54 protein-coding genes, 4 tRNA genes and 1 pseudogene (1 of these 59 only partly in view) are annotated in these 55,181 nt (G+C 71.3%); 19 read left to right on the top strand and 40 right to left on the bottom strand.

All coding sequences use genetic code 11. The features are described from left to right. The 7 genes from ACZ592_RS05420 to ACZ592_RS05390 all read right to left on the bottom strand — a co-directional run. Positions 1–817 carry the 5' portion of an SCO4651 family lipoprotein gene (locus ACZ592_RS05420; RefSeq protein ID WP_471580196.1) on the bottom strand. 38 nt of this gene lie to the left of the window's left edge, so only the first 817 of its 855 coding nucleotides appear in the window; the start codon lies at positions 815–817; its stop codon lies beyond the left edge, outside the window. Positions 818–959: 142 nt separating this feature from the next. Continuing rightward, positions 960–1,856: an SCO4651 family lipoprotein gene (locus ACZ592_RS05415; RefSeq protein ID WP_471580195.1), complete on the bottom strand. Its 897-nt coding sequence runs from the start codon at positions 1,854–1,856 to the stop codon at positions 960–962. Positions 1,857–2,013: 157 nt separating this feature from the next. Continuing rightward, complete coding sequence (rplA, locus tag ACZ592_RS05410) at positions 2,014–2,736, bottom strand: 50S ribosomal protein L1 (protein WP_466557297.1); 723 nt, start codon at positions 2,734–2,736, stop codon at positions 2,014–2,016. Positions 2,737–2,825: 89 nt separating this feature from the next. Then, positions 2,826–3,260 (bottom strand): 50S ribosomal protein L11, encoded by a 435-nt coding sequence (gene rplK / locus ACZ592_RS05405; RefSeq protein WP_030782612.1) that lies wholly within the window; start codon positions 3,258–3,260, stop codon positions 2,826–2,828. Positions 3,261–3,435: 175 nt separating this feature from the next. Continuing rightward, on the bottom strand, positions 3,436–4,389 hold the full coding sequence (nusG, locus tag ACZ592_RS05400) for a transcription termination/antitermination protein NusG (protein ID WP_471580194.1): 954 nt from the start codon (positions 4,387–4,389) through the stop codon (positions 3,436–3,438). A 77-nt stretch (positions 4,390–4,466) separates the two neighbouring features. Then, a complete protein-coding gene (gene secE, locus ACZ592_RS05395) occupies positions 4,467–4,754 on the bottom strand; it encodes a preprotein translocase subunit SecE (RefSeq protein ID WP_055564537.1) in 288 nt (95 codons plus the stop codon). 107 nt (positions 4,755–4,861) lie between these two features. Then, positions 4,862–4,934: transfer RNA gene (locus tag ACZ592_RS05390), tRNA-Trp, on the bottom strand. 181 nt (positions 4,935–5,115) lie between these two features. Here ACZ592_RS05390 and ACZ592_RS05385 point away from each other — a divergent pair. Further along, complete coding sequence (locus ACZ592_RS05385) at positions 5,116–6,342, top strand: pyridoxal phosphate-dependent aminotransferase (RefSeq protein WP_471580193.1); 1,227 nt, start codon at positions 5,116–5,118, stop codon at positions 6,340–6,342. 162 nt (positions 6,343–6,504) lie between these two features. Next, a complete protein-coding gene (locus ACZ592_RS05380; protein WP_471580192.1) occupies positions 6,505–7,524 on the top strand; it encodes an adenosine deaminase in 1,020 nt (339 codons plus the stop codon). Between the two features lie 12 nt (positions 7,525–7,536). Here the strand turns inward: ACZ592_RS05380 and ACZ592_RS05375 are convergent, their stop codons facing one another. Then, positions 7,537–8,133 carry a TetR/AcrR family transcriptional regulator gene (locus ACZ592_RS05375; protein ID WP_471580191.1) on the bottom strand — a complete coding sequence of 199 codons (597 nt, stop codon included), beginning with the start codon at positions 8,131–8,133 and terminating at the stop codon, positions 7,537–7,539. An 87-nt stretch (positions 8,134–8,220) separates the two neighbouring features. On the opposite strand from ACZ592_RS05375, the gene ACZ592_RS05370 reads away from it, so the two are divergent. Continuing rightward, a complete protein-coding gene (locus ACZ592_RS05370) occupies positions 8,221–8,859 on the top strand; it encodes an NAD(P)-dependent oxidoreductase (RefSeq protein ID WP_471580190.1) in 639 nt (212 codons plus the stop codon). Positions 8,860–8,891: 32 nt separating this feature from the next. Here the strand turns inward: ACZ592_RS05370 and ACZ592_RS05365 are convergent. The 8 genes and pseudogenes from ACZ592_RS05365 to ACZ592_RS05330 form a co-directional block, all read right to left on the bottom strand. After that, positions 8,892–9,983 (bottom strand): annotated as a pseudogene (locus tag ACZ592_RS05365) (UDP-N-acetylmuramate dehydrogenase); the annotation flags it as partial. A gap of 48 nt (positions 9,984–10,031) precedes the next feature. Then, positions 10,032–11,468 carry a DHA2 family efflux MFS transporter permease subunit gene (locus ACZ592_RS05360; RefSeq protein WP_471580189.1) on the bottom strand — a complete coding sequence of 479 codons (1,437 nt, stop codon included), beginning with the start codon at positions 11,466–11,468 and terminating at the stop codon, positions 10,032–10,034. 120 nt (positions 11,469–11,588) lie between these two features. Beyond that, positions 11,589–12,179, bottom strand: a complete 591-nt coding sequence (locus tag ACZ592_RS05355; protein WP_471580188.1) for a TetR/AcrR family transcriptional regulator — start codon at positions 12,177–12,179, stop codon at positions 11,589–11,591. A 214-nt stretch (positions 12,180–12,393) separates the two neighbouring features. Then, the gene (locus ACZ592_RS05350) at positions 12,394–12,822 is read right to left on the bottom strand and encodes a MaoC family dehydratase (RefSeq protein ID WP_471580187.1); all 429 of its coding nucleotides are present in this window, start codon (positions 12,820–12,822) and stop codon (positions 12,394–12,396) included. A 4-nt stretch (positions 12,823–12,826) separates the two neighbouring features. Beyond that, positions 12,827–13,291, bottom strand: a complete 465-nt coding sequence (locus tag ACZ592_RS05345; RefSeq protein ID WP_471580186.1) for an FAS1-like dehydratase domain-containing protein — start codon at positions 13,289–13,291, stop codon at positions 12,827–12,829. Between the two features lie 86 nt (positions 13,292–13,377). After that, positions 13,378–13,542 carry a 50S ribosomal protein L33 gene (gene rpmG, locus ACZ592_RS05340; protein WP_004571794.1) on the bottom strand — a complete coding sequence of 55 codons (165 nt, stop codon included), beginning with the start codon at positions 13,540–13,542 and terminating at the stop codon, positions 13,378–13,380. 88 nt (positions 13,543–13,630) lie between these two features. After that, positions 13,631–13,703: transfer RNA gene (locus ACZ592_RS05335), tRNA-Met, on the bottom strand. Between the two features lie 47 nt (positions 13,704–13,750). Further along, positions 13,751–13,823, bottom strand: a tRNA-Thr gene (locus ACZ592_RS05330). A gap of 242 nt (positions 13,824–14,065) precedes the next feature. On the opposite strand from ACZ592_RS05330, the gene ACZ592_RS05325 reads away from it, so the two are divergent. Both ACZ592_RS05325 and ACZ592_RS05320 read left to right on the top strand, forming a co-directional pair. Then, positions 14,066–15,361: an amidohydrolase family protein gene (locus ACZ592_RS05325; RefSeq protein WP_471580185.1), complete on the top strand. Its 1,296-nt coding sequence runs from the start codon at positions 14,066–14,068 to the stop codon at positions 15,359–15,361. A gap of 149 nt (positions 15,362–15,510) precedes the next feature. Further along, complete coding sequence (locus ACZ592_RS05320) at positions 15,511–16,167, top strand: SDR family oxidoreductase (RefSeq protein WP_471580184.1); 657 nt, start codon at positions 15,511–15,513, stop codon at positions 16,165–16,167. A gap of 60 nt (positions 16,168–16,227) precedes the next feature. Here ACZ592_RS05320 and ACZ592_RS05315 read toward each other — a convergent pair whose 3' ends face one another. Beyond that, entirely contained in the window at positions 16,228–16,440 is a 213-nt protein-coding gene (locus ACZ592_RS05315; protein ID WP_471580183.1) for a hypothetical protein, read from the bottom strand. A 162-nt stretch (positions 16,441–16,602) separates the two neighbouring features. Further along, a tRNA-Tyr gene (locus tag ACZ592_RS05310) sits at positions 16,603–16,684 on the bottom strand. A gap of 195 nt (positions 16,685–16,879) precedes the next feature. Here ACZ592_RS05310 and ACZ592_RS05305 point away from each other — a divergent pair. Beyond that, positions 16,880–17,368: a YajQ family cyclic di-GMP-binding protein gene (locus tag ACZ592_RS05305; protein ID WP_471580182.1), complete on the top strand. Its 489-nt coding sequence runs from the start codon at positions 16,880–16,882 to the stop codon at positions 17,366–17,368. A 101-nt stretch (positions 17,369–17,469) separates the two neighbouring features. Here the strand turns inward: ACZ592_RS05305 and ACZ592_RS05300 are convergent, their stop codons facing one another. The 14 genes from ACZ592_RS05300 to ACZ592_RS05235 all read right to left on the bottom strand — a co-directional run bounded on the left by ACZ592_RS05300 (position 17,470) and on the right by ACZ592_RS05235 (position 30,688). Further along, a complete protein-coding gene (locus tag ACZ592_RS05300) occupies positions 17,470–17,736 on the bottom strand; it encodes a GlsB/YeaQ/YmgE family stress response membrane protein (protein WP_471580181.1) in 267 nt (88 codons plus the stop codon). Positions 17,737–17,912: 176 nt separating this feature from the next. After that, positions 17,913–18,458, bottom strand: coding sequence for an SMI1/KNR4 family protein (locus tag ACZ592_RS05295; RefSeq protein WP_471580180.1), 546 nt, complete (start codon positions 18,456–18,458; stop codon positions 17,913–17,915). Between the two features lie 65 nt (positions 18,459–18,523). After that, complete coding sequence (locus tag ACZ592_RS05290; RefSeq protein WP_471580179.1) at positions 18,524–18,919, bottom strand: YccF domain-containing protein; 396 nt, start codon at positions 18,917–18,919, stop codon at positions 18,524–18,526. Next, on the bottom strand, positions 18,916–19,779 hold the full coding sequence (gene htpX, locus ACZ592_RS05285; RefSeq protein WP_361716783.1) for a zinc metalloprotease HtpX: 864 nt from the start codon (positions 19,777–19,779) through the stop codon (positions 18,916–18,918). The genes ACZ592_RS05290 and htpX overlap by 4 nt, the downstream gene beginning before the upstream one ends. Positions 19,780–19,974: 195 nt before the next feature. Then, entirely contained in the window at positions 19,975–21,507 is a 1,533-nt protein-coding gene (locus ACZ592_RS05280) for an NADH-quinone oxidoreductase subunit N (protein WP_471580178.1), read from the bottom strand. Then, positions 21,504–23,096, bottom strand: a complete 1,593-nt coding sequence (locus ACZ592_RS05275) for an NADH-quinone oxidoreductase subunit M (RefSeq protein WP_471580177.1) — start codon at positions 23,094–23,096, stop codon at positions 21,504–21,506. Before ACZ592_RS05275 ends, ACZ592_RS05280 begins: the two co-directional genes overlap by 4 nt. Before the next feature lie 6 nt (positions 23,097–23,102). Continuing rightward, entirely contained in the window at positions 23,103–25,112 is a 2,010-nt protein-coding gene (locus ACZ592_RS05270) for an NADH-quinone oxidoreductase subunit 5 family protein (RefSeq protein ID WP_471580176.1), read from the bottom strand. Beyond that, positions 25,109–25,516, bottom strand: coding sequence for an NADH-quinone oxidoreductase subunit NuoK (gene nuoK / locus ACZ592_RS05265; protein ID WP_471580175.1), 408 nt, complete (start codon positions 25,514–25,516; stop codon positions 25,109–25,111). Before nuoK ends, ACZ592_RS05270 begins: the two co-directional genes overlap by 4 nt. After that, complete coding sequence (locus tag ACZ592_RS05260) at positions 25,516–26,169, bottom strand: NADH-quinone oxidoreductase subunit J family protein (protein WP_471580713.1); 654 nt, start codon at positions 26,167–26,169, stop codon at positions 25,516–25,518. Before ACZ592_RS05260 ends, nuoK begins: the two co-directional genes overlap by 1 nt. After that, positions 26,169–26,807, bottom strand: a complete 639-nt coding sequence (locus ACZ592_RS05255; protein ID WP_471580174.1) for a NuoI/complex I 23 kDa subunit family protein — start codon at positions 26,805–26,807, stop codon at positions 26,169–26,171. The genes ACZ592_RS05260 and ACZ592_RS05255 overlap by 1 nt, the downstream gene beginning before the upstream one ends. Continuing rightward, entirely contained in the window at positions 26,807–27,775 is a 969-nt protein-coding gene (locus ACZ592_RS05250; RefSeq protein WP_471580173.1) for a complex I subunit 1/NuoH family protein, read from the bottom strand. The genes ACZ592_RS05255 and ACZ592_RS05250 overlap by 1 nt, the downstream gene beginning before the upstream one ends. Then, on the bottom strand, positions 27,772–29,571 hold the full coding sequence (locus ACZ592_RS05245) for an NADH-quinone oxidoreductase subunit C (RefSeq protein WP_471580172.1): 1,800 nt from the start codon (positions 29,569–29,571) through the stop codon (positions 27,772–27,774). Before ACZ592_RS05245 ends, ACZ592_RS05250 begins: the two co-directional genes overlap by 4 nt. After that, the gene (locus tag ACZ592_RS05240) at positions 29,568–30,308 is read right to left on the bottom strand and encodes an NADH-quinone oxidoreductase subunit B (protein ID WP_471580171.1); all 741 of its coding nucleotides are present in this window, start codon (positions 30,306–30,308) and stop codon (positions 29,568–29,570) included. Before ACZ592_RS05240 ends, ACZ592_RS05245 begins: the two co-directional genes overlap by 4 nt. After that, complete coding sequence (locus ACZ592_RS05235; RefSeq protein WP_471580170.1) at positions 30,299–30,688, bottom strand: NADH-quinone oxidoreductase subunit A; 390 nt, start codon at positions 30,686–30,688, stop codon at positions 30,299–30,301. Before ACZ592_RS05235 ends, ACZ592_RS05240 begins: the two co-directional genes overlap by 10 nt. A 388-nt stretch (positions 30,689–31,076) precedes the next feature. On the opposite strand from ACZ592_RS05235, the gene ACZ592_RS05230 reads away from it, so the two are divergent. The 5 genes from ACZ592_RS05230 (at position 31,077) to ACZ592_RS05210 (ending at position 38,331) form a co-directional block, all read left to right on the top strand. Continuing rightward, positions 31,077–32,285 (top strand): sensor histidine kinase, encoded by a 1,209-nt coding sequence (locus tag ACZ592_RS05230; RefSeq protein ID WP_471580169.1) that lies wholly within the window; start codon positions 31,077–31,079, stop codon positions 32,283–32,285. A gap of 363 nt (positions 32,286–32,648) precedes the next feature. Next, positions 32,649–34,007 (top strand): sensor histidine kinase, encoded by a 1,359-nt coding sequence (locus ACZ592_RS05225; RefSeq protein ID WP_471580168.1) that lies wholly within the window; start codon positions 32,649–32,651, stop codon positions 34,005–34,007. 266 nt (positions 34,008–34,273) lie between these two features. Next, positions 34,274–34,933: a LuxR C-terminal-related transcriptional regulator gene (locus ACZ592_RS05220; protein WP_471580712.1), complete on the top strand. Its 660-nt coding sequence runs from the start codon at positions 34,274–34,276 to the stop codon at positions 34,931–34,933. A 382-nt stretch (positions 34,934–35,315) separates the two neighbouring features. Then, positions 35,316–37,247 carry a 2-oxoacid:acceptor oxidoreductase subunit alpha gene (locus tag ACZ592_RS05215; protein ID WP_471580167.1) on the top strand — a complete coding sequence of 644 codons (1,932 nt, stop codon included), beginning with the start codon at positions 35,316–35,318 and terminating at the stop codon, positions 37,245–37,247. A gap of 1 nt (position 37,248) precedes the next feature. Beyond that, the gene (locus ACZ592_RS05210) at positions 37,249–38,331 is read left to right on the top strand and encodes a 2-oxoacid:ferredoxin oxidoreductase subunit beta (protein WP_471580711.1); all 1,083 of its coding nucleotides are present in this window, start codon (positions 37,249–37,251) and stop codon (positions 38,329–38,331) included. Between the two features lie 33 nt (positions 38,332–38,364). On the opposite strand, the gene ACZ592_RS05205 is transcribed toward ACZ592_RS05210, so the two are convergent. After that, entirely contained in the window at positions 38,365–38,736 is a 372-nt protein-coding gene (locus tag ACZ592_RS05205) for a winged helix-turn-helix transcriptional regulator (protein WP_471580166.1), read from the bottom strand. 102 nt (positions 38,737–38,838) lie between these two features. Here ACZ592_RS05205 and ACZ592_RS05200 point away from each other — a divergent pair, with 102 nt between their 5' ends. Then, the gene (locus ACZ592_RS05200; protein WP_471580165.1) at positions 38,839–39,699 is read left to right on the top strand and encodes an SDR family oxidoreductase; all 861 of its coding nucleotides are present in this window, start codon (positions 38,839–38,841) and stop codon (positions 39,697–39,699) included. 291 nt (positions 39,700–39,990) lie between these two features. After that, a complete protein-coding gene (rarD, locus tag ACZ592_RS05195) occupies positions 39,991–40,944 on the top strand; it encodes an EamA family transporter RarD (protein ID WP_471580710.1) in 954 nt (317 codons plus the stop codon). A gap of 31 nt (positions 40,945–40,975) precedes the next feature. Here the strand turns inward: rarD and ACZ592_RS05190 are convergent, their stop codons facing one another. After that, positions 40,976–41,839, bottom strand: coding sequence for an NmrA family NAD(P)-binding protein (locus ACZ592_RS05190; RefSeq protein WP_471580164.1), 864 nt, complete (start codon positions 41,837–41,839; stop codon positions 40,976–40,978). Between the two features lie 80 nt (positions 41,840–41,919). Between ACZ592_RS05190 and ACZ592_RS05185 the strand changes: the two genes are divergently transcribed. After that, positions 41,920–42,792 (top strand): AraC family transcriptional regulator, encoded by an 873-nt coding sequence (locus ACZ592_RS05185; RefSeq protein WP_471580163.1) that lies wholly within the window; start codon positions 41,920–41,922, stop codon positions 42,790–42,792. A gap of 224 nt (positions 42,793–43,016) precedes the next feature. Here the strand turns inward: ACZ592_RS05185 and ACZ592_RS05180 are convergent, their stop codons facing one another. Then, complete coding sequence (locus ACZ592_RS05180; protein ID WP_471580162.1) at positions 43,017–44,591, bottom strand: MFS transporter; 1,575 nt, start codon at positions 44,589–44,591, stop codon at positions 43,017–43,019. A 103-nt stretch (positions 44,592–44,694) separates the two neighbouring features. Between ACZ592_RS05180 and ACZ592_RS05175 the strand changes: the two genes are divergently transcribed. The 5 genes from ACZ592_RS05175 to ACZ592_RS05155 all read left to right on the top strand — a co-directional run bounded on the left by ACZ592_RS05175 (position 44,695) and on the right by ACZ592_RS05155 (position 49,309). Next, a complete protein-coding gene (locus tag ACZ592_RS05175; RefSeq protein WP_471580161.1) occupies positions 44,695–45,150 on the top strand; it encodes a winged helix-turn-helix transcriptional regulator in 456 nt (151 codons plus the stop codon). A gap of 81 nt (positions 45,151–45,231) precedes the next feature. Beyond that, positions 45,232–45,684, top strand: a complete 453-nt coding sequence (locus ACZ592_RS05170; RefSeq protein WP_471580160.1) for a VOC family protein — start codon at positions 45,232–45,234, stop codon at positions 45,682–45,684. A gap of 167 nt (positions 45,685–45,851) precedes the next feature. Next, positions 45,852–47,384: a hypothetical protein gene (locus ACZ592_RS05165; RefSeq protein ID WP_471580159.1), complete on the top strand. Its 1,533-nt coding sequence runs from the start codon at positions 45,852–45,854 to the stop codon at positions 47,382–47,384. Positions 47,385–47,597: 213 nt separating this feature from the next. Beyond that, the gene (locus ACZ592_RS05160) at positions 47,598–48,542 is read left to right on the top strand and encodes a M28 family metallopeptidase (RefSeq protein WP_471580158.1); all 945 of its coding nucleotides are present in this window, start codon (positions 47,598–47,600) and stop codon (positions 48,540–48,542) included. A 173-nt stretch (positions 48,543–48,715) separates the two neighbouring features. Then, positions 48,716–49,309 (top strand): flavodoxin family protein, encoded by a 594-nt coding sequence (locus ACZ592_RS05155; RefSeq protein ID WP_471580157.1) that lies wholly within the window; start codon positions 48,716–48,718, stop codon positions 49,307–49,309. Between the two features lie 31 nt (positions 49,310–49,340). On the opposite strand, the gene ACZ592_RS05150 is transcribed toward ACZ592_RS05155, so the two are convergent. From ACZ592_RS05150 to ACZ592_RS05130, 5 genes are all read right to left on the bottom strand, one after another. Next, positions 49,341–50,246 (bottom strand): ABC transporter permease, encoded by a 906-nt coding sequence (locus tag ACZ592_RS05150; RefSeq protein WP_471580156.1) that lies wholly within the window; start codon positions 50,244–50,246, stop codon positions 49,341–49,343. After that, positions 50,233–51,222: an ABC transporter ATP-binding protein gene (locus tag ACZ592_RS05145; RefSeq protein WP_471580155.1), complete on the bottom strand. Its 990-nt coding sequence runs from the start codon at positions 51,220–51,222 to the stop codon at positions 50,233–50,235. Before ACZ592_RS05145 ends, ACZ592_RS05150 begins: the two co-directional genes overlap by 14 nt. A gap of 98 nt (positions 51,223–51,320) precedes the next feature. Further along, positions 51,321–52,604, bottom strand: a complete 1,284-nt coding sequence (locus ACZ592_RS05140) for a LolA family protein (RefSeq protein ID WP_471580154.1) — start codon at positions 52,602–52,604, stop codon at positions 51,321–51,323. A 259-nt stretch (positions 52,605–52,863) separates the two neighbouring features. After that, positions 52,864–53,928 carry a CHRD domain-containing protein gene (locus ACZ592_RS05135; protein ID WP_471580153.1) on the bottom strand — a complete coding sequence of 355 codons (1,065 nt, stop codon included), beginning with the start codon at positions 53,926–53,928 and terminating at the stop codon, positions 52,864–52,866. Positions 53,929–54,103: 175 nt separating this feature from the next. Next, positions 54,104–55,114 carry a polyprenyl synthetase family protein gene (locus tag ACZ592_RS05130; RefSeq protein WP_471580152.1) on the bottom strand — a complete coding sequence of 337 codons (1,011 nt, stop codon included), beginning with the start codon at positions 55,112–55,114 and terminating at the stop codon, positions 54,104–54,106. Between the last annotated feature and the right edge of the window lie 67 nt (positions 55,115–55,181).

The raw sequence follows: 55,181 nt of genomic DNA, 5'->3' as shown, positions 1-55,181 counted from the left end.
TGACCAGCTTCTTCGGCGGCGCCTCGACGTGCACCGGCTTGTTGTAGTCGAGGAAGGTGATGGTCATGTCGAGGGGGCCCTTGTCGCCCTTGCCGCGGGCGCGGAACTGCTTGGTGTGGTCCTCGCCGTCGACCCACATGTCCATCGTGAGCTTCTCGATGCCCATCTCCTCGTACTGCTTCATGCTCTTCTCGCGGCGCTTCTTGGTGGCCGCGTCCTCGTCCTTGTAGAGCTCGCGCATCTGGTCCAGCGTGACCGTGCCCGTGTAGTGCGTGGTCTCGACGCCGCCGACGGACTCGCTGCCGACCTTCTTGAGGTCCTTGGAGCCGGTCAGGAGTGCGGACTGGTCGGCCGGGTTGTTGTCGGCCTGCCCGGAGATCGAGTTGGCGCCGGGCTGCCCGCCCTTCTCGCCCATGGCCTTGGCGTCGAACTTGATCCAGCTCTTGCCGTCCATCTCCTTGGCGGCCGCGGCGCCACCGTCGAGGTAGACCGCACCGTCGACGAACCGCATCTCGACCTTGTCCGGGCCCTGGTCGGGCGCGGACAACTTCATGCTCATGGCGAGCGGCTTGGTGCTCATCGCGGCGTCTGCGCGCACCCGCCCGTCCCCCGGGACGCTGCCCTTCATGCGGAACGTGAACGAGGTGAGGTCCTCGGTCTTGGCCGCGGCCTTCTTCACGGCCGCCGCGGGCGCCATGTCCTCCCCCGCCTTGTCGGCCTTCTCCGACCCGCAGCCGACCGCTCCGCCGGCCAGCAGCAGGGCCGCCAGCGCGGCGCCCGCGGCTCTCTTGCGACCCATACGCACAGACATACTCATGACCCCACCCCTAGGAACATTTGATCCAATTACTTCGGTGGAGATTACCCGAAGGTAAAGCGTGTTTTCCTCCGGGTAATCCGGGGGTGGGGTCAGGGACGGGGCCAGGTGGCGGCGTCCCGGGTCCGCGGCCCGTCGCGGACTACGTGGCCGGCTGCCTGTTGATCAGGTCCTTGAAGCTCATCGTGTCCGAGGCCGGGGGCTTCTCCACGGAGAGCGGGGTGCCGTAGTCGCTGTAGTAGGCGGTCTGCGAGAACGGGCCGTTCTTCGTGTCGGCCTTCTCGATCTTCTTGACCAGCAGGTCGTCGTCGTTGACCCAGATGTCGATCGACTCGGTCCGCATGCCCGCCTGGTCGAACTGCTTCTTCAGCTCGGACATCTGGGCCTCGTCCAGGTCCGTGCTCTTGGCGGTGAAGTCCGCGATGTCGACCTTGCCGGAGTAGTGGGTCGCCTTCGTCCCGCGGACCGTCTCCTCGCCGACGCGCTTCACGTCACCGGAGGCCAGCAGCATCTTCACCGACTGGTTGGGCGTCGTGTTCTGCATCTGGTCCTGGAAGGCCTGGCCCGCGGCGCCGCTCATCTCGGCCAGCGTGGCGTAGTCGTACTCCAGCCAGTGCTTGCCCCCACCCGCCTGCTCGGCGAACTTGTCGCCCATGTTCGCGTAGAAGCCGTTCTTCAGGTAGCGGTAGTCGAGCTTCGTCTGGCCCAACTGCCGCATCTGCTGGGCCTGCGTGCCACCGGTGAAGTTCACCGTGACGTTGCCCGTGATGCCGTCCGACCAGCCCATGACGCCCTTCATGTCCATGGACGTCAGCGTGCCCATGGTCGTCGAGCCGTCGATCTTGGCGGTATCCGCGTCGTCGGTCGACTTCTCGACGGTGCGCAGGGCGGCTATGGGGCTGACGCTGATGCCGCCCTTGTCCTTGCCGTCTCCGTCCGCCTTGTCGGAGGAGTCGCCCGAACCACAGGCCGCGAGGCCCGTCAGCGCGGTGACCACCGCGATCGAAAGACCCGCTCGCCGCATAGCCGTGCTCTTCATGTTCGTCCCACCCCTTGGCTCATGGAGCTCCGCACGCTAGCGCAGCCCTCTGACAGACGTATCCGAAAGGCCCGTACACAAACAGGACGGGCCCCGCACCTCGAAAGGTTGCGGGGCCCGTCCACAGAACGCGTACGCGACGCGGCTGCCGTCAGATTCAGACGGCGGCCGGGTCCTCCTCGACGAGGAGGTTGCGGGTGCGGTTCGAGTCCAGCGGAACGCCGGGGCCCATCGTGGTGGCGATGGCGGCCTTCTTGATGTAGCGACCCTTGGCGGCCGACGGCTTCAGACGGAGGATCTCCTCCAGGGCCGCGGCGTAGTTCTCCACCAGCTTGGTGTCGTCGAAGGACACCTTGCCGATGATGAAGTGCAGGTTCGAGTGCTTGTCGACGCGGAACTCGATCTTGCCGCCCTTGATGTCGTTGACAGCCTTCACGACATCGGGGGTCACGGTGCCGGTCTTCGGGTTCGGCATCAGACCACGCGGACCGAGCACGCGGCCGAGGCGGCCGACCTTGCCCATGAGGTCCGGGGTGGCGACGACGGCGTCGAAGTCCAGGCGGCCCTTCGCGACCTCGTCGATGAGCTCGTCGGCGCCGACGATGTCGGCCCCAGCGGCTTCCGCGGCCGCAGCACGGTCACCGGTCGCGAAGACCAGGACCCGGGCGGTCTTGCCGGTGCCGTGCGGGAGGTTCACGGTGCCGCGGACCATCTGGTCGGCCTTGCGCGGGTCGACACCCAGACGCATGGCGACCTCGACGGTGCCGTCGAACTTGGTCGAGGAGGTCTCCTTGGCGAGACGGACGGCCTCGAGCGGGGCGTACAGCTTCTCCCGGTCGATCTTGGCGTCCGCAGCGCGGAGAGTCTTGCTGCGCTTCACTTCTGCTCCTGTTTTGGTTCAGGTATGGAGTTGTGGTGCGGACCAGCGCTTGGCCCTACCACTGGAGAAAGGTCAGACGGGGTGGAGACTCAGCCCTCGACCGTGATGCCCATGGAACGGGCGGTGCCGGCGATGATCTTCGACGCGGCGTCCAGGTCGTTGGCGTTGAGGTCTTCCATCTTGGTCTGCGCGATCTCACGGATCTGCGCCTCGGTGACCTTGGCGACCTTGGTCTTGTGGGGCTCGCCGGAGCCCTTCTCGACACCAGCGGCCTTGAGGATCATCTTGGCGGCCGGCGGCGTCTTGGTGATGAAGGTGAAGGAGCGGTCTTCGTAGACCGTGATCTCCACCGGGATCACCCAGCCACGCTGCGACTCGGTCGCGGCGTTGTAGGCCTTGCAGAACTCCATGATGTTGACGCCGTGCTGACCGAGCGCGGGGCCGACCGGCGGAGCCGGGTTGGCCGCGCCGGCCTGGATCTGGAGCTTGATGAGCCCCGTGACCTTCTTCTTCTTGGGAGGCATTGCTCTCTCCGGGTCCTAGTGAGAGTTTCCAGCCGCCATCCAGTCATCCGGATGGAGGCATACCGCACCACGATAACGGGTATAGCAGCGCGGCCAAAAACCGAGCAGGTCAGACAGGCTTTGAGAGCCCGTCTGACCTGGTCGGAGGCGTATGTTCCAGAGGAAGCCGCGAGGGCTAGTTCTTCTGGATCTGGTCGAAGCTGAGCTCGACCGGCGTCTCGCGGCCGAAGATCTCGACGAGGCCCTTGACCTTCTTCGAGTCGGCGTTGATCTCGTTGATCGTCGCCTGCAGCGTCGCGAACGGGCCGTCGGTGACGGTGACCGAGTCGCCGACCTCGAAGTCCAGGACCTGGACCTCGACCTTGCGCTGCGGAGCGGGCTTGCCCTCGGCCTCCGCGGCCTCGCGGGCGGCCTTCTCCTCGGCCTCCGGGGCGAGCATCTTGACGATCTCGTCCAGGGTCAGCGGGTACGGGTCGTAGGCGTTGCCCACGAAGCCGGTGACGCCGGGGGTGTTGCGGACGACGCCCCAGGACTCGTTCGTCAGGTCCATGCGCACCAGCACGTAGCCGGGGAGCTTGTTCTGACGAATGGTCTTGCGCTCGCCGTTCTTGATCTGGGCGACCTCTTCCTGCGGCACCTCGGCCTGGAAGATGAAGTCCTCGACGTTCAGCGAGACGGCACGCTGCTCGAGGTTGGTCTTCACGCGGTTCTCGTAACCGGCGTACGTGTGGATGACGTACCACTCGCCGGGGAGGGTGCGGAGCTCCTCGCGCAGGGCGACGATCGGGTCGACCGGCTCGGCCTCCTCGACGGGCTCGCCCTCGGCGTCGTCAGCCTCGTCGGCGTCCTCAGCCTCGACGGCCTCGACGGCCTCGTCGGCTTCTTCGAGCTCTTCGACGGGCTCCTCGTCGGCGACCTCGGCGACGGCGGCCTCGTCCTCCTCGGACTCGGCGACAGCCTCGGCGTCGCCCTCCAGGTGGATGGCCGCCTCTTCGGCGGGCTCGCCGGCGGCGACGTCGGCCGCCTCGGCCTGATCCGGCGCCTCGGCGTCCGCCGCCTCGACGATGTCGAGCTCGTCCTCAACGGACTCGACCGACTCGATGGCGTCGTTCAGGTTCGGGTCAGACACGGTGGCTGCTTCTTCCTGGATACATGGGGTGGAACACGCGAATAGGGGCGCCGGGTACGGCGCCCTTCGCTCTCGGCTCAGCCGAAGATGTACTTGACAGCGTGGCTGAAGCCATAGTCAATCACGGTCACAAGGCCGATCATGATGACGACGAAGACAATCACCACTGTGGTGTAGGTCGTGAGCTGACTGCGAGTCGGCCAGACGACCTTACGGAGTTCCGCGACGATCTGGCGGTAGAAGAGCGCGAGACGGCCGAAGGGGCCCTTCTTGCCGCGCTTGCCGCCCTTGCGGGCCTTCTTCTTGGACTCCGGCGCCTCGTCCTGGGCATCAGGCATGTCGATGGAGCCCACGGCGTCCGTCACTCGTCCTCACCTGATTCCGGGTCGTGGCCGTGCCGCGCCCGGTTGAGCCGCACGGCGGTGCAATGCAGTACGTACATGCGCACACATCCTGGCGAAGGAGTGTGTAGCAGGGCCGGAGGGACTTGAACCCCCAACCGCTGGTTTTGGAGACCAGTGCTCTACCAATTGAGCTACGACCCTTTGGTTTTCCCCAACCTACCGCATCCATCCATGTGCACGGAGTGCGCTGAGTGGCGGCGGCCGGTGAGGGCCAACGAGCAGTGAGTGTACGTGGTCTGCGGCCCCCCGTCGAACAGAATGGGTTCCGATGGTCTTGGAATCCCGTGCGCCGGGCCCGTTCGGGGTCTGGAACGATGGGGCGATGAGCGCTGCAACTTCTCCGACCGAGCGCCGGGTGTCCGCGCGCATCGGCGCGATCTCCGAGTCCGCGACCCTCGCCGTCGACGCCAAGGCCAAGGCCCTCAAGGCCGCAGGGCGGCCGGTGATCGGCTTCGGCGCGGGTGAGCCCGACTTCCCGACTCCGGACTACATCGTCGAAGCGGCCGTCGAGGCCTGCAAGAACCCGAAGTTCCACCGCTACACGCCCGCCGGGGGCCTGCCCGAGCTCAAGGCCGCGATCGCCGCGAAGACCCTGCGCGACTCGGGGTACGAGGTCGACGCGTCGCAGATCCTCGTGACCAACGGCGGCAAGCAGGCCATCTACGAGGCCTTCGCCGCGATCCTCGACCCGGGCGACGAGGTCATCGTCCCCGCGCCCTACTGGACGACGTACCCGGAGTCGATCCGTCTCGCCGGCGGTGTCCCGGTCCCGGTCGTCGCCGACGAGACCACCGGCTACCGCGTCTCCGTCGAGCAGCTGGAGGCCGCGCGCACCGAGCGCACGAAGGTCGTGCTCTTCGTGTCGCCGTCGAACCCGACGGGCGCCGTCTACAGCGAGGCCGACGCCGAGGCGATCGGCCGCTGGGCCGTCGAGCACGGCCTGTGGGTCATGACCGACGAGATCTACGAGCACCTCGTCTACGGAGACGCGAAGTTCACCTCGCTCCCCGCGATCCTGCCCGAGCTGCGCGACAAGTGCGTCGTGGTCAACGGCGTCGCCAAGACGTATGCGATGACCGGCTGGCGGGTCGGCTGGATCATCGGCCCGAAGGACGTGGTGAAGGCCGCGACGAACCTGCAGTCGCACGCCACGTCCAACGTCTCGAACGTGGCGCAGGCCGCCGCGCTCGCGGCCGTCTCCGGCGACCTGGTCGCCGTCGAGAGGATGCGTGAGGCCTTCGACCGGCGCCGCAAGACGATCGTGCGGATGCTCAACGACATCCAGGGCGTGATCTGCCCCGAGCCCGAGGGCGCCTTCTACGTGTACCCCTCGGTGAACGGCCTCATCGGCAAGGAGATCCGCGGCAAGCGCCCGCAGGACTCCGTCGAGCTGGCCGCGCTGATCCTGGAGGAGGCCGAGGTCGCGGTGGTTCCGGGCGAGGCCTTCGGGACGCCGGGCTACCTGCGCCTTTCGTACGCGCTCGGCGACGACGACCTCGTCGAGGGCGTCTCGCGGCTGCAGAAGCTGCTGGCCGAGGCCCGCGACTGAGCTTCCGTTCCTCCGTCGGGGATCCCGGTGGAAAACAGCGCTCCACGCGTGCGTGCGGGCCGTCTCTCCCTGTGGAGAGGCGGCCCGTTTCTTCGTTCGGGGGAGAACTCGAAGGGGGAAAGCCGCTACCGGGAGGCCGTGTGCGTACGGCAAGATCCTGGAATGGAGCGTGTACGAGACGTAAGAGAGCTGCCGAAGGCCCACCTGCACCTGCACTTCACCGGGTCGATGCGGCCCAGCACATTGCTCGAACTCGCCGACAAGTACGGAGTACGGCTCCCCGAGGCGCTGACCGGCGCCGCGCCGCCGAAGCTGCGCGCCACGGACGAGCGGGGCTGGTTCCGCTTCCAGCGGCTCTACGACGCCGCCCGCTCCTGCCTGCGCGAGCCCGACGACATCCGGCGCCTGGTGCGCGAGGCCGCCGAGGAGGACCTGCGGGACGGGTCCGGGTGGCTGGAGATCCAGGTCGACCCGACCTCGTACGCGCCGCGCCTCGGCGGACTGATCCCGGCCCTGGAAATCATCCTGGACGCCGTCGAGAGCGCCTCGCGGGAGACCGGCCTCGGGATGCGCGTCCTGGTCGCCGCGAACCGCATGAAGCACCCGCTGGACGCCCGCACGCTGGCACGGCTCGCCGTGCGGTACGCGGACCGGGGCATCGTCGGCTTCGGACTCTCCAACGACGAGCGCCGGGGCTTCGCGCGGGACTTCGACCGGGCCTTCGCCATCGCGCGGGACGGCGGCCTGCTCGCGGCCCCGCACGGCGGTGAGCTCAGCGGGCCCGCCTCGGTGCGGGACTGCCTGGACGACCTGCACGCGGGGCGGATCGGGCACGGGGTGCGGGCCGCGGAGGACCCGCGGCTCCTGAAGCGGCTCGCCGACCGGGGCGTGACGTGCGAGGTGTGCCCGGCGTCCAACGTGGCCCTCGGCGTCTACGACAAGCCCGAGGACGTGCCCCTGCGGACGCTCTTCGACGCGGGGGTGCCGATGGCGCTGGGCGCCGACGACCCGTTGCTCTTCGGGTCGCGGCTCGCCGCCCAGTACGAGATCGCGCGCAGGCACCAGGGTTTCACCGACCCCGAACTGGCGGAGCTGGCACGGCAGTCGATCCGCGGGTCGGCCGCGCCCGTCGACACCCAGGACAAGCTGCTGGCCGGGGTCGACGAGTGGCTGGCCGGCTGAGGCCCTGCCGCGTCAGCCGATGCCCTTGAGGACGGTGCGGGCGAGGGCGGCGGCGAACTCCTCGACGGTCTGCGGGGGCCGCTTGCCCACCGTGGCGTCGTAGGCGAAGGCGCGCTGCGCGCAGGCGCCCATGAGGAGGGAGGCGGCCGCGAACGTGTCGGCGTCGGATGCGATGCGACCGGCGTCGCGCTCGGTGCGCAGATAGGCGTCCAGGGCCTCGATGGGCATGTGCGGTCCTGTGCCCATCTCGCGCATGGAGTCCTCGTGCCGGCGCTTCAGCTTCGTCTCGGCGTACAAGGAGGCCGCGATCGGGAAGCTCTCGGCGTAGAAGCCGCAGGCCAGGCGGGCGATCTCGGTGAGGTTCTCCACCACTGCGCGCACCACCGGCCGCTCCACCAGCTCGTTCAGAAGGGGGCCGAGCCGGGGCAGCCTCTCTTGCAGGACGCTCACGAACAGCTCCTCCTTGCTCGCGAAGTGCTTGTAGAGCGCCGCTTCGGAGCAGCCCGCCGACTTGGCGATCTCCTTGGTGGTGGCCCGTGCGAGGCCCCGCGTGAACATGAGCTCGTGGGCCGCGTCGAGGATGCGGACCCGGGTGGGCTTCTGCTGCATGTGCCGTCCAACCAGACTTGACGAGGAGGTGAGTGTCTACTCACCCTAGAGGTGAGTGAATACTTACCCACCTGCGGAGGCTGCGCAATGAAGCTCACGGTGTTCGGTGCGACCGGTGGCATCGGCCAGGAGATCGTCCGGCAGGCCCTCACGGCGGGGCACAAGGTCACGGCGGTGGTGCGCGACCCCGCTCGGCTCACGGTGGCCGGGGAGGGCCTTGAGGTGTTCCGGGCGGACGTGCGGGATCCCGAGGCGCTGCGCCCGGCGGTCGCGGGCCGGGACGCGGTCCTTTCGGGGCTCGGGGCCCGCAGCCGCGCGGACGCGGGTACGGGCGTCACCACGGAGCTCACGCGTTCCGTGCTGCGGGCGATGGACGCGGAGGGCACCCGGCGGCTCCTGGTGGTGAGCGCGGCGCCGGTGGGGCCGAGGCCGGCGGACTCCTCGCTGCTGGACCGTGCCGTGCTGGGCGTGGTCCACGCGGCCCTCAAGAGCGTCTACGTCGACCTGACGGCGATGGAGGCCGAGCTGACCGCCAGCGCGACGGACTGGACGTCGGTGCGTCCCCCGAGGCTCCAGGACAAGCCCGTGACCGGCACCTACCGCACGGTCGTGGGCGGCTTCCCGCGCGCGGGGCGCCTGATCGGGCGCGCGGACGTGGCGCACGCGATGCTCGCCATGACCGACGACCCCGCCACCGTGAAGCAGGGAGTGGGCGTGGCCTACTGACCACGCCCACCGACCGCCTTCCGCAGGCCCCGCTACAGGCTGACGCCCACCGTCACCGGTTCGTTGACGAGGGTGACGCCGAAGGCGTCCCGCACGCCGGCGACGACCTCGCGGGCAAGGTCGAGCAGGTCCTCGGTGGTCGCGCCGCCCCGGTTGGTGAGGGCGAGGGTGTGCTTGGTGGAGATGCGGGCCCGGCCCTGACCGTAGCCCTTGGTGAAGCCCGCCTTGTCGATGAGCCAGGCGGCGGAGGTCTTCACGCGGCCGTCGCCCGTCGGGAAGGCGGGCGGCGCGACGTCGGGGCCGAGGCGGTCCGTCACGCGCGCGTGGAAGGCGGTGAACTCCGCCTCGGTGAGGATCGGGTTGGTGAAGAAGGACCCGGCCGACCAGCTGTCGTGGTCCTCGGGGTCGAGCACCATGCCCTTGCCCGCGCGGAGCTTGAGGACGGTCTCCCTGGCCACCGCGGCCGGAACCCTCTCGCCGGCCTCGACACCGAGGGTGCGCGCCGTCTCGGGGTACTTGAGGGGGGCGCTCATCCCCTGCGCGTCCTCGAGCTCGAAGCGGACCCGCAGCACCACGAAGCGGTCGGGATCGGCCTTGAAGCGGCTGTGGCGGTACGAGAAGTCGCACTCGGCGTTCGTCATCACGACCGTCTCGTGCGTGATCCGGTCGTACGCGATCACCTCGGTGATCGTCGACGACACCTCCTGGCCGTACGCCCCCACGTTCTGGATCGGCGTGGCGCCGGCGGAGCCGGGGATGCCGGCAAGGCACTCGATGCCCGCGAGACCGGCCTCGACCGTGCGGGCCACCGCGTCGGTCCAGGTCTCGCCGGCCGCGAGCTCGAGGCTCGTGCCGTCGAGGTCGAAGCCCCGGGTGGCGATGCGCAGGGCGGTGCCGTCGAAGCCCTTGTCGCCGATGACCAGGTTCGAGCCGCCTCCGATGAGCAGCAGTGGCGTGCCGGACGCGTCGGCCTCACGGACGGCGGCGATCACCTCGGCGTCGGTCGTCGCGGTGATCAGGCGGGTCGCGGGACCGCCGAGCCGGAAGGTGGTCAGCGGGGCGAGGGGGGCATCGTGGAGTTCCTGCACGTGCTCAAGAGTACGAGAACGGCCCCGCCGTCCCGGGCGGGGCCGTTCTGGTGCGCTCGCTCGGGCGGCGACGCGCGAGCTCGCTCAGGCGGTGACCAGTTCGTCCTGCGGGGTGGCGGCGCCCGTGCCCGGTCCGCCGGCCGCCGCGCGGCGGGTGGGGATGAACAGTGCCGCCACCGCCGCGAGGGCCACCACGCCGGCGCCCACCCACAGTGCGGGCCGCAGGCCGTCCACGAAGTTCTGTGCGGGCATGTAACCGCCCTGCGCCGAGAAGATCGAGGACATCACGGCGATGCCGAGGGCGCCGCCGACCTCCCGCAGCGCGTTGTTGGCGCCGGAGGCGATGCCCTGCTCGTGCGGGTGGACGCTGGACATCACCAGGTTGGAGGCGGGGGCGAAGTACAGGGACATGCCGACTCCGCTGATGATCAGGGCCGGCAGCTGCGTGCCGTACGTCGCGTCGGCCGCCACCACCACGGCGTACCAGGCCAGGCCCACGCCTTGGAGGAAGAGTCCGGCGGCGACGACCGGGCGGCCGCCGATCCGGTCGGAGAGGTAGCCCGCGAGCGGCGAGACGAGCATCGGCATGCCGGTCCAGGGCAGCATCCGCAGCCCCGCCTCGGTGGGCGAGTAGCCGAGGACGTTCTGCATGTACTGGCTGAGCAGGAAGATCGAGCCGAACATCCCGAGGAACATCAGCAGGCTCGCGGCGTTGATCCCGGCGAACGCACGACTGCGGAAGAGGCGCATCGGCAGCATCGGTGCCTTGGCACGGATTCCGTGGCGGACGAAACCGACGAGCAGGACGGCTCCGGTGATCAGGCTGACGAGGACGGTGGCGCTGGACCAGCCGTCGATGGGGCCGCGCACCAGGGCGTACACGACACCGAAGAGGCCGCCGCTGGCGAGCAGGGTGCCCGCGAAGTCGAGGCGCGCGCCGGGGGCGTACGACTCGGCGAGGCGGAGGCGGGCGAGCGGCAGCAGGATCAGGCCGAGCGGAACGTTCAGCCAGAAGATCCACTGCCAGGAGACGTGCTCGGTGAGGCTGCCGCCGATGAGCGGGCCACTGGCGACCGCGAGGCCGTTGACGGCACCCCATATGCCGTACGCCATGCCGCGCTTGGCCGGGGAAACGGCCGCCGTCAGGAGGGTCAGCGTGAGCGGCATCATGATCGCGGCGCCGACGCCCTGCACCGCGCGGGCGGCGATCAGCGCGTCCAGGCCCGGCGCGAGGGCCGCGGCGGCGGAGGCGCCGGTGAAGACCGAAAGGCCGACGATGAAGAGCCTGCGGCGGCCGAACCGGTCCCCCAGGGCCGCGCCGAACATCAGCAGCACGGCGAAGGTGAGCGTATAGGCGCTCACCGTCCATTCGAGGTCGTGCAGCGCGCCCCCGAGGTCCTCGCGGATGGAGGGCAGGGCGGTGGTGACGACGAGATTGTCGAGTGCCGCCATGAACCCGGCGACGCTGGTGACGACGAGGGCCCAGGCCGCTCCCCCGCGCCGTGCTGTCTGCTGTGACATCGCTCCCCCTGAGATCGACTGTCTTGAGATTAGTTATTGATGACTAACTTCGGCGGGCACAGAAGATCCCGCCCCTCCCCTGTGCACACGGATCCCCCTGCGCACGAACTCACCGCTCGCTCACTGCCCGCCCACCGCTTGCTCACTGCTCGCTCGCTGCTTGGGCTGCACCAATTCGTAGAAGCCGGTCCACACCCGGTGGTCGGGCTGGAACCCCATCGACACCAGGACGTTGACCAGCATTCCGTACGCGAGGAACGACGTCGTCTCGTCGGCGTCCGCCCCCATCGCGAGGTGCACCGTCTCGTACATCTCCATCCAGGAGGCCCGCAGCACCTCGCCGAACTCCCGGTCGCCGGACGCCTCCGCGGCGGCCGTGGCGACGTACATCTGCATCTGCATGAGCAGCTTGTCCGGGTCGTCGGCGATGAGCGCCTGATAGGCCTGCCCCATGACGTGCACGGCGTCTTCCGCCGCCACTCCCTCGGACGCGGCCTCGAAGACCTCCCTGGTCTCCTGACAGCACCGCTGCGACGCGGCGAGGAAGATGGCCCGCTTGTCCGGGAAGAGCCGGAAGAGGTACGGCTGCGAGACACCCACCCGCTTGGCGATCGCCTCGGTGGAGGTGCCCTTGTAGCCGCTCCGCGCGAACTCGACGATCGCCGCGCGGATGACGCTCTCGCGTCGCTCCTCTGCGCTCATCCTGACCATGCGAGTAAGTTAGTGTCCAATCACTAAGTTGGTCAAGCGGTGGGATACCCGCGTCCACGCCACAGCGCCACGAGTCCGGAACGTTGCGAGTCCGGAGTGCCACGAGTCCGAAGCGTTGCGAGTGATGGGCGCTACGGGTGAGGAGTGACGAGTAAGGGGCGCCCTTCCATGGAGGACGCCCCTTACCTGTGTCTACGTAGACCGCCGGTGGCCGTCAGGCCAGCTGCACGACGGCCCGCGACATGCCGAGCACCTTCTGGTCCCCGCTCTTCGCGAGCAGATCGACCCGCACGCGGCGGTCGTCCAGCTTGGCCGCGACCTTGGCGCCGACCTCGATGGCGGCACCCTTGTCGTCGTTCGGGACGACGACGGGCTTGGTGAAGCGCACGCCGTACTCGACGATCGCCCCCGGGTCGCCCAGCCAGTCGGTCACGACGCGGATCGCCTCGGCCATGGTGAACATGCCGTGCGCGATGACGTCGGGAAGACCGACCTCGAGCGCGAACTTCTCGTTCCAGTGGATCGGGTTGAAGTCACCGGAAGCGCCCGCGTACTGCACGAGCGTGGCGCGCGTCACCGGGAAGGTCTGGGCCGGCAGCTCCGTGCCGACCTCGACGTCGTCGTAGGAAATCTTCGCCGTCATCGCTTCACGCCTCCTCTGCCGCGGGCTCTGCCGCACGCGCGACGAGCTTGATCAGGGCGGTCACGACGTGCTCCCCGGCCTCGTCGTGGACCTCACCGCGGATGTCCAGGATGTCGTTGCCCGCGAGCGACTTGATCGACTCGATGGTCGAGGCGACCGTGAGCCGGTCCCCGGCGCGCACCGGACGGCTGTAGACGAACTTCTGGTCGCCGTGCACGACGCGGCTGTAGTCGAGGCCCAGCTGCGGGTCCTCGATGACCTGCCCGGCGGCCTTGAACGTGATCGCAAACACAAAAGTCGGCGGGGCGATCACATCGGGGTGTCCGAGCGCCTTGGCGACCTCCGTGTCGGTGTACGCGGGATTGGCGTCCCCCACCGCCTCGGCGAACTCACGGATCTTCTCCCGGCCGACCTCATAAGGATCAGTGGGGGGATAGGAACGCCCCACGAAGGACTGGTCGAGCGCCATGGACTCGGCACCTCCTGCGGTTGGTTGGGTAAACGACACGAGGCCGCCCCCAACAAACGGGGACGGCCTCGTGTACGAGCCTGTGTTTAGCGCGTTTCGCGGTGCGCAGTGTGCGCGTTGCAGCGCGGGCAGTGCTTCTTCATCTCAAGACGGTCCGGGTCGTTACGCCGGTTCTTCTTGGTGATGTAGTTCCGCTCCTTGCACTCCACGCAGGCCAGCGTGATCTTCGGGCGGACGTCGGTGGCAGCCACGTGAGTGCTCCTTGACGGACGGATGGACGGATGAACGCATAAAAGAGTAGCCGATCGAAGGACCGACCCCACAATCGGCTACCGTTAGTAGCGGTGACCGGACTTGAACCGGTGACACAGCGATTATGAGCCGCTTGCTCTACCGACTGAGCTACACCGCTGCGATGCCGGATCCCCCCGCCCGAAGGCGAGGATCACTCGACATCAGAGCCCCAATGCGGAATCGAACCGCAGACCTTCTCCTTACCATGGAGACGCTCTACCGACTGAGCTATTGGGGCGAGCGATGAAGACATTACACGGTTGGTCGCCGATCGCCCAAATCCGTTTCTCCGGGCCCGTCCAGGGGCTTCGCGGAGCCCGCCTCAGGCGTCTCTGACCACCCCGTCCGTGCACCCGCACCACACCGGTACGACTATTCCGCTCCTCCTCGAAGCGGGCCTTTCGCCGTCCTAGGCTCGACGCGCGCTGCGTGATCTTGACGCCTCGACGACTGCAGCCGCCCCCGATCCCCAGGAGCGCGATGCCCGACAGCCAGCCGCAGCAGCCCCACTCCTCCGGCGCTTCCGGTCCCTCCGGTTCCGGTCCCTCGGACGACTCCGGAGCCCTGCTGCTCAGCGGCGCCCGGCTCACCGACGGCAGGACCGTGGACGTCCGGCTGGGCGACGGACGCATCGAGGCGGTCGGCACGGCCGGCAGCCTGAGCACGCACGCCGCGCGCGTGGACCTCGGCGGCTACCTCCTGCTGCCGGCCGCCGCCGAGCCGCACGCGCACGGCGACACGGCACTGTCGGCGGACGAGGCGGGCCCGGTCTCCTACGAGGTCCCCGATGTGCAACGCAGAGTCACGGAGGCGGCACTGCTGCAGCTCGGGCACGGCGCGACGGCGCTGCGGTCGCACGTGCGGACCGGTGACGTCCACGGGCTCGGCCCGATGGAGGCGGTGCTGCAGGCGCGGCGCTCGCTGCGGGGCCTGGTCGACCTGACGACTGTCGCCGTGCCGCGGCTCCTGACGGGCGTCGCGGGCGCCGACGGGCTCGCGATGCTGCGGGACGCGGTGAAGATGGGCGCCTCCGTGGTGGGCGGCTGCCCCGATCTCGACCCCGATCCGACCGGGTACGCGGAGGCGGTCCTGGAGCTCGCCGCGGAACACGGGTGCCCCGTCGACCTGCACACGGACGGTGACGATCCGGCGCGGCTCGGACGGCTCGCCGCGATGGCGGGCGGGCTGCGGGCCGGCGTGACGATCGGGCCGTGCGGCGGGCTCGGGCGGCTGCCGACGGACGTGGCGTCCCGCACCGCCGAGCAGCTCGCGGCGGCCGGGGTGACGGTGGTCTGCCTGCCGCAGGGCGGGTGCGGGAGCGCGGAGCGGCACGGGGTGGCACCGGTGCGCCTCCTGCGGGCGGCGGGCGTGCGGGTCGCCGCGGGCAGCGGAGCCATGCGGGACGTGTCCAACCCGGTGGGACGCGGGGATCCGCTGGAGGCCGCCTACCTGCTGGCCTCGCGGTGCAGGCTGCGGCCCGAGGACGCGTACGACGCGGTGAGCGGGGCCGCCCGGACGGCCATGGGGCTGCCCGAGGTGCGGGTGGAGGCGGGCTTCCCCGCCGAACTGCTCGCCGTGCGCGGCGACCGGCTCGCGGGCGCGCTGTCGCTCGCGTACAGCCGGGTGGTGGTGCACCGGGGGCGTGTTGTGGCGCGGACCAGCGCGGTGCGCGAGTACTGCGACTCCGCTGCCGCGGTGGCACTGGATCTGCCGCGGCAGGGGCGGGCCTCGGGGTCCGCTCCCGGGCGCCCGAAGGGCGACGAGCCGGCCTCTTGAGGGTGCCGGGCCCTCCCCCGAGAGTGCCACCGGCCGAGCCTCGGGAATGAGTCCGGACGGGCCTGCACACGCGCGTGCTTTCTGGTGGCTTTCCGGGCCTGCACGCGTGCGTTGAGCGCTCGCGTCCGGCCTGTCGTACGGTCGGGAGTATGCGCATTGTCATCGCTGGAGGTCATGGTCAGATCGCGCTGCGGCTGGAGCGTCTGCTCGCCGCGCGCGGTGACGAAGTCGCCGGACTGATCCGCGACAAGGGGCAGGAGGCGGATCTGCACGAGGCCGGCGCCGAACCGGTGCTGTGCGACCTGGAGTCGGCCTCCGTCGACCAGGTCGCCGAGCATCTGCGCGGCGCCGACGCGGCCGTCTTCGCGGCGGGTGCGGGGCCGGGCAGCGGCGCCGACCGCAAGAACACCGTGGACCGGGGCGCGGCCGTGCTCTTCGCGGACGCGGCGGAGCGGGCCGGCGTGCGGCGGTACATCGTCGTCTCGTCGATGGGCGCCGATCCGGCGCACCAGGGCGACGAGATCTTCGACGCCTATCTGCGGGCCAAGGGCGAGGCCGACGCGTCCGTACGCGCGCGTGACGCCCTGGACTGGACGATCCTGCGTCCCGGGATGCTGACGGACGACGCGGGCAACGGTCTCGTACGTCTGGAGGCGTCGACCGGGCGCGGTCCCGTCCCCCGGGACGACGTCGCCGCGGTGCTCGCGGAGCTCCTGGACACGCCGGCCACGGCCGGGCTGACGCTGGAGCTGGTCAGCGGGTCCGTGCCGGTGTCGGTGGCGGCCAAGTCGGTCGCCGGGAACTGAGGTCCCGCGAGTCGGCCCGGGACGGCTCCCGCCGGGCACGGCGGCGCTTCTGAGGGCCGCTCAGAACAGGGGCAGCTGTCCCGGGCAGTCCGGGACCACGTAGCCGTCCAGGGCCGGCTGAGCGGCTCCCAGCTGTGCCTGTCTGCGGGAGCCGGGGCAGGAGATCAGCTCCCCGGCGCCGCGCGGTCCCGGCGGGTCGTGGCGGGCGAACCGGCCGCCGACGACGGCGATCTCACGGCGGCATTCGGGGCAGTTTCTGCGACGGGACGACATGTGATCAGTGTGCCGTTCCGTGCCCCGCAGGAGGCCGAACCGGCCCCCTCGCGTCCACTGCCGGGGCCCATGAGAGCTGCCCGCGGGCACCTCGGCCCGGCAACAACGAAGAAACCCCCTCCGGTCTACGTTTCCGCAGATCGGAGGGGGTTTACCTTCATGTGGCGGCGCCAGGATTCGAACCTGGGAAGGCTGAGCCGGCAGATTTACAGTCTGCTCCCTTTGGCCGCTCGGGCACACCGCCGGGTTTGCTGCCCGCCCCGCTTGCGCGGCGCTCCGTGGCAACGACGTAAACGATACCTGATGCACAGGGGTGCTTCGCCACCCGATTGATCGGCACCCGGCGCGGGGGCGGTGGCTAGGCTTTGCGGACGCGGGCGGCGTCAGTCGGCCGCGTATCCGCTGAGTACGCATACCCCGATACAAGGAGCCACAGGACATGGCCGACTCCAGTTTCGACATCGTCTCGAAGGTCGAGCGGCAGGAGGTCGACAACGCCCTCAACCAGACCGCCAAGGAGATCTCGCAGCGTTACGACTTCAAGGGCACGGGCGCCTCGATCGCGTGGTCCGGCGAGAAGATCCTGATGGAGGCGACCGGCGAGGAGCGGGTCAAGGCGATCCTCGATGTCTTCCAGTCCAAGCTGGTCAAGCGCGGCATCTCGCTGAAGGCGCTGGACGCGGGCGAGCCGCAGCTGTCCGGCAAGGAGTACAAGATCTTCGCCTCGATCGAGGAGGGCATCTCCCAGGAGAACGCGAAGAAGGTCGCCAAGATCATCCGTGATGAGGGCCCCAAGGGCGTCAAGGCGCAGGTCCAGGGCGACGAGCTGCGGGTCAGCTCGAAGAGCCGCGACGACCTGCAGGCCGTCCAGGCGCTGCTCAAGGGGCAGGACTTCGACTTCGCGCTGCAGTACGTGAACTACCGGTAGGACGCCGTGCGTCGGTAGTGGTTGTCGTGGACGACGAAGGGCGGGCACCCCGGGTGGGGTGCCCGCCCTTGCTGCTGGCCGCAGATCGGGGAAACGATTCCTCAGCGGCGGGAGTGGCCGAAGAGGATGCGGTAGGCGACGAGCAGGACGAGTGAGCCGCCGATGGCCGCGGCCCAGGTGGCGCCGTCGTAGAAGTGGTTGGTGATCGGGCGGTCGAGGTAGCGGGCGGAGATCCAGCCGCCGATGAAGGCGCCCGCGATGCCGATGACGGTCGTGCCGATGAAGCCGCCGGGGTCGCGGCCGGGCAGCAGCAGTTTGGCGACGGCTCCGGCCAGCAGTCCCAGAACGATCCAGCTGATGATGCCCATGCAGTGACCTGACCTTTCTCGCGCGATGAGCTTGTGTGCGCTGTCGTCCGGTAGGACGTCCGCTCGCGGGGGCGCGGTTGCGGTGATCCGTCAGGTGCGGCGCATGACACAGCAGCGGCCGGAGTCGTGGTGGGAGACGGCGGCGGGGCGGCTACGGTCCGTGGGCGGCGGGAGCCTCACGCGTGCGTGCCGTCGTCCTGCCAGGCCACAAGGTCCGTGCCGCCGTTTCCCTCCGTGTGCTCCTCGTACCAGCCCGTGCCGTCGAGCCAGGTGGTGAGCCAGGTCGACAGGCTCGGGGAGTCGACGAACCAGGCGTGCCGCGGGTCGCCGCCGTTGGGCTCGAAGAGCAGGACCTGGGCGTCGTCGGTACGGCAGTTCACGCACGCGTACATCGCGCAGCCCCAGTGGGATATCGGCAACACGCCTGCCGGCCAGCCCCAGTCGGAGGCGCGCATCGCGAGGTACTTCTCGACGACGGCCGGTTCGCCCCCGGAGGACGTGCCTTCGAGCAGGGACAACAAGCCGTACTCCGGGCCGAATCCGCCGTCTCCTATGCGGGTGTAGAGAGCGGCGAGCAGGGGCGGCAGGGTGAAGCCCAGGGAGGCCTCCGCGCGGGCCAGGGTGCCCGCGTCCACGGGGTCGGGCAGCGTGTCCCAGCCCCAGGGGCGGATGGCCCGAGCCTCGTCGGCGACGCGGGCCAGCAACTGCTCGGTGGCGTTCATGAGTTCATGGTGGACCACGCCACTGACAATCCGTCGCGGGCCGCTTCCGCCGCCGGGTGCCCGCTCTAGTAGCGCGCGGTGAACGGCTGGTCCGTGCGGACGATCTCGCGGCCCAGCGGCAGCAGCGAGACCGGGATCAGCTTGAAGTTGGCGATGCCCAGGGGGATGCCGATGATCGTGACGCAGAGCAGGAAGCCGGTGACGATGTGGCCGATCGCGAGCCACCAGCCCGCGAGGACCAGCCACAGGACGTTGCCCAGGCAGGAGGGCGCTCCCGCGTCGCGGCGCTCGACCGTCGTGTAGCCGAAGGGCCACAGGGCATAGCGGCCGATGCGGAAGCTGGCCAGGCCGAACGGGATGCCGATGATCGTGATGCAGAGCAGTGCGCCCGCCAGCAGGTAGCCCAGGAACATCCAGAAGCCGCAGAGGACCAGCCATATGACGTTGAGGATTGTCTTCACTGGTGACGACCTGCCATCTGTTCGAGTCGGGCGATGCGCTCCGCCATCGGCGGGTGCGTGGAGAACATCTTGGACATGCCCTGCCCCGGACGGAAGGGGTTGGCGATCATCATGTGACTCGCCGTCTCGAGGCGGGGCTCGGGCGGCAGCGGCAACTGCTTGGTCCCTGCGTCGAGTTTACGCAGGGCGCTCGCCAGGGCCAGGGGGTCGCCGGTGAGCTGCGCGCCGGACGCGTCGGCCTCGTACTCCCTGGAGCGGCTGATGGCCAGCTGGATGATGGAGGCCGCCAGCGGGCCGAGGAGCATGATCAGAAGCATTCCGAAGATGCCCGGTCCTTCGTTGTCGTTCGAGCGGCCGACCGGGATCAGCCAGGCGAAGTTGACCAGGAACATGATCACGGAGGCGAGCGCGCCCGCGACCGAGGAGATCAGGATGTCGCGGTTGTAGACGTGGCTGAGCTCATGGCCGATCACGCCGCGCAGTTCGCGCTCGTCGAGGAGGCGCAGGATGCCGTCGGTGCAGCACACCGCCGCGTTGCGCGGATTGCGGCCCGTCGCGAACGCGTTCGGCGCCTCGGTGGGCGAGATGTACAGGCGGGGCATGGGCTGGCGGGCCTGGGTGGAGAGCTCGCGGACCATGCGGTACAGCTCGGGGGCCTCGAATTCGCTCACCGGGCGGGCACGCATGGCGCGCAGGGCGAGCTTGTCGCTGTTCCAGTACGCGTACGCATTGGTGCCGAGCGCCACGAAGAGCGCGACGATCAGGCCTGTACGCCCGAAGAAACTGCCGATGACAAGGATGAGCGCGGACAGTCCCCCGAGGAGTACGGCAGTCTTCAACCCGTTGTGCCGGCGGTGCACGGTACGCCCTCCTGGTGGTGCGTGGGGGAACCCTCTGCTGACTGGTGCTTCCACTGTTCAGTGGACCCTCCCGTACTGGTCAACGCCAGGCGGGGAGCACTAGTTCCCTTGTGCACGCGGGAGCGATGTAGGCCGCGCGAGTGACGGGCCCCGCGGCCGGTGGGGGCGGGCTGCGGTTCTGTGGAGGGCCGCCCGTCAGAACAGGGCGGTGTCCGAGAACCTCAGGATCAGCTGGGGCGCTCCGGAGAGGGCGATGCCCAGGAGCGCGGTGAGGGCGATGGCGGCGGTGAGGGGCGCCGGGACGCGGTGCTTGACCGGCTCGCCCTCGGGGGCGCGGAACAGGAGCGCGGTCCACTGGAGGTAGTAGAAGAGCGCGATCACCACGTTCACGGCCATCACCACGGCGAGCCAGCCGAGGCCCGCGTCGACCGCGGCCGAGAAGACCGTGACCTTCGCGAAGAGGCCGATGATGCCGGGCGGCAGGCCCGCGAGGCAGAGCAGGAAGAAGCCGAGGACGAGGGCGGCCAGGGGGCTGCGCGCGTACAGGCCGCGGTAGTCGCTGACACGGTTCAGGCGCCGGGTGCGGCCGACGAGGGCCGCCACGGCGAAGGCGCCGAGGTTCACGGCGGCGTACATCAGGGCGTAGGCGACGGTGGAGCCGACCGCCTTCTCGGCCTCGGCGGTGTCGTCGGCGTACCCGGCGGCGGCGATCGGCACCAGGAGGTAGCCGGCCTGGCCGACCGAGGACCAGGCCAGGAGGCGTACCGCGCTGTACGCGCGCGTGGCCCGCTGGCGCAGGGCCGCCACGTTGCCCGCGGTCATGGTGAGGGCGGCGAGGACGGCGAGGGCCGGGCCCCAGACGTCCGCGTAGGAGGGGAAGGCGACGACGGTGACGAGGATGAGGCCGGTGAAGCCGACGGCCTTGCCGACGACGGAGAGGTACGCGGCCACGGGCAGCGGCGCGCCTACGTAGGTGTCGGGCACCCAGAAGTGGAAGGGGACGGCCGCCACCTTGAAGGCGAAGCCGACGAGGGTGAGGGCGACGCCGGTCTGGGCGAGGGTGTGCAGCTGGCCGTCGACGTTCTCCAGCTCGGTGGCGATCTCCGTGAGGTGCAGGGTGCCGGTCGCCGCGTACGCGAAGCTGACGCCCATGAGACTGACCGCGGTGGCGGTGACCGAGGAGAGGAAGAACTTCAGGGCCGCTTCGGAGGAGCGCTTGTCGCCGCGCCGGAGGCCGACAAGGGCGAAGGCGGGCAGGGACGCCACTTCCAGGGCGACGACGAGCGTCGCGAGGTCCCGCGAGGCGGGCAGCAGGGCGGCGCCGGCCGCTGAGGAGAGCAGCAGGAACCAGTACTCCCCCGCGGGCAGTTCGTCCCCGGAGTCCTTGAGGGTGCTCATGGAGAGCAGGGCGGCGAGCAGGGCGCCGCCGAGGACGAGCAGCTGGATGACGAGGGTGAAGCGGTCGGCGGTGTAGCTGCACGCGTGCGTGCCACCGCCGGTCAGGCAGAAGGTCGAGCGGTCGTCGTCCAGGAGGGGCAGCAGGCTGAGGGCGGCCGCGGCCAGGCCCGCCACGGAGATCCAGCCGAGGACCGCCTTCTTGCCCGCTCCCACGAAGAGGTCGGCGACGAGCACGACGAGGCCGACGACCGCCGCGATGGCCGGCGGCGCGATCGCGAGCCAGTCGACGGACTGGACGAGGCTTGCGGCGCTTTCGGCGGCCACGGTCACGACTTGCCTCCAGTGAGGAGCTTCTGCACGGCCGGGTCGGTCAGGCCGAGGAGAGCCGCGGGCCAGAGTCCGGCGAGGACGGTGAGGGCGACGAGCGGGGTCCAGGCGGCGAACTCGTAGCCGTGGACGTCGGCGAAGGCCTTGGGCGCGGGCTCGTCGGGCACGGCCTGCGGCATCGGTCCCATGCAGACGCGGCGTACGACGATGAGCATGTACGCGGCGGTGAGCAGGGTGCCGAAGGCCGCGACGGCCATGAACGTGAGGAAGGCGGGGCGGCTCAGGTCGTCGGCGGGGTCGAACGCGCCGAACAGCGCGAGCATTTCGCCCCAGAACCCGGCCAGGCCCGGCAGGCCGAGCGAGGCGACGGCGCCGAAGGCGAGGAGGCCGCCGAGGCGCGGCGCCTTGCCGTAGAGGGCCGCGCCCGACTCCTGCGCGAGCGAGTCGAGGTCGGTCGTGCCGGTGCGGTCCTTCAACGCGCCGACCAGGAAGAAGAGCAGGCCGGTGATGAGGCCGTGGGCGATGTTGGCGAACAGCGCGCCGTTCACGCCGGTCGGGCTCATCGTCGAGATGCCGAGCAGGACGAAGCCCATGTGGCCGACGGACGAGTACGCGATGAGGCGCTTGAGGTCGCCCTTCGCGCCCTGTCTGGCGAGCGCGAGGCAGGCCAGGGATCCGTAGATGATGCCGACGACCGCGAAGGCGGCGAGGTATGGCGCGAACTCCCGCATGCCGTCGGGCGCCACGGGCAGGACGATCCGGACGAACCCGTACGTACCCATCTTCAGCATCACGCCGGCCAGCAGGACCGAGCCGACGGTGGGCGCGGCGGTGTGGGCGTCCGGCAGCCAGCTGTGCAGCGGCCACATCGGCGTCTTGACCGCGAGGCCGATCCCGATCGCCAGAACGGCGATGACCTGCACGGATGTGGTCAGGCCCCGGCCGTTGTCAGTGGCGAGTGCCACCATGTCGAATGTGCCGGACTTGAGTCCGATCAGGAGGAGGCCGAGCAGCATCACGACGGAGCCGAGCAGCGTGTAGAGGATGAACTTCCAGGCGGCCTGCGTGCGTTCGGCGCCGCCCCAGCGGGCGATGAGGAAGTACATCGGGATGAGCACCATCTCGAACGCCAGGAAGAACAACAGCAGATCGAGGACGGCGAAGGTCGCGAGGGTGCCGGACTCGAGCAGCAGGATCAGCGCGACGAATGCCTTGGGGGACGGGCCCGACGGCATTTTGAAGTAGGAGTACAGCGCGCAAAGGAAGGTCAGCAGCGCGGTCAGGACCAGAAGGGGGAGCGAGATGCCGTCGATGCCGAGATGGATGCGCACGTCTAGTGCGGGGATCCAGCTGATATCCGTCGTGGCCTGCATCTTTGACGGCTGGTCATGGTCGAAGCCGAGCGCGAGGACGATCGCGGCGAGCAGGATCACGCCGGTCACGACCACGCCATGGCGCAGCACCGCCTGGTCGGGCGACTTTCCCTTCAGTCCGGGCGGGGCGGGCAGGAGGGCGGCCACGGCGCCGATGAGCGGGCCGACGACGATCAACGCCAGAAGAAACTGCATCACGGACTCACTGATACCGATCACGGCTGCTCACGCTCCGGCGGTGGCGACGAGGACGGCGGCGACGGCCAGGACGACCGTGCCTGCGAGCAGCGCGCTCAGGTAGGTCTGCACGTTGCCGGTCTGCGCGCGGCGGACGGCCGCACCCAGCCAGCGGGGTGCCGCGCCCGCGCCGCGCACGTACGTCTCCACGACCTCGCGGTCGAGGAAGCGGACGAGGCCCGCGGCGGCCCGGACGGGGCGCACGAACAGCACGTCGTAGACGGCGTCGAGGTGGAAGCCGACGGCGGCGTGCCGGTGCAGCGGTCCGAGCAGCAGGCGGCCGGGGTCGGCCGGGTCCGGCGCCGAGGCGACGTCTCCGTACGCGGGGGCGTGGGTGGCGATGGCCTCCGCCTCGACCAGGCCGCCGTCGGCGTCCGGGTCCGCGGCGACCGCGCCCATCGGGACCTGGGCGGCCGGCACCGTGGTGTGCCGCCACGCGCCGTAGGTGACCAGGCCGCCGACGAGCGCGAGGCCGGTGCCGAGCACGGAGGTGGTGAGCGTCGGGGTGAGCGCGTGGCCGTCGAACCAGTCCGGCAGGACGCCGACGGAGAGACCGAAGGCGAGGGAGGGGACCGCGAGTACCCACAGCACGGCCGTCATGGTGACGGGCTGCCGTCCGTGGTCGGGGGCCTCGGTTCCCTTGCCGTGGAAGGCGAGCAGCCACAGGCGCGTCGCGTACGCGGCGGTGAGGAGGGCGGTGAGCAGACCGGCGACCAGGACGATCCAGCCCGCCGCTGCGGGTGCGGCCTCGGCGTGGCCGGTGGCCGTGTGCTCGGCGGCGCCGAGCACGGCCTCCTTGGAGAAGAAGCCGCTGAACGGCGGGATCGCGGCGAGCGCGAGCAGCGCCACGGTCATCGTCCAGTAGGCGTCGGGGATGCGGTCGCGCAGGCCCGTCATGCGGGACATGGCGGCGAGCGAGTTGGTGCCGGCGGCGTGGATGATCACGCCCGCCGCGAGGAACAGCAGCGCCTTGAAGGCGCCGTGCGACAGGAGGTGGAAGACGGCGGCACCGCGGTCGCCGACGGCGAGGGCGCCGGTCATGTAGCCGAGCTGCCCGATCGTCGAGTACGCGAGGACGCGCTTGATGTCGTCCTGGGCGAGCGCCGCGAGGGCCGAGCCGGCCATCGTGACGGCGGCCATGACGGCGAGGACGACCAGGGCCGCACCGGAGGTGGCGAAGACGGGGAGGAGCCGGGCCACGAAGTAGACACCGGCGGCGACCATCGTCGCGGCGTGGATCAGCGCGGAGACCGGCGTGGGGCCGGCCATCGCGTCGGGCAGCCAGGTGTGCAGCGGGAACTGCGCGGACTTGCCGGCCACGCCCGCGAGCAGCAGCAGGGCGATCAGCGTGGGGTGGTCGAGTCCGCCGTCCGCGACCCTCGCGAGGATCGTCGTGATGCGGAAGGAGCCCGTGTCGGCGGCGAGCGCGAACAGGCCGATCAGGAAGGGGACGTCGCCGAGCTTGGTGACGAGGAAGGCCTTCAGGGAGGCGGCGCGTGCCTCGGGGGTCTCCCAGTAGTGGCCGACCAGGAAGTACGAGCAGATGCCCATGATCTCCCAGCCGACCAGGAGCACCATCAGGTCGCCGGAGTAGACGACGAGCAGCATCGCGGAGGTGAAGAGGGAGACGAGCGCGGCGTACGAGGGGTAGCGGGGGTCCTCGCGGAGGTAGCCCGTCGAGTAGATCTGCACGCACGACGCGACGACGCCGACCAGGACGGCGACGAGGGCGGCGAAGCCGTCGATGTGCAGGGCCAGTTCGATGGGGACCGAGCCGGTCGGGGTGAGCTCGGTGGCGGCGTCGACCGCGGCCTTCCCGCCGCCGGTGCCACCGCCCTGGCGGACGGTCACGAGCACGGCGAGCAGCAGGGCCGTCAGCGTGGGCAGCACCGCGAGGGGACGTACGAGACCGGGGGCCCGGCGGCCGAGCAGGAGGCCCGCGGCCGCGCCCAGGAACGGAAGGAGGGGGACGAGGACGGCGAGGGTCGTCGTGGTCACGCGGTTGCCTCAGCCTTCTGCGCCGGTGCGGCCTCGTCGGTTTCGTCGGTCGCGTCGGGGGCGACGGTGTCGTCTGCCGGGTCGTCGTCCGGGCTCTCGGCGGTGTCGCGGAGGTCGTCGACGGCGGAGCTGCCGCGGTTGCGGTAGACGGCCAGGACGATCGCGAGGCCGATGCCGATCTCGGCCGCGGCGATGGCGATGGTGAAGAGGGTCAGGGCCTGGCCTGCGTGCAGGGAGTCGCGGAGCCAGACGTCGAAGGCGACCAGGTTGAGGTTGACGGCGTTGAGCATCAGCTCGACGGACATCAGGACGAGGATCGCGTTGCGCCGGGCGAGCACGCCGTACAGGCCGACGCAGAAGAGGAGGACGGCGAGGACGGCGGGATAAGCGAGGTGGAGCTGCATCAGCTGTTCTCCTCCTGGTCCTTGGCTCGGTCCTTGGCCTGGTCCTTGGCCTGGTCCCGGGCTTGGCCCCGGGGTGCGCTGGGGTCCTCGGCGGGGTTCTTGCGGGAGAGGACGATCGCGCCGACGAGGGCGGCCAGGAGGAGGACCGAGAGCGCCTCGAAGGGGAGCACCCAGTGCCGGAAGAGGATCGAGCCGGTCACGTCGGTGGAGCCCTGGGGGGCGCCGTCCAGGTCGATCACCGTGGTGCGGAACGCGTCCACGACGACCCAGACCAGGGCGGCGGCAGCGGCGAGGGCCACCGCGAGCGCGACCGGCCGGTTGCCCGAATCGGCGTCCGGGGAACGGCCGATGGGCGCCCTGGTGAGCATCAGTCCGAAGAGGAGGAGGACGACCACGGAACCGACGTAGATGAGGACCTGCACCCAGGCGATGAACTCGGCGGTCAGCAGGAGGTACTCGACGGCGAGCCCGCCGAGCGCCACGACCAGCCAGAGGGCGGCGTGCACCAGCTGCTTGGTCGTGACCGTGATGACGGCCGCGCCGAGCGTGACGAGTCCGACGAGGAGGAAGGCGATCTCGACGCCGGAAGGGGACAGGAAGCCGTGGCTCTCGGTCGCTGCGACCGTGGTCGCCGCGGTGGCTGCTGCGGGGATCACGCCTCACCCTCCGGTGCGTCGGGAGCGTTGGGCACGTCGGGGGCGTGGGGTGCTCCAGAAGCGTTGGGTGCTTCAGGAGCGTTGGGGGTGCCGGGTGTTTCGGGGGTGCTCTGTGCGGCGGCCAGTTTCTCCGCGGCCTTGCGGGCGGCGGCGAGTTCCTTCGGTTCCTCGGCGCCGGGGTCGAGTGCGGGCGGCGCCGGGACCGTCCACATCCACTCGCGGAGCTTGTCGCGCTCGTGGGTGAGTTCGTGGATGTCGGTCTCGGCGTACTCGAACTCCGGCGACCAGAAGAGCGCGTCGAAGGGGCAGACCTCGATGCAGATGCCGCAGTACATGCAGAGGGCGAAGTCGATGGCGAACCGGTCGAGGACGTTGCGGCTGCGCTCGCGGCCGCCCGGGGCGGCGGGCGGGACCGTCTCCTTGTGGGAGTCGATGTAGATGCACCAGTCCGGGCACTCGCGGGCGCACAGCATGCAGACCGTGCAGTTCTCCTCGAACAGGCCGATGACGCCGCGGGTGCGCGGCGGAAGTTCGGGCTGGTGCTCCGGGTACTGCTCGGTGACGGTCTTCTTCGTCATCGTGCGGAGGGTGACGGCGAGGCCCTTGGCCAGGCCGCTGCCAGGGATCGGAGGCATCAGTTGATCGCCACCTTCACGATTCCGGTGAGCGCGATCTGCGCGAGGGCGAGCGGGACGAGGAGGGTCCAGGAGAACTTCTGGAGCTGGTCCTCGCGGAGACGGGGGTAGGACACGCGCAGCCAGATGACGACGAAGGCCAGGACGGCGGTCTTCAGCAGGGTCCAGACCCAGCCGAGTCCGTCTGCACCCCACGGGCCGTGCCAGCCGCCCAGGAAGAGGACGGTGGTCAGGCCGCACAGGACGACGATTCCGGCGTACTCGGCGAGGAGGAAGAGGGCGAAGCGCAGGCCCGTGTACTCGGTGTACGCGCCGAAGATGATCTCCGAGTCGGCGACCGGCATGTCGAAGGGCGGGCGCTGGAGTTCGGCGAGGCCCGCGATGAAGAAGACCAGGGCGCCGACGATCTGCCAGGGCAGCCACCACCACTCGAAGGCGTCGACGATGCCGGGCAGCGAGACCGTGCCCGCGGCCATCGCGACCGAGGCGGCGGCGAGCAGCATCGGGAGTTCGTACGAGAGGAGCTGGGCGGCGGTGCGCAGGCCGCCGAGGAGGGAGAACTTGTTGGCGCTGGCCCAGCCCGCCATGAGCGAGCCGAGGACGCCGACGCCCATCACCGCGAGCACGAAGAAGATGCCCGCGTCGACGACCTCGCCGACCGCGCCCTCGCCGGGGCCGACCGGGATGGCGATCAGGACGAGGAGGTAGGGCAGCAGGGCGACCGCGGGGGCCAGTTGGAAGACGCGGCGGTCGGCCTCGGCCGGGACGATGTCTTCCTTCTGGGCGAACTTCACGCCATCGGCCACGAGTTGGGCCCAGCCGTGGAAGCCGCCCGCGTGCATGGGGCCGAGGCGGCCCTGCATGTGGGCCATCACCTTGTGCTCGGTCTGACCGATGACGAGGGGCAGGACCAGGAACACGGCGAAGACGATGACGAGGCGCAGGGCGACGTCGAGGGCGTCGTTCACTCGGTGCCTCCTGTGCGGTCGCGGTCGACGTCGCCGTTTTCGGGTTTCTTGGCCGGCTCGGGGGGCGGAGTGGGGTCCTGGGCCTCGGTGGGCTCCGACGGCTCGGGGCCCGTGGTGGGCTCCGACGGCTCGGGGCCCGTGGTGGGCTCCGACGGCTCGGGGCCCGTGGTGGGCTTCGGGGTCTCGGCCGGCTCAGAACCCGCCGTGGGCTTCGGGGTCTCGGTGGGCTCGGCCGCCTTCGTGGGCTCAGCCGCTTTCGTGTCCTTCGTGGGCTCCGTGGCCTTCGTGGCCTCTGTGGCCTTCACGGCCTCCGTGGGCTCCGTGGGCTCCGTGGGCTCCGTGGGCTGAGGGTCCGCGGTGAGCTCGGGCTTCGCCACCGGCTCGGGTCGCTCGGGCTGCGGCGGCTGCTGCTTCGACTGCGGCCGCGGCTTCTGTTCCGCGTCGTCGAACGCCGGGCGGGCGTGGTGCCACGGGGCGTCGGGGCTGCGCGGGGCCGACGGCGGCGCGACCTCGGGCTTAGCCTCGGGCTCGGACGCCTGGTCCTTGGCGGCGGCCTTGTCCTTGGCGAGGGCCCGGCCCGTGCCGGGGGCCGAGTCCGTGGCAGGGGCCGAGCCCGGCGCGGGATCCGAGCCCGTGCCGGGAGCCAAGTCTCTGGCAGGGGCCGAGTCCGACGCGGGATCCGAGCCCGTGGCAGGGGCCGAGTCCGTGCCGGGAGTCGAGTCCGTGGTGGGAGCCGTGTCCGGCGCGTCGGTCGCCCGCTTCGTAGCGGGCACCGCCTCCGGTGCAGGCGCCGCCTCCGGTGCAGGCGCCGCCTCCGACCCAGGCACCGCGTCCCGCGCAGGCGCCGCCTCCGGTGCAGGCGCGGCCTCCGACCCAGGCGCCGCGTCCCGCGCGGGCGCCGCCTCCGCGGCAGGGTTGGGCTTGGGCCCGGTCCCAGGCGTGGGCTCCGTGGGCTCGGGCTCCGGCGCCCCGGCCCGCGTCGACCGCTGTGATGCCGAACCCTGGCTCGCGCTGCGTGAGCGCCTCGGCGGGCGGGCCGGGGCCTCCGGCTGCGGAGTCTCGGCAGCCTCGGCGGGCGGAGGAGCCGCGGCCGGCGTCTCGGGGGTCGCCTGGCTTGCGGAGCCCTGCCCCGCCGTACGCGTACGGCGGGCCGGACGTTCGCCGCCCGCCGCCCTGCCCGCGCCGCCCGCCGCGCGGCCCGCGCCACGGGCCGGCCGGGACGGTGCCGCGGGGAGCGTGCCCTTCAGCGGGCCCCATTCGTTCGGGTCGGGCACGCCGGGAGGCAGCATCTGGCGGCGCTTGGGGCCGCCGTGCTCGGACTCCCCCGGTTCCTTGGCGCCCGGCCAGGCCTTCACGACGCGGGCGGCGAGCACGAAGTCCTTGCGGAGGGGGTGGCCCTCGAAGTTCTCGGGGAGCAGCAGCGGGGCGAGGCCGGGGTGGCCCTCGAACGTCACGCCGAACATCTCGTGCGTCTCGCGTTCGTGCCAGGCGGCGCCCGCGTAGACGTCGACGGCGGAGGCGAGCACCGGGGCGTCGTGCGCGATCGTCGTGCGCAGCAGCAGCCGGCGTACGGGGGAAAGGGCCACCACGTGCGCGGCGACGCGGAAGCCGGTGCCGGGCTCGTCGACCGCGCTCAGCCAGTCGAAATAGGTGCAGGCCAGCGTGGTGCGGGCGGTTTCCAGGGCGGTGGTCCACGCGGCGGGCGGTACGTCGACGGTGAGGACGTCGTAGGACTCCTCGGCCGTCGCCTCCGCGCCGAAGAGCTCCTCGACGGGGCTCGGCAGCCAGCCGGTCACCGGTCCCCCTCACCCTCGGCGGCGGCAGCCGGCACCGAATCCGAAGAAACCGAGTCCGAAGAGGGGGATGGGGACGGGGATGGGGAAGGGGAAGAGGGTGCAGGCGCGGGGCCCTTGACCAGGTCGCTCCGCAGAGCTGCCGTCGAGGGCCGCGCCCCGTTCCCGTACCGCTCCCCCAGCGACTCCCGGGCGATCTTCTCCTGGAGCTTGAGGATGCCCTGGAGCAGCGCCTCGGGGCGGGGCGGGCACCCGGGGACGTACACGTCGACGGGGATGATCTGGTCGACGCCCTTGGTGACGGAGTACGAGTCCCAGTACGGGCCGCCGCAGTTGGAGCAGGCGCCGAAGGAGATGACGTACTTCGGCTCGGGCATCTGCTCGTACAGGCGCTTCACGGCGGGGGCCATCTTGTCCGTGACCGTGCCGGACACGACCATCAGGTCGGCCTGGCGCGGGCCCGGTGCGAACGGGATGACGCCGAGCCGGATGAAGTCGTGGCGCGCCATGGACGCGGCGATGAACTCGATGGCACAGCAGGCGAGACCGAAGTTGAAGACCCAGAGCGAGTAGCGGCGGCCCCAGTTGAGGACCACCTTCATCGGCTCGGGGGCCAGGCGGGCGAGCGCGCCGAGGCGCTTCGGCTCGGGGAGCGGCACGGGCCGCCCTCCGGGGTCCGGGTAGGTGCCCGAGGCGGTCTCCGGGTAGGTGCCCGCAGCGGTTTCCGGGGTCACGTCCACGTCAGGACGCCCTTCTTGTATGCGTACAGCAGGCCCACGGTGAGGAAGCCGAGGAAGATGAACATCTCCACGAGCGTCGTCGCGCCGTAGCCGGGCGCGGCGAAGATCGTCGCCCAGGGGAAGAGAAAGATCGAGTCGACGGCGAAGATCACGTAGAGGAACGCGTAGACGTAGTAGCGGACCTGGGTGTGGGCCCAGCCGTCGCCGACGGGGTCGACGCCGCACTCGTACGTCAGGAGTTTCTCCGGGGTGGGCACCACGGGGCGCAGCAGCCGCCCCGCTCCGAAGGCCACGGCGACGAACAGCACGCCCACGACGGCGAGCAGTCCGACGACGGAGTACGACTGGTAGTAGCTTGCCGCGACGTTCGTCACGTGCACGTCAGCCCCTTCACTCCCTGACTCACTCCCCGGCCGTGCCCGGCCCTGACCTTGTCGACGATCTGTACGCACGGGAGTCTAGGGCCTGCTAAAGGCTGGGTAAGCAGAGCGTCACGCATCGGTCGGGACACAGGGGCTCACGTCGGCCGGGACACAAGGGCTCGCCTCTGTCAGGACACAAGGGCTCGCGCCGGCCGGGACACAAGGGCTCGCCTCTGTCAGGACACAAGGGCTCACGTCGGCCGGGACACAAGGGCTCGGGTCGGCCCGGCCGGGGCCGTGCAGGAGCGCGCCGCGGCCGGGACCGGGGTGAGGTGGGGTTATCCCCCGGCCGTCCCGGCGGCCGCCCTCATGGCGCCGCGGCGCCGGGCGGGGCACTCTGGCGCGTATGACCGCACGCACCACGCCCCCGCACGACGACCGGCCGCCGCCCGCACGCTTCGCGTACGACCGGCACACCTGGAAGGAGATCGCGCATCTCCTGGCCAATCTCCCGGTGGGGATCGTCGGCTTCGTCTACGCGGTGACCACGCTGTCCGTCGGCGTCGGCCTGACGGTGACGGTCGTGGGTCTGCCGCTGCTCGCCGCGGGGCTGCTCGGCGCGCGTCTGCTCGGCAGGTTCGAGCGGGCGCGGGCCAGGAAGCTGCTGGGGGTGCGGATCGACGAGCCGAGCCCGATGCCGGGGCGCCGCGGGCAGAGCTTCCTCGGCAGGCTGTGGACGGGCCTGAAGGACCCGGTGGGCTGGCGCACCATGCTGTACGCCTTCATCCGGCTGCCCTGGGGCGTGCTGACCTTCGCCGTGACGGCGACGGGGCTCTTCGTCCTCTGGCCGGTGCTGCCCTTCGTCGTGCGCGGTCTCACCAACGCCGACCGCGTGATGGCGCGCGGACTGCTCTCGCCCTCCGACGAGTTGGAGCGGCGCATCGCCGAACTGGAGTCCGACCGCGGGGTGGTCGTGGACACGGCCGCCGCCGACCTGCGCCGCATCGAACGCGACCTGCACGACGGCGCGCAGGCCCGCCTGGTCGCCCTCGCCATGGGCCTCGGCCTCGCCAAGGAGAAGCTCCTGGAGGACCCCGACGCCGCGGCCTCGATGGTCGACGAGGCGCACGGCGAGGTGAAACTGGCCCTGCAGGAGCTGCGCGACCTGGCCCGCGGCATCCACCCGGCCGTCCTCACCGACCGCGGCCTGAACGCCGCGCTCTCCTCGGTGGCGTCGCGCTGCACGGTGCCGGTGAAGGTGACCGCCGACCTGCCCGCCCGCCCGGCGGCCGCCATCGAGGGCATCGCGTACTTCACGGTCTCCGAGCTCCTGCAGAACATCAGCAAGCACAGCGGGGCCAGAAGTGCGGCCGTCGACGTCTGGCGGGCGGACGAACGGCTGCTCATCCAGGTGTGGGACGACGGGCGGGGCGGGGCGCGTCTCGACGGCGGCTCGGGCATGGCGGGGCTCGCGGACCGGCTCGGCGCGGTCGACGGGCTCTTCGTGATCGATTCGCCGCCGGACGGGCCCACGACGATCACGGCGGAGCTGCCGTGGCGGGACCGGGCAACGGACGGCGCCTCCGGCACGTCGGGCGCGCGCCGCCGCGGGTGACCCGGGTACGCAGGTACGCAGGTATGTGGGTGACGCAGGTACGCGGGTGACAGGGCAGCCACGGGCCACACCGGCCCGTCGGCCTGCCCCCTCCCCTCCCCTCTCCCACGGCTCTCCCGCGCCTCTCGCGCGGCGCAGAGGTAGGGAAAACTCCGCACTCCGCGCCGCGGAGGTAGGGAAAACCCCCGGTCCAAGACGCCGACGCGCTCCATGGTCGAAGACGGCCGCGACGACGAGTCTTGAACCACGGCAACCCGGCAACCCGGCACCACGCCCGAGCCGACGCGGACGCGGACGCAGGCACAGGCACAGACGCAGACGCAGACGCAGACGCAGAAACCGACGCAGAAACGGACGGCAACGATGGCCACGGACTACGGACAGGGGTACGCGCCCATGGAGCGGCCGGAATTCCGGGGAACCGACGTCGAGGAGCGCCGGCACCGCCTGCCCGCCGGACTGCGCGCGCCGCTGGAGGCCCGCACCTGGCGGGAGTTCGGCTACACCATGCTGAGCCTGCCGATCGGCATCATGTCCTTCGTCTTCGCCATCACGATGCTCTCGCTCGGCGCGGGCCTCCTGATCACCTTCATCGGCATCCCGGTGCTCGCGGCCGGTCTGGCCGGCTGCCGTGGCATCGGCGCCCTGGAGCGGACCCGGGCGCGCGGGCTGCTCGGTGTGGACGTGGCGCCCCCGGAGCCCCTGCGGCCCAAGGGGGGCGGCCCGATGGCGCTGATGGGGGCGGTCCTCAAGAGCGGCGCGTCCTGGCGGCACGTCCTCTACTCGCTGCTGATGCTGCCGTGGTCGGTCTTCTCGTTCACCGTCTCGATCGTCTTCTGGTCGTACGGCTGGATGATGCTCACGTACCCCCTGTGGTTCTGGCTCTTCCCGATGTACGGGGGCCAGGACGGCATCCAGCTCTACGGCGACGACGGTCACCACATCTACCTCGACAACCCCTTCGAGATCGGCGTCACCGCGGCGACCGGCCTGCTCGTCACGCTGGCCACGCCGTGGATCCTGCGGGCCCTGACGACCGTGGACCGCGTGATGGTGTTCGGCCTGCTCGGCCCCTCGCGGCTCGCGACCCGCGTCGTCGAGCTGGAGTCGGACCGCGGAGTCGTCGTGGACACGGCCGCCGCCGACCTGCGCCGCATCGAACGCGACCTGCACGACGGCGCGCAGGCCCGCCTGGTCGCCCTCGCCATGGATCTGGGCCTGGCCAAGGAGAAGCTGACCGAGGACCCGGAGGCCGCCGCGCGCATGGTGGACGAGGCGCACGGCGAGGTGAAGGTCGCCCTGCAGGAGCTGCGCGACCTGGCCCGCGGCATCCACCCGGCCGTCCTCACCGACCGCGGCCTGGACGCCGCGCTCTCCGCCCTGTCCGCCCGCTGCACGGTGCCGGTCCAGGTCGAGGTGGACCTGACGAGCCGTCCGGCGGCCGCCATCGAGGGCATCGCGTACTTCACGGTCTCCGAGCTCCTGCAGAACATCAGCAAGCACAGCGGGGCCAGGACCGCGGCCGTGGACGTCTGGCGGGCCGAGAACCGGCTGATGCTCCAGGTCACCGACGACGGCAGGGGCGGCGCCGACGTGTCGGCGGGCTCCGGGCTCGCGGGCCTCGCCGAGCGGCTCGACGCGGTCGACGGGATCCTGGTCGTCGACTCGCCCGAGGGCGGTCCGACGACGGTCACGGCGGAGCTGCCGTGGCGCCAGGCCTGATCCCGGCCGATCCGCGCCGCGCCCCGCGCCCTGCCCCGCCCCGCCCCGCCCCGCCCCGCCCCGGGTTCGTACGCCGAACCGGGGGCGGGGCGCTGTGCGCGGGGCGCGGCGCGGAACAGTCTCGCGACGGAACCGGTGGGCCGCCCCGGATCGCGCGATACTGAGGGCCGAGTGTGCGGCCGGAACGGCCGTCGCACGACCGATACGGCCGGACAAGCGCGCCGGGGGATCAAAAAGTGCCGGGGGGCCGAAAAGTGGAGGACAAAGTGCGGGTCGTCATCGCCGAGGATTCAGTGCTGCTTCGGGAGGGCCTGACCCGGCTGCTGACCGACCGCGGGCACGACGTGGTCGCCGGGGTGGGGGACGCGGACGCGCTGATCAAGACCATCAACGACCTCGCCGCGCAGAACAGCCTGCCGGACGTCGTCGTCGCCGACGTGCGGATGCCCCCGACCCACACCGACGAGGGCGTGCGCGCCGCGGTGTACCTGCGCGGTCAGTACCCGGGCCTCGGGGTCCTGGTCCTTTCGCAGTACGTCGAGGAGCAGTACGCGACCGAGCTGCTGGCCGGGTCGAGCCGGGGCGTGGGCTATCTGCTCAAGGACCGGGTCGCCGAGGTGCGGGAGTTCGTCGACGCGGTGGTGCGGGTGGCGCAGGGCGGTACGGCGCTCGACCCGGAGGTCGTGGCGCAGCTGCTCGGACGCAGCCGCAAGCAGGACGTGCTCGCGGGGCTTACGCCACGGGAACGCGAGGTACTCGGCCTGATGGCCGAAGGACGGACGAACTCCGCGGTCGCCCGGCAGCTCGTGGTGAGCGACGGGGCGGTCGAGAAGCACGTGAGCAACATCTTCCTGAAGCTCGGCCTGTCCCAGAGTGACGGGGATCACCGGCGGGTGCTCGCGGTCCTCACCTACCTCAACTCATGAATAACTGACACCCTGTCAGATAGGGACGGGATCCGGCCCCGCCCGCGGCGGGTGCGGCCGGATGGAGCATGGATCGAGTGCTACCGGAGTTGCTGCCGGTGCAATGACATATGACGGCGGAATCGGAGAGAGCCACAGAGAGGCACAGGCCAGAGGCAAGTCCTGGGCGAGTCCTAGAACCAAAGGATGAGCGGGGAGCGTCATCCACGAAGGGCCGGGGGGCGAGGCGAACCATGACAAACCAGTGCATCACGGTGTCTCATCGAAGCATCCAGAATGCGAGCAACCCCAGGAAGGCGACCCTTACAGACGTAGGGTGGACCTTGGGAGCGCCGGTCGTCCCGGCGATTCCGCACAGTCGCCTCGAGGGAGGTCCAGTTCAGTGACCAGCCAGGTCAGTAGCCAAACCGAGCAGGCCGACGGGGCCGTCGTCGGAGAGCAGCGCAAGCCCGCAGGTGACAAGGATGTGCGCCGTCTGGACCGAGTGATCATCCGCTTCGCGGGTGACTCCGGAGACGGCATGCAGCTCACGGGTGACCGGTTCACCTCCGAGACGGCGTCCTTCGGCAACGACCTGTCGACACTCCCGAACTTCCCCGCCGAGATCCGCGCGCCGGCCGGCACCCTGCCGGGCGTCTCCTCCTTTCAGCTGCACTTCGCCGACCACGACATCCTGACGCCGGGCGACGCCCCGAACGTCCTGGTGGCGATGAACCCGGCCGCGCTGAAGGCGAACATCGGGGACGTGCCGCGCGGCGCGGAGGTCATCGTCAACACCGACGAGTTCTCCAAGCGCGCCATGCAGAAGGTCGGCTACGGCACCTCCCCGCTGGAGGACGGCTCCCTGGACGGCTACAGCGTGCACCCGGTGCCGCTGACCACCCTGACGGTGGAGGCCCTGAAGGACTTCGACCTCTCCCGCAAGGACGCGGGGCGCTCGAAGAACATGTTCGCGCTCGGCCTCCTGTCATGGATGTACCACCGGCCGACCGAGGGAACCGAGAAGTTCCTGCGGACCAAGTTCGCCAAGCGCCCGGAGATCGCCGAGGCGAACATCGCGGCGTTCCACGCGGGGTGGAACTTCGGCGAGACCACCGAGGACTTCGCGGTCTCCTACGAAGTCGCCCCCGCCTCCCAGGCGTTCGCGACCGGCACCTACCGCAACATCTCCGGCAACCTCGCCCTGTCGTACGGTCTGATCGCGGCGGGCCGCCAGGCGGATCTGCCGCTCTACCTGGGCAGTTACCCGATCACCCCGGCCTCGGACATCCTGCACGAGCTGTCCCGGCACAAGAACTTCGGCGTCCGCACGTTCCAGGCCGAGGACGAGATCGCGGGCATCGGCGCCGCCCTGGGCGCCGCCTTCGGCGGGTCCCTCGCGGTGACGACGACCTCCGGTCCCGGTGTGGCGCTCAAGTCGGAGACCATCGGCCTGGCGGTCAGCCTCGAACTGCCGCTGCTGGTCGTGGACATCCAGCGCGGCGGCCCCAGCACGGGCCTGCCGACCAAGACCGAGCAGGCCGACCTGCTGCAGGCGATGTACGGGCGCAACGGCGAGGCGCCGGTGCCGATCGTGGCGCCGAAGACCCCGGCGGACTGTTTCGACGCGGCGCTGGAGGCGGCCCGGATCGCGGTGACGTACCGGACCCCGGTGTTCCTGCTCTCCGACGGCTACCTGGCCAACGGGTCGGAGCCCTGGCGGATCCCCGAGGTCGACGAACTGCCGGATCTGCGCGTGCAGTTCACCTCCGGCCCCAACCACACCGAGGCCGACGGCACCGAGGTGTTCTGGCCCTACAAGCGGGATCCGCAGACGCTGGCCCGCCCGTGGGCGATCCCGGGCACGCCGGGCCTTGAGCACCGCATCGGCGGCATCGAGAAGCAGGACGGCACGGGCAACATCTCCTACGACCCGGCCAACCACGACTTCATGGTCCGCACCCGCCAGGCCAAGGTCGACGGGATCACCGTGCCCGACCTGGAGGTCGACGACGCCGGCGGGGACGCCGACACGCTCGTCCTCGGCTGGGGTTCGACGTACGGGCCGATCACCGCGGCGGTCCGCAGGCTGCGCACCGCGGGCGAGTCCATCGCGCAGGCCCATCTGCGCCATCTCAACCCGTTCCCGCGGAATCTGGGCGACGTCCTCGCGCGTTACGACAAGGTGGTGATCCCCGAGATGAACCTCGGGCAGCTCGCCACGCTGATCCGTGCGCGCTACCTCGTGGACGCCGTCTCCTACAACCAGGTCAACGGAATGCCGTTCAAGGCCGAGCAGCTCGCCACGGCTCTCAAGGAGGCCAACGATGGCTGACATGAAGACGGCCGGGCCGGAGGGGACCGGGAGCACGATCGAAGCGCTCTCCCTGGTGCCCAAGGCCGAGGCCCAGCAGTCCATGAAGGACTTCAAGTCCGACCAGGAGGTGCGCTGGTGCCCGGGCTGCGGTGACTACGCCGTGCTGGCCGCCGTGCAGAGCTTCATGCCCGAGCTCGGACTGGCGAAGGAGAACATCGTCTTCGTCTCGGGCATCGGCTGCTCCTCTCGCTTCCCGTACTACATGAACACGTACGGGATGCACTCCATCCACGGCCGCGCCCCGGCCATCGCCACCGGCCTCGCCTCCTCGCGGCGCGATCTGAGCGTGTGGGTGGTCACCGGTGACGGCGACGCGCTCTCCATCGGCGGCAACCACCTCATCCACGCCCTGCGCCGCAACGTGAACCTGAAGATCCTGCTGTTCAACAACCGGATCTACGGCCTCACCAAGGGCCAGTACAGCCCCACGTCCGAGGTCGGCAAGATCACCAAGTCGACGCCGATGGGCTCCCTGGACGCGCCCTTCAACCCGGTCTCGCTGGCCATCGGCGCCGAGGCGTCCTTCGTGGCCCGCACGGTGGACTCCGACCGCAAGCACCTCACGCAGGTGCTGCGCGAGGCCGCCGCGCACCCCGGCACCGCCCTGGTGGAGATCTACCAGAACTGCAACATCTTCAACGACGGCGCCTTCGAGGTCCTCAAGGACAAGCAGCAGGCCGAGGAGGCGGTGATCCGTCTGGAGCACGGGCAGCCGATCCGGTTCGGCGCCGAGGGGTCCAAGGGCGTCGTGCGCGACGCCGTGACGGGTGACCTGAAGGTCGTCGCCGTCACGCCGGAGAACGAGGCCGACGTCCTGGTCCACGACGCGCACTCCACGTCGCCGACCACGGCCTTCGCGCTGTCCCGGCTCGCCGACCCCGACACCCTGCACCACACCCCGATCGGCGTCCTGCGCAGCGTCGGACGGCCGGTCTACGACACGCTCATGGCCGACCAGCTCGACAGCGCCATCGAGCAGAACGGCAAGGGCGACCTCGCGTCGCTGCTCGCCGGCGGCGACACCTGGACGGTCGTCGGCTAGCCCGACCGCTCCCCGAGGCCCGGTCCTGATCCGTCAGGGCCGGGCCTCGTCGTACTCCAGGCGCGCCTTGCGCACGTCGTCCATGCGCCGCTCCGTCCAGGCCGCGAGCGCCCTGACCTGCTCCGCGGCCTCGCGCCCGAGCCCGGTCAGGGAGTAGTCGACGCGGGGCGGGATGACCGGCTTGGCGTCGCGGTGCACCAGGCCGTCGCGCTCCAGGGTCTGCAGGGTCTGGGCCAGCATCTTCTCGCTGACGCGGCCGATCTCGCGGCGCAGTTCGCTGAACCGGTACGAGCGCTCCTCCAGGGCGATCAGCACGAGGACGCCCCAGCGGCTCGTGACGTGCTCCAGGACGAGGCGGTGGGGGCACATCTCCTCGCCCTCGATGTTCCAGTTGCTTACGGCCATGCCAGTACCTTACTTCAAAGTGGGTACTTTCAGAAAGTTAGCGCTCCTGCCTAAGGTGCATTTGTCACTGATTTCCACCGGACACAGCAGGAGCATCCAGACATGAGCATCGTCGTCACCGGAGCCACCGGACACCTCGGCCGCCTCGTCATCGAGGGGCTGCTCGCCGCCCAGGTCCCCGCAGGGGAGATCGCGGCCGTCGTGCGCGACAAGGAGAAGGCCGCGGACCTCGCGGAGCGCGGCATCGAGCTGCGGATCGCGGACTACAGCGCCCCCGAGACCCTGGACGGGGCCTTCGCCGCCGGCGACCGGGTCCTGCTGATCTCCGGCAGCGAGGTCGGGCGGCGCGTGCCGCAGCACCGTGCGGTGGTCGACGCCGCCCGGAATGCGGGTGTCGCGCTCCTCGCCTACACGGGCATCCTCGGCGGCCCCGACGCCGACTTCGACCTGGCGGACGAGCACAAGGTGACCGAGCGGCTGATCCTCGACTCCGGCCTGCCGCACACCTTCCTGCGCAACGGCTGGTACCACGAGAACTACACCGAGCACCTCGCGCCGGTCTTGGCGCACGGCGCCGTCGTCGGCTCCGCGGGCGAGGGCCGGATCGCCTCCGCGGCGCGCGCCGACTACGCCGCGGCCGCCGTCGCCGTACTGACCGGCGAGGGTCACGAGGGCGAGGTCTACGAGCTGAGCGGCGACGTGGCGTGGAGCCTCGCCGAGTACGCGGCCGAGATCGCGGCCCGCACCGGCAAGGACATCTCGTACACGGACGTGACCGCCGAGCAGCACCTCGCCGTCCTGACCGGCGCGGGCATGCCGGAGCCGATGGCCGCGCTGCTCGTCGACGTGGACGCGGCGATCGGGCGGGGGCGCCTCGCGGGGACGAGCGGGGATCTGGCGCGGCTGATCGGGCGGCCCACCACGAGGATCGCCGACGCCGTGGCTGTGGCGCTCCGCTCCTGAGCCCCTTCCGGCGGGGTGCCCGGGAGCTTCGGGTGCCGTCGTCCGTCGCCTTCGGGCTCGCCCTCGAGCGCCGGACGGCCGGACCGCGCGGGCCGGGATCGATGGGCTCGGGCGAGTGTGTCATGAGTGTCTTCGCTTAACGGGCATGACAGGTGGGGGCATGCGGCGCTACCTTCAGTGCGGCAGCATGGGACTGCCTCGCACCGAGGAGGGGCCGTGGACGGCGCAGCAGCCGGGAAGACCAGGAACGAGCAGCGCGTCGGGCTGCTGAACGGCTTCGCGGCCTACGGGATGTGGGGCCTCGTCCCCCTCTTCTGGCCGCTCCTCAAACCGGCCGGCGCCGTCGAGATCCTCGCCCACCGGATGGCCTGGTCCCTCGTGGTGGTCGGCATCGCCCTGCTCTTCGTACGGCGCTGGGACTGGGCCCGCGAGCTGCTGCGCCAGCCGCGCAGGCTCGGCCTGGTGACGATCGCCGCGGCGGTCATCACCGTCAACTGGGGCGTCTACATCTGGTCGGTGAACTCCGGCCACGTCGTCGAGGCGTCCCTCGGCTACTTCATCAACCCGCTGGTCACCATCGCCATGGGCGTCCTGCTGCTCGGCGAGCGGCTGCGGCCCGTGCAGTGGGCGGCCGTCGGCATCGGGTTCGCGGCGGTGCTCGTGCTCGCCTTCGGGTACGGCAGGCCGCCGTGGATCTCGCTCGTCCTCGCCTTCTCCTTCGCCACGTACGGCCTGGTGAAGAAGAAGGTCAACCTCGGCGGCCTGGAGTCGCTGGCCGCCGAGACCGCCGTGCAGTTCCTGCCCGCCGTCGGCTATCTGGCGTGGCTGGCCACGCAGGGCGACATCGTGTTCGGCACCGAGGGCGCCGGGCACGCGGCGCTGCTCGCCGCCACCGGCGTGGTGACCGCCGCGCCCCTGGTCTGTTTCGGGGCCGCGGCGATCCGGGTGCCGCTCTCCACGCTGGGGCTGCTGCAGTACCTCGCACCCGTCTTCCAGTTCGGGCTCGGGATCCTCTACTTCCACGAGGCGATGCCGGCCGAGCGGTGGGCGGGCTTCGCTCTGGTGTGGCTGGCCCTGACGCTGCTGACCTGGGACGCGCTGCGCACGGGGCGGCGGAACGCGGTACGGATGGCTACGGCGAGGGAGGCGGCCGCCAGGGAGGCCGGCGCGTGCGAGGTGGCCGCGGGTGAGGTGGCCGCGGGTGAGGTGGCTCCCGGCCGGGGTGCGCAGGAGCCGGCCGTCTGAGGCTCCGCCCCGGTAGCCCCCGCCGGGGAGGTCAGGACCAGGCACCCGCCTCGGCCTGCGCCTTCGCGTACACGGAGAAGTCGCGCGGCTCCCGGCCGAGGACGTCCCTGACGCCCGTGGTCAGCGCCGCGTTGTGCCCCTCGGAGAGGAAGACGAAGACGTACGCGAGGGCGTCGGCGACTTCCTCGGAGACGCCCTCCGCGGTCAGTTCGGCCACGTACTGCTCCGCCGTGACGTGCTCGAAGCGCATCGGGAGCCCGGACGCCTCGGACAGTTCCGCCACCGCCTCGGCGAAGGAGAGCGCGCGCGGGCCCGCGAGTTCGTAGACGCGGTGCGTGTGCCCCTCCTCGGTGAGCAGGGCCGCCGCCACCTCCGCGATGTCGTCCACGTCGATGAACGGCTCCGGGACGTCACCTACGGGCAGGGCGAGGCGCCCGGTGCGCAGGGGCGCGTGGAAGAGGTCCTCGTCGAAGTTCTGCGTGAAGTTGTTGGGGCGGATGACCGTCCAGTCGACGTCCGCCTCGCGCACCGCCCGCTCGGCCTCCGCCATGCCCGGCTCGAAGCGGTCGCCGTAGATCTGGACGCCCCGCCCCGACAGGACGACGAAGCGGCGCACGCCCGCGGCCACGGCCTGCGCGACGAAGTCGGCGACCGGATCGGCGCTGGTCGGGGCGGTCAGGAACAGGGTGCGCACACCGTCCAGGGCGGGCGCCCACGTACCACGGTCGGTCCAGTCGAAGGGCGTCTCGGCGCTGCGCGACGCGGCGCGCACGGGATGGCCCGCCGCACGGAGCAGGGGCACGAGGCGCCGGCCCGTCTTGCCGGTGGCGCCGAGGACGAGGATGGGGGATTCGGATGCGGTGTGCCGAGCTGGTGTCCGGGCTGTGTTCGTCATGGCTCCAGCCAACTCCCTTCCCCGTACGGGAGACATGGGCAGCCGTCTTCGTCGGATGGGCGTCCGTCTACCGTGGGGGAATGGACGCTCTGGGAGATCTGCTGCGAGGGATCCGCGCGGACGGCGCGCTGTTCGACCGTGCCGTGCTGGCGGGCCCCTGGGAGATGTCGTGCGCGGACGGCGCGGCCCTCGAACTGGTCACGGTGGTGCGCGGCGCGGCACGGATCAGCGTGGTGCCGGGTGCGCCGCGGGTGCTGCACGAGGGGGACGGCGCGGTCGTCTGCACCCCGACGCCGTACAGCCTGAGCGCGGTGGAGCCCGGGGCGGCCGAGTGCGAACTGGTCACCGGTACCTACCAGTTGGACCGGGCGGCCGGGCGGCGGCTGATCAGCGCGCTGCCTCCGCTGCTCGTCGTACCGTCCGGCGAGGAGTGCCTGCCCATCGTGGAGATGATCGCCGCCGAGGTGGCCGCCGACCGGCCGGGCGGCCAGTACGTGCGGGACCGGATGCTCGACTGGATGCTGGCCTGCACCCTGCGCGACTGGTTCGACCTGCCCGAGTCCTGCCCGCCCGACTGGTACCGCGCGCTCGGCGACGACATCGTCGGGCCCGCCCTGCGCGCCATGCACGACGAGCCGGCCCGGCCCTGGACGGTGGCGGCGCTCGCCGCGCACGCCCGGGTCTCCCGCGCGTCGTTCGCCCGCAACTTCTCCGACCTGGTGGGCAAGCCCCCGATGGCGTACCTCACCGAGTGGCGGATGACGCTGGCCGCCGAGCTCCTCACCGAGCCGGGCGCGACGGTCGCGGCGGTGGCCGGACAGGTCGGATACGCCGACGGATTCGGCTTCAGCGACGCGTTCAAACGCATCCGCGGCATCGCACCGAGCGGCTACCGCGCCTCGCGGACGGGCCGGACGGCCTCGGCGCCGGGGTCGCTCAGCGCGGCGGTCTGAACGCTCCCCGCGACGGACACCGCAGCAGCCCGGCAGACCGGGCACGCCCACGGCCTCGGCGCCCAGAGCACTCAGGACGGCTACCGCGCCTCGCAGACCGGCCGGACGGCCTCGACGCCAGGAGCGCTCAGCGCGGCGGTCTGAACGCTCCCCGCGACGGACACCGCAGCAGCCCGGCAGACCGGGCACGCCCACGGCCTCGGCGCCCAGAGCACTCAGGACGGTCACCGCGCCTCGCAGACCGGCCGGACGGCCTCGACGCCAGGAGCGCTCAGCGTCGCGGGCCGAGCGCTGCCCGCCACAGGACCGTCGCCGGACCGCCTCCCGCCGACTCCCCCGCCTGCCCTCTCCCCGCGTACGCCCAGACCCGCGACGACCGCGCCCAGGACCGCCATCACCACCGGGACGACCAGGGCCGCGCGGAACGCCGACAGGTCCGCATCGCCCGGCGCCGCGCGGCCGGCCGCGCCGCCGCTTCCCGAACCCCCGTGCGCGCCGCCCGACATCAGTCCGTAGACCGCCGTCACGGCCGATATCCCGATCGCGGCGCCGAACTGCGTGGCCGTCTGCAGCAGTCCGCTCGCCAGGCCCTGTTCCTCCTCCGCCACACCGTCCGTCACCGCGATCATCTGCGGTCCGAGCGTGAGTGCGAAGCCGGTGCCCGCGAGGAGCAGGGTCGGGAACATCGCCGCGTACGGCCAGTCCGCGCCGATCGGCAGGAAGAGGCCGTACCCCAGGGACGCCATCAGGAAGCCGCCGAGGATCACGCGCGCGTTGCCGAACCGCCTGACCAGGCGCGGGGTGAGCGTCGGCGACAGGAACACGTCGCAGCCCAGCACGATCATCGCGACGGCGGTCTGCCAGGACGACCAGCCGCGCAGCTCCTGGAGGTACAGCGTCAGGACGAACTGGAAGCCCATGAAGGCGCCGAGGTAGAGCAGCGCTCCCGCCCCGGCCCGCGTCACGGACCCCGTGCGGAAGATCCCGAGCCGCACCAGCGGGTCGTCCGCACGCCGCTCGACCCCGACGAAGACGGCGACCAAGAGCAGTCCCGCGACGGCCGCGCCGAGCGTCAACGGCCAGCCGCCGAGGCCGTGTTCGAGCCGTACGACACCGTAGGTGAGCAGGAGCATGGCCCCGGCCGCGGTGACCGCCCCCGGCATGTCGAACCGCCGCCCCGCGCCCCCGGCCCGCTGACCGGCGACCCCGGTGCGCCGACCCGTGTCCCCGACCCGCTCCGGCACCTCCTTGGGGATGAGCCGGAGCCCCGCCGCGAGCACCGCGCCCGCGAAGAACACCGGCGTGAAGAACACCCACCGCCAGCCGAGTTCGGTGAGCAGCCCGCCGACGACCAGGCCGAGCGAGAAGCCGCCCGCGGACGTCCCGGCGAAGATCAGCAACGCCCGGTTCCTGTCGTGGCCCTCCGCGTACGAGGTGGTGATGATGGACATCGCCGCCGGCGTCATGAACGCGGCCGACACCCCGGTCACGAACCGCGCCACGACCAGCATCCAGCCCTCGGTCGCGAACCCGCCGAGCCCGGAGAAGACCATGAAGACCCCCAGCCAGCCGAGGAACATCCGCCGTCGGCCGAGCAGATCCGCCGCCCGGCCGCCGAGCAGGGTGAAGCCCGCGTACCCGAGGACGTAGGCGCTGATGACCCAGGCCGCCGTGCCGGTCGACAGGCCCATGCCGGATCTGATCGCGGGGATCGCGATCGCGAGCATGGCGATGTCGATGCCTTCGAGGAAGATCGTGCCGCAGAGGACGAGCAGCAGCGCCCAGGCGCGTGCACGCATGACGGAACTCCTTTGTGGGCGGGGGGAGTCAGGCATCCGGTTACCTGTACGAGGGTCGGTTCCCTCTTGTAACCACTGGCATCGTGCGGCAGCATCGGGAGCCATGGAAGAAGGCACTTCAAAGTCACCGAGTAACCTGCCGGGCACCGTGGACTACGGCGAGGCCGATCCCTTCCAGTGGGACACCCGGGAGGACTGCCAGGTGCGGCAGATCCTCGACCGGGTGGCCGACAAGTGGTCGCTGCTCGTCATCGCGCTCCTGGACCGCCGCCGCCTGCGCTTCACGGAGCTGCGCCGCGAGATCGACGGGATCAGCCAGCGCATGCTGACGGTCACCCTGCGGCAGCTGGAGCGCGACGGCCTGGTCAAGCGGACCGTGCATCCCGTCGTGCCGCCCCGGGTCGAGTACGAACTCACCCCGCTCGGCGGCACCCTGCACCACACCATCCAGACCCTGGTGTCCTGGACCGAGGAACACCAGAACGAGATCGCCGCGGCCCGGGCCGACTACGACGCGCGCGCCGCCGAGGAGGAGAGTGCGACCGCCGCGGCGCGTTGACGCCACGGCGAGGGTTCCGGTCAAGCGCACATCCGGCGGAAGTCCGTGCGCCCGCCTCTCGTAACCGCTATAACTGGTTACATGACAACCCTGCACTGGAAGCTCGTCATCGACGCCGGCGACCCGCACGCGCAAGCCGCCTTCTGGGGCGAGACGTTGGGGTACGAGGTCGAGGACAACAGCGCGCTCATCGCCCGCCTCCTCGAACTGGGCGCGGCGCCGGAGGCCGCGACCGTCGAGTTCCGCGGGCGCCGCGCCTGGCGCGACCTCATCGCCGTCCGGCACCCCGAGGACCCGTACGACGAGGCGAGCGGCACCGGTCTCGGCCGCCGGATCCTCTTCCAGCGCGTGCCCGAGGCCAAGACCGGCAAGAACCGCCTCCACCTCGACGTGCACTCCGCACCGGGCCACCGTGACGACGAGGTGGGCCGCCTGCGGGCGCTGGGCGCCGCCGTGCAGCAGCACGTCAAGGAGCCCGGCGGCGAGTGGGTGATCATGACGGACCCGGAGGGGAACGAGTTCTGCGTCCACTAGGAGGCACGGGCGGTCTCCCTCGGACTCGGGCAAGCTGAGAGACCGGCGCGAGAGACCTGTACGGGAGGTCCGCAGGGGAGCCCTGTACGAGAGCGCCGTACAAGAGCCCTGTACGGGAGCCCCGTACGGGACGTCGCGTCGGCGTCGGACGAGGGAGGCCCGCCCGTATGGCACCGCAGTCGCGCGCCCACCGCCTCCTGCTGGCCGCCTGCGGCACCTTCGCGGGGGTGTCCCTCCTGGTCGTCCCGCTCACCCTGCCCCTGGGCTGGGACGAGATCGTCTACGCCAGCCGCCACTCCCCCTACGCCCCCGCGACGCCGTTCAGCGCGCCCCGCACCCGGGGCGTGCCGGTCCTCATCGCGCCCGTGGCCGCCTGGAGCGACTCCGTCGTCCTGCTGAGGGTGTGGCTGACGCTGCTCGCCACCGCCGCCCTCTACCTGGGGTTCCGGCCCTGGCTGCGCGTCCTGCACCGGCCGGTGGCCGCCGCGGTCGCCGCCGCCCTGTACGGCAGCCTGTGGTTCGCGCTGTTCTACGCGAGCGCCGCGATGCCCAACCACTACACCGCCATGGGCGCCGTCGGAGCGGTCGGCCTCTTCCTGCGGCCGGCGCCGTCCCCGGCCGGCCACGCCGGAATCGCGGCCGGGCTCGCCCTGGCCACCCTGATGCGCCCCAACGACGGCGCGTCCCTCGCCCTCCCCCTGCTCGTCGCCGTGGCCCTGGTACCGGCCCTGCGCGGCCGGGGCCGCGCCCTGGCCGTGCTGGGAGGGCTGGTGGCGGGTGCGCTGCCGTGGATCGTCGAGGCGTACGTCCGCTTCGGCGGCGTCCGCGAACGGCTGGCCCTGGCCAGCGAGGTGCAGGGCGACCTGCGCCCGCTGCTCTCCTTCGCCCACCAGCTCACCGTGATGGACGGCCCGCTGCTCTGCCGCCCCTGCGGCAGCGACGGCCTGCGGCCCGAGACGGCGGAGTGGTGGCTGCTGCTGCCCCTGCTGGTGGCGGTGGGGCTGTGGAGCGGGCGCGGCGGGCGCTCCGGCGGGCGCGCGGGGCGGGGCAACGGCAATGGCGACCACGACGGCAACGGCGAGGGCGACGGCAACGGCAACGGCAACGGCAACGGCCGCGAAACCCCGCCGGACCCCCTCCCCGCCTCCCGCCCCCAAGCCCTCCCCGCCTCCCTCCTGGCCGTCGCCGCAGCCCTCGCCATGGCCCTCCCGTACTTCCTCCTCGTCCCCTACGCGGCCCCCCGTTTCCTCCTCCCCACCCACGCCCTGCTCGCCCCGGTCGCGGCCCTCGGCGTGCTCGCCCTCGCCGGGGCCGCCCGCTCCTCCCGGTGGCCGCGCACCGGCCTCGCCGCGCTGGGGCTCGTCCTCGCCGGGCACCTCGCCGTCCAACTGCCGCTGGTGCAGGGCAACGCCAGGATCCAGGCGGGCGCCCGAGGCGACTGGCAGCGGGTCGCCGACGTGCTACACGGGCAGGGCGTCGGCGGCGTCGACGCCCGCGCCCCCTGCGCCCTGCGCGGCAACAGCTCGCTGATCCCCGTCGCGTACGCCGCCGGATGCGCGCCCGGCGACCCCGCCGACCCGCGCCGCCCCACCGCCCTGGTCCACCGTGCGGCCGGGCCGCCGCGCTGGGCCCGCGACTGGCCGCGCCACCCCGTGCCCGGCACCTACGCCCCCGGGTGGGTCGTACACGTACACCCCTAGAAGGGCCAAGGAAGGGGCGAAGGAGACCCCGGCCACGCGCGCGTGCGCACGCTATGCGGAGCTCCCCGCCCGTTTTGCGGTCTTGACGTCACAACAGCCCCGCCAGCACCATCAGGCAACCCCGAACTCACGAGCGACGCGGACGAGTTCGCGTCCGATCCTGAATCCGAGTTCGGGGCTCGCATGTCAGCCACGGAAACCGGAGCCCCCCACATGAAACTCTCCGTTCCCGGACGGACCGCCGCGGCCGCAGTCATAGCCGTCGCCGGACTCCTCACCACCAACGCGATATCCACCGCGGCGCCCGCCCCGAAGGCGGCCGCCGCTCCCGACATCTCCGTCGCCAACGTCAAGGCGCACCTCGCCGGCCTGCAGGGCGTCGCGGACGCCAACGGCGGCAACCGCGCCCACGGAAGCGCCGGCTACAAGGCCTCGATCGACTACCTGAAGGGCAAGCTCGACGACGCCGGATTCACCACGTCCGTCCAGGAGTTCACGGCGGGCGGCGAGACGGGCTACAACCTGATCGCCGACTGGCCGGGCGGCGACGACGGCAAGGTCGTCATGGCCGGCGCCCACCTCGACAGCGTCTCCGAGGGACCCGGCATCAACGACAACGGCTCCGGCTCGGCCGCCGTCCTGGAGACCGCGCTCACCGTCGCCCGCGAGCAGTACAAGCCCACCAAGCACCTGCGGTTCGCCTGGTGGGGCGCGGAGGAGATCGGCCTGGTCGGCTCCTCCAGCTACGTCGACGGCCTGTCCGGCGCCGACCGCGACAAGATCAGCGGCTATCTGAACTTCGACATGATCAGCTCCCCGAACGCGGGCTACTTCGTCTACGACGACGACCCCACGATCGAGAAGACCTTCAAGGACTACTACGCGGGCCTGAACATCGCCTCGGAGCCGGACGACGAGGGCGACGGCCGTTCCGACCACGCGCCCTTCCAGCAGGCGGGCGTGCCGGTCGGCGGCCTGTTCAGCGGCGCCGAGACCACCAAGTCGGCCCAGCAGGCGCAGAAGTGGGGCGGCACGGCGGGCGAGGCGTTCGACAAGTGCTACCACTCGTCCTGCGACAAGGAGTCGAACATCGACGAGACCGCGCTCGACCGCAACAGCGACGCGATCGCGTACGCGGTGTGGGGGCTGTCCTCGTAGACCGCTGACCGGTCTCCCCGCAGAGCGCCGAACGGATCCCCGCAGCCCGCGGGGCGCGACCCGGTAGTCCACCGCGCGGGCCCGGACCGGCGAACCCTGGACGGGATTGCTTGCGCGTGCATATAGTGCATGCGCAAGCAATCGCCGCATGCAAGCAATTCCAGGGGGATCCCATGACCCGCAAGTTCCTCTTCGTCCTCGGCAGTTCGCGTCCCGGGGGCAACACCGAGCTCCTGGCCCGCAAGGCCGCCGAGCAGCTCCCGCCGGACGTCGAGCAGCGCTGGCTGAACCTGGCCGATCTCCCGCTGCCCGACTTCGAGGACCGGCGCCACGGCGGCGACCGCCCGCGCGCCCGCCCCCGCCCCTCCGGCGACAACGAGGCGCTGCTCCTGGACGCCACGCTGGACGCCACGGACCTCGTCATCGCGTCGCCGCTGTACTGGTACTCGCTGTCGGCCACCGTCAAGCGCTACCTCGACTACTGGGACGCATGGCTGGAGACGCCGGACGCCGACTTCAAGAAGACCCTCGAAGGCCGCACCCTGTGGGGCGTGACGGCGCTCGCGCACCGCGAGGAGGAGGTGGCGGAGCCGCTGATCGGGACGCTGCGCAACACCGCGGCCTTCTTCCCCATGCGCTTCGGCGGCGTCCTGCTCGGCAACGGCACCCGGCCCGGACACGTACTGGAGGACACCGAGGCCCTGGCGCGCGCCAAGACGTTCTTCGCGCAGGAGCCGCCCGTGGCCCGCTACCCGTACGACAACTGACCCTCGGCCGACGGCAGCTGACGGATCGGTCCTACGCCATGATGTCCTTCGCCCCGAACCGCGCCCACGCCGCCGAGCCGAACACGGCCGCGTACAGGCCCTGCATCTGCAGGTTCTTGATGATGTCGTCCCAGTAGACGGGCTCGCGCATCAGGTCCGCGAAGGACAGCCAGTAGTGCGAGAAGAAGTACGGGTGCAGGGCGTCCAGTTGCGGGATCTGGTCGAGGATCTGGACCGTGATCAGCAGCCCGACGGTCGTCGCCATCGCCGCGATGCCGCTGCTGGTGAGCGTCGACACGAACAGGCCGAGCGCCGCCACGCCGATCAGTGACACGGCGACGACGACCGCGATCAGCAGGGCCCGCCACAGCCCTTCGCCGAAGCCGATGCGGGTGCCTGAGATCGTCGTGACCTCGCCCAGCGGGAAGAGCAGCGCGCCGGTCGTGAGGGCGGATGCGGCGACGACCAGGGTCGCGACCAGGCAGAACGTCAGCGTCGTCGCGTACTTGGTGAGCAGCAGCCGGGTCCGCCCCGCGGGCGAGACCAGCAGGTAGCGCAGCGTGCCGCCGCTCGCCTCCCCCGCGATCGCGTCGCCCGCGACGACGCCGATCGCCATCGGCAGGAAGAACGGCAGGGTCGCGGCGAGCGCGGTGAAGACCAGGAACAGGCCGTTGTTGGTGATCTGCGCGATGAAGGCGGGTCCGCCTTCGCCGCCGCCCCCGCCGATCGTCGAACCGTCACTGGTCTCGATCTTGACGGCGACGCCGACGAGGATCGGCACGCCGGCGAGCACGGCCAGCAGCGCGAGGGTCCGCCAGCGGCGGAAGGTGATCGCGAGCTCGCTGCGGAAGAGACCGAACGTCCAGATCCACCGCGTCTCCCGCGTGCCGCCCCCGGGCGCCGTCCCGGAGACCTGCGCGGCCTCAGCCCGCGACATCGAAGCCCTCCCCCGTCAGCGCCACGAACGCGTCCTCCAGCGAGGCCCGTTCGAGCCCGAAGCCGCGGACGCGCACGCCCGCGCCGACCAGCGCGGCGGTCAGCTCGGCCAGCTCCACGTCCTGCCCGGACTCGTCCTGGCCGGGCGGTTCACCACTCACCCGGTCCTCCGTCACGACGAGATCCGTCACGCCCTGCTCCTTCAGGACGCGGGCGGCCTCGCCCGTGTCCGGTGTCGTCACGACGAGCCTGCCGCGCGCGCCCGCCGCGAGTTCGGCGACCGGGCCCTGGGTGATCAGGCGGCCCTGGGTCATCACGGCGGCGTGCGTGCAGACCTGCTCGATCTCGTCGAGGAGGTGCGAGGAGAGGAAGACGGTCGTGCCCTCCGCCGCCAGCTCCCGCACCAGCGTGCGGATCTCGCGCATGCCCTGCGGGTCGAGCCCGTTCGTCGGCTCGTCCAGGACGAGGAGCCTGCGGGGCTGCAACAGGGCCGCCGCGAGCCCGAGCCGCTGCTTCATGCCGAGGGAGTACGCCTTCGCCTTCTTGCCCGCGGCCGCGGTGAGGCCGACCCGGTCGAGGGCCGACTCGGCGCGCGCCCGCCGGGTGCGCGGGTCGGCGGTCGGGTCCGCGGAGTCGTACCGCAGCAGGTTGTCGCGGCCCGAGAGGAAGCCGTAGAGGGCGGGGCCCTCGATCAGCGCGCCCACGTGCGGGAGCACGGCGCGCGTGGCGCGCGGCATGGGGCGGCCGAGGACCTGGGCGCGGCCCGCGGTCGGCTCGATGAGTCCCATCAGCATGCGGATCGTGGTCGTCTTGCCCGAGCCGTTCGGCCCGAGGAACCCGAAGACGCTGCCTTCGGGGACGCTGAGGTCGAGCCGGTCGACGGCGAGGTGCTTCCCGTACCGCTTGGTGAGTCCGTGCGTCTCGATGACGTACTCCACCGAGGTCCGCCCCACCGGACTGCCGCTGCTGACCGGCACGTTGCCCTCCCGTCGTCCGACGTGACGGATGGAAGGTGCCCGGCAGGCACCTTCCATCCGCCGTTTCCCCGGGTCTCCCCTAGGCCGTACCCGGCACGCTAATGCGCCTCGTTCGCCGCCTTCACCAGCGCGTCCTTCGTGACCGCGCCCACGTAGACCGTGCCGTCGTCGGTGACGAGGGCGTTGATCAGGCGGGTCGAGAAGACCGTGCCGGAACCGAACTTCCCGTTGACCTGGTCGCCCAGCGAGTCGAGGAACTTCTGCGCGTCCTGCGGGACCTCGCCCGAACCGGCCGTCGGCAGGCCCTTGCCGCCCGGCAGCTTCAGCTCGGCGATCGAGCTCCAGCCCTCCCCGATGACCTTCAGGTCGTTGAGGCCGCCCTCGGCGGACTCCTTGCCGCCCTCGGCGCCCTTGTCCTTGAAGTGGCCGGCGTCGCCCGCGCCCTTGCCCTGCTCGTCGGCCTCGGTCACCTTCGTGCCCTTGGGCGGGGTGAAGTCGAAGGTCGACGCGGACGGCTTGCCGAAGTCGACCTTCGTGAAGCCCGCGTCGACGACGGCCGCGCCGCCGGAGGACGGGGTCAGCGTGAACTTGAGCGGGGTACCGGTCTTCTCGTCCACCGCTACCGTGATCCGGCCGACCGTCGAACCGGACTGCTCCGGCTTGATCACCAGGCGGTACGCGTCGCGGCCCGCGACCTGCGCGGTGCCGTCGACCTTCACGGACGTGGTGCCGTCCGCCGCCTTCAGGGCCTGCTCGGCGAACTCCTTGGGGGTCGTCGGCAGCTCCCCGCGGAGCTCCTTGGGCACGTCCTTGCCGCCCTTGTGGCCCTTCTCCGAAGCGGCGCCCTCGCCCTTGGCGTGGTAGGCCTCGTTCGACGCGCTGTCGTACGCCCACACGTCGTCGCCGTTGTGGATCAGGCTGTACTCGGAGGCATCCTCAAGGACGGACACCTTCTGCTTGTCGGGGCCGTCGGCCGCGACGCGCAGCGTGTGCGTGCCGGACGCCAGCTCCATCAGCTTGCTCTTGGGGTCGGCGGCCGAGCCCTTGCCGTCGCCGTCGTCGCCACGGTCCGCACCACCGCCGCCGCCGCCGCCGAAGCCACCCGCCATGCCGCCGATCGACGGCAGGCCCAGATCGGTGCTGATCTTGACGTTGCCGGACACCTGCTGGGTGTCCGACGCGGCGATCTTCTCGATGAGTTCCTGCGCGGTGACCTTCGGAAGGTCCGGGTCGCCCGAGCTCGCGAGCGCCGGGACCAGCCCGATGGTCGCCGCGGCCACCCCCGCCACCGCGACGGGAACCACGTAGCGGGTCGCCTTGCGGCGGCCGACGCGCAGGTCCCCGGCCTCGCTGGTGTCCTTCTCCGGTTCGTACGGTGCCATTGTCTGCCTTACCTCCGTGGTCGGCGGCGGCCCTGCCTGTACGTGCCTTCGTCCACCCTGTGCCGCCATTCTCACCCGAATTGGTCAGGAGTGGTGGTTCTCTCTGGACTCCATCCGACCAAATCGGCCGGAGAGAAGCGTCAGACCCCGGGCGCAACTCCGTGTACTGCTCTGGGATGACACGAAGCGGCGGCACCTCCCCCGTCCCGTAGGGGGTGGCACCGCCGCGCACTCCTCAGCTGCTCGGCTCCTCGGCCGCTCAGCTCCCCACGAATACGTAGTCCGCCCGGTACGGCACACGCACGGTCTCGCCGGGCGTGCAACTCCCCGCCGGCTGGAGCCCGCCCACGGTGTTGAGGCGGAAGATCTCCACCGTCCCCGCGAGCAGCCCGCCGCGCCCGCCGAGCCGGGTGGCGGCGAGGTCGAGCTCGGGGATGTTCCCTTCGCCGTTGGGCGTCCGTGAGATCACCGTGCCGGTGACCCCGCTGCCGTCCGGGGCGACCCACTGCGGGGTGCCGGAGCCCGGTGCGGTGAAGCGGTGCGCGATGCCGCCGCCGAGGGCGGCCCGTACGTCGTGCTGGGCGAAGGCGGTCGCCCCTGAGCCGTGCTCGGCCCTCTCGCACGCGTAGATCTGCTCGCCCCTCACCACCGGGGCGAGGACGGCGGCCGAGGCGGCGCGCAAGCCGATGTCCGCGCTCACCTCGGTGAGCTGCCCCCGGACCGCGCCGCCCGGGAACTCGGCGGTGTGCAGGTTGGCGTAGAACCGGCCGGGGTCGTCCTTCAACCGGGCGAGCAGGCCGGCGTCGGTGACCCTGACGGTGCCGGTGACGCGCCCCGGCCCGCTGTCGCCCCTGCCGCTGTCCCTGCCGTCCGCGCTCCTGCCGCCGCTCCCGTGGCCCTTCAGCAGCTCGGCGAAGTCGATCCGGACATCGCCGCCCGCACCCCTGCCGCCCTCGTGGAGGTGGAGGGCCGTGGGCCTGCCCGTGCCGCGCCACCGGACCGTGACGGAGACCTTGTCGCCCTCGACCCTGACGAACTCCAGCGCCCTGCCGTCCCGGTCGCCGACGGCGGGACCGCCCCTCGTCGGCACCTCGTTCGCGCCGTTCATGCTCGCCACGAAGACCGGCCCGCCGTGCCGGTTGGCCGCCGAGCCGCGTCCGGCCACCGCCGAGCCGTGTCCGGCCGCACCGCTCGCGGCGCCCGGCAGGACCGCGACCGTCAGGCCCGCGGCCGCGAGCACCACGCCCCCGGTGACCAGCAACCCGCGACGGCGGCTCCCCGTGGCCGCGCCGTCCCCCTGGGAGGACCGTGTGAAGGTGCCCATGATGAATCTCCCCGTGCCCCGAGCCGCCACCCCCTGCGGCGGCTTCTGGGCAGGGGTACGGGGTGGATCTGAGCCACGACTCAATCCGGCCCCGCTCCCCGCCGCCCCAAGCATGTGATCCGGGTCACATGAGGGCGGGGTGTGTCAGCGGCGCCCCGGCGGGCGCTCCCGCGGGTCAGCCCGCCCGGTGCACCACCAGGTCGCAGAGCTCGATCAGGGAGGCCTTCGCGTCGCCCTCGGGCAGCGGGCCGAGGGCGGCCCGCGCGCTCTCCGCGTAGCAGACCGTGTCCCGGCGCGCGTGCTCCAGCGCGGGGTGGTCGCGCAGCCTGACGAGGGCCTCGGCGTGCCGCGCGTCGTCCATGCGGTCCGGGTCGAGCAGGTCGCACAGGGCGATGTCCTCGGCGAGGCCGAGCCGCTCCGCGCGCTCGCGCAGCCGCAGCACCGGCAGCGTGGGGATGCCCTCGCGCAGGTCCGTGCCGGGCGTCTTGCCGGACTCGTGCGAGTCGGAGGCGATGTCGAGGACGTCGTCGGCGAGCTGGAAGGCGACGCCCAGGCGCTCGCCGTACTGGGTGAGGACGTCCACGACACTCTCGTCGGCGCCGGCCATCATCGCGCCGAACCGGCAGGCCACGGCGACCAGCGAACCGGTCTTGCCGCGGAGCACGTCGAGGTAGTGGTCGACCGGGTCGCGCCCCTCGGCCGGCCCCGCGGTCTCCAGGATCTGGCCGGTGACCAGACGTTCGAACGCCTCGGCCTGGATACGGACGGCCTCCGGGCCCAGGTCGGCCAGGATGTAGGACGCGCGAGCGAAGAGGAAGTCGCCGGTCAGGACGGCGACGGAGTTGCCCCAGCGCTGGTTGGCGCTGTCGACCCCGCGGCGCACGTCCGCCTCGTCCATGACGTCGTCGTGGTACAGCGTCGCCAGGTGGGTCAGCTCGACGACCACGGCCGACGGCACGACACGCGGGGCGTAGGGGTCGCCGAACTGGGCAGCGAGCATCACGAGCAGCGGACGGAAACGCTTGCCCCCGGCACGGACCAGGTGTTGGGCCGCCTCGGTGATGAAGGGAACCTCGCTCTTGGTGGCCTCGAGCAGTCCCTCCTCGACGGCAGCCAACCCGGCCTGGACATCGGCTTCGAGAGCCTGGTCCCGCACGCTCAGCCCGAAAGGCCCGACGACGGTCACGAGAGGTTCTCCTGTCTGCTGACGATCACACGGCCAACTCGGTCGATCACTGGATCTCCGTCGATGA

The sequence above is a fragment of the Streptomyces sp. NPDC040622 genome, assembly GCF_055593965.1.
Note: the sequence above shows the minus strand (reverse complement) of the source record. Positions and strands in the feature narration are given on the sequence as shown.

Bases quoted from the DNA above. Each gene is read 5' to 3' on its own strand.
- ACZ592_RS05210 (WP_471580711.1), top strand. From the start codon at position 37,249: ATGAAGACGGCCGGGCCGGAGGGGACCGGGAGCACGATCGAAGCGCTC.
- ACZ592_RS05225 (WP_471580168.1), top strand. From the start codon at position 32,649: ATGGCCACGGACTACGGACAGGGGTACGCGCCCATGGAGCGGCCGGAA.
- ACZ592_RS05360 (WP_471580189.1), bottom strand. From the start codon at position 11,468: ATGTCACAGCAGACAGCACGGCGCGGGGGAGCGGCCTGGGCCCTCGTC.
- rarD (WP_471580710.1), top strand. From the start codon at position 39,991: ATGTGGGGCCTCGTCCCCCTCTTCTGGCCGCTCCTCAAACCGGCCGGC.
- nuoK (WP_471580175.1), bottom strand. From the start codon at position 25,516: ATGCAGCTCCACCTCGCTTATCCCGCCGTCCTCGCCGTCCTCCTCTTC.
- ACZ592_RS05150 (WP_471580156.1), bottom strand. From the start codon at position 50,246: ATGTCGCGGGCTGAGGCCGCGCAGGTCTCCGGGACGGCGCCCGGGGGC.
- rplK (WP_030782612.1), bottom strand. From the start codon at position 3,260: ATGCCTCCCAAGAAGAAGAAGGTCACGGGGCTCATCAAGCTCCAGATC.
- ACZ592_RS05165 (WP_471580159.1), top strand. From the start codon at position 45,852: ATGGCACCGCAGTCGCGCGCCCACCGCCTCCTGCTGGCCGCCTGCGGC.
- ACZ592_RS05205 (WP_471580166.1), bottom strand. From the start codon at position 38,736: ATGGCCGTAAGCAACTGGAACATCGAGGGCGAGGAGATGTGCCCCCAC.
- ACZ592_RS05355 (WP_471580188.1), bottom strand. From the start codon at position 12,179: ATGGTCAGGATGAGCGCAGAGGAGCGACGCGAGAGCGTCATCCGCGCG.
- ACZ592_RS05370 (WP_471580190.1), top strand. From the start codon at position 8,221: ATGAAGCTCACGGTGTTCGGTGCGACCGGTGGCATCGGCCAGGAGATC.
- ACZ592_RS05140 (WP_471580154.1), bottom strand. From the start codon at position 52,604: ATGGCACCGTACGAACCGGAGAAGGACACCAGCGAGGCCGGGGACCTG.
- ACZ592_RS05230 (WP_471580169.1), top strand. From the start codon at position 31,077: ATGACCGCACGCACCACGCCCCCGCACGACGACCGGCCGCCGCCCGCA.
- ACZ592_RS05160 (WP_471580158.1), top strand. From the start codon at position 47,598: ATGAAACTCTCCGTTCCCGGACGGACCGCCGCGGCCGCAGTCATAGCC.
- ACZ592_RS05180 (WP_471580162.1), bottom strand. From the start codon at position 44,591: ATGCGTGCACGCGCCTGGGCGCTGCTGCTCGTCCTCTGCGGCACGATC.
- ACZ592_RS05255 (WP_471580174.1), bottom strand. From the start codon at position 26,807: ATGCCTCCGATCCCTGGCAGCGGCCTGGCCAAGGGCCTCGCCGTCACC.
- ACZ592_RS05315 (WP_471580183.1), bottom strand. From the start codon at position 16,440: ATGTCGTCCCGTCGCAGAAACTGCCCCGAATGCCGCCGTGAGATCGCC.
- ACZ592_RS05300 (WP_471580181.1), bottom strand. From the start codon at position 17,736: ATGGGCATCATCAGCTGGATCGTTCTGGGACTGCTGGCCGGAGCCGTC.
- ACZ592_RS05305 (WP_471580182.1), top strand. From the start codon at position 16,880: ATGGCCGACTCCAGTTTCGACATCGTCTCGAAGGTCGAGCGGCAGGAG.
- ACZ592_RS05380 (WP_471580192.1), top strand. From the start codon at position 6,505: ATGGAGCGTGTACGAGACGTAAGAGAGCTGCCGAAGGCCCACCTGCAC.
- ACZ592_RS05350 (WP_471580187.1), bottom strand. From the start codon at position 12,822: ATGACGGCGAAGATTTCCTACGACGACGTCGAGGTCGGCACGGAGCTG.
- ACZ592_RS05200 (WP_471580165.1), top strand. From the start codon at position 38,839: ATGAGCATCGTCGTCACCGGAGCCACCGGACACCTCGGCCGCCTCGTC.
- ACZ592_RS05415 (WP_471580195.1), bottom strand. From the start codon at position 1,856: ATGAAGAGCACGGCTATGCGGCGAGCGGGTCTTTCGATCGCGGTGGTC.
- ACZ592_RS05320 (WP_471580184.1), top strand. From the start codon at position 15,511: ATGCGCATTGTCATCGCTGGAGGTCATGGTCAGATCGCGCTGCGGCTG.
- ACZ592_RS05345 (WP_471580186.1), bottom strand. From the start codon at position 13,291: ATGGCGCTCGACCAGTCCTTCGTGGGGCGTTCCTATCCCCCCACTGAT.
- ACZ592_RS05175 (WP_471580161.1), top strand. From the start codon at position 44,695: ATGGAAGAAGGCACTTCAAAGTCACCGAGTAACCTGCCGGGCACCGTG.
- ACZ592_RS05155 (WP_471580157.1), top strand. From the start codon at position 48,716: ATGACCCGCAAGTTCCTCTTCGTCCTCGGCAGTTCGCGTCCCGGGGGC.
- ACZ592_RS05295 (WP_471580180.1), bottom strand. From the start codon at position 18,458: ATGAACGCCACCGAGCAGTTGCTGGCCCGCGTCGCCGACGAGGCTCGG.
- ACZ592_RS05170 (WP_471580160.1), top strand. From the start codon at position 45,232: ATGACAACCCTGCACTGGAAGCTCGTCATCGACGCCGGCGACCCGCAC.
- ACZ592_RS05375 (WP_471580191.1), bottom strand. From the start codon at position 8,133: ATGCAGCAGAAGCCCACCCGGGTCCGCATCCTCGACGCGGCCCACGAG.
- ACZ592_RS05385 (WP_471580193.1), top strand. From the start codon at position 5,116: ATGAGCGCTGCAACTTCTCCGACCGAGCGCCGGGTGTCCGCGCGCATC.
- ACZ592_RS05190 (WP_471580164.1), bottom strand. From the start codon at position 41,839: ATGACGAACACAGCCCGGACACCAGCTCGGCACACCGCATCCGAATCC.
- ACZ592_RS05185 (WP_471580163.1), top strand. From the start codon at position 41,920: ATGGACGCTCTGGGAGATCTGCTGCGAGGGATCCGCGCGGACGGCGCG.
- ACZ592_RS05135 (WP_471580153.1), bottom strand. From the start codon at position 53,928: ATGGGCACCTTCACACGGTCCTCCCAGGGGGACGGCGCGGCCACGGGG.
- ACZ592_RS05325 (WP_471580185.1), top strand. From the start codon at position 14,066: ATGCCCGACAGCCAGCCGCAGCAGCCCCACTCCTCCGGCGCTTCCGGT.